Source organism: Paenibacillus algorifonticola, assembly GCF_000971975.1.
GTDB lineage: Bacteria > Bacillota > Bacilli > Paenibacillales > Paenibacillaceae > Pristimantibacillus > Pristimantibacillus algorifonticola.
Genome location: NZ_LAQO01000052.1, coordinates 1 through 47,363, shown reverse-complemented (window position 1 = coordinate 47,363; position 47,363 = coordinate 1). Strand labels below are relative to the sequence as shown.

At 41.9% G+C, this 47,363-nt stretch carries 41 protein-coding genes and 5 pseudogenes; 34 read left to right on the top strand and 12 right to left on the bottom strand.

The features are described from left to right. Positions 1-956: 956 nt before the first annotated feature. Complete coding sequence (locus WH37_RS31125; RefSeq protein WP_046234547.1) at positions 957-1,631, bottom strand: GntR family transcriptional regulator; 675 nt, start codon at positions 1,629-1,631, stop codon at positions 957-959. 237 nt (positions 1,632-1,868) lie between these two features. Here WH37_RS31125 and WH37_RS31120 point away from each other — a divergent pair, with 237 nt between their 5' ends. From WH37_RS31120 to ptsP, 5 genes are all read left to right on the top strand, one after another. After that, complete coding sequence (locus tag WH37_RS31120) at positions 1,869-2,306, top strand: OsmC family protein (RefSeq protein ID WP_046234546.1); 438 nt, start codon at positions 1,869-1,871, stop codon at positions 2,304-2,306. 668 nt (positions 2,307-2,974) lie between these two features. After that, entirely contained in the window at positions 2,975-3,829 is an 855-nt protein-coding gene (gene glcT, locus WH37_RS31115; protein WP_046234545.1) for a glucose PTS transporter transcription antiterminator GlcT, read from the top strand. Between the two features lie 360 nt (positions 3,830-4,189). Further along, positions 4,190-4,960: a PTS sugar transporter subunit IIAB gene (locus WH37_RS31110; RefSeq protein WP_052737363.1), complete on the top strand. Its 771-nt coding sequence runs from the start codon at positions 4,190-4,192 to the stop codon at positions 4,958-4,960. An 81-nt stretch (positions 4,961-5,041) separates the two neighbouring features. Beyond that, positions 5,042-5,317, top strand: coding sequence for an HPr family phosphocarrier protein (locus WH37_RS31105; RefSeq protein WP_046234554.1), 276 nt, complete (start codon positions 5,042-5,044; stop codon positions 5,315-5,317). Beyond that, positions 5,310-7,034: a phosphoenolpyruvate--protein phosphotransferase gene (ptsP, locus tag WH37_RS31100; protein ID WP_046234544.1), complete on the top strand. Its 1,725-nt coding sequence runs from the start codon at positions 5,310-5,312 to the stop codon at positions 7,032-7,034. Before WH37_RS31105 ends, ptsP begins: the two co-directional genes overlap by 8 nt. Before the next feature lie 403 nt (positions 7,035-7,437). Here the strand turns inward: ptsP and WH37_RS31090 are convergent, their stop codons facing one another. Beyond that, complete coding sequence (locus tag WH37_RS31090; protein ID WP_046234542.1) at positions 7,438-8,196, bottom strand: MBL fold metallo-hydrolase; 759 nt, start codon at positions 8,194-8,196, stop codon at positions 7,438-7,440. 389 nt (positions 8,197-8,585) lie between these two features. On the opposite strand from WH37_RS31090, the gene WH37_RS31085 reads away from it, so the two are divergent. After that, positions 8,586-9,608 (top strand): LLM class flavin-dependent oxidoreductase, encoded by a 1,023-nt coding sequence (locus WH37_RS31085; protein WP_046234541.1) that lies wholly within the window; start codon positions 8,586-8,588, stop codon positions 9,606-9,608. A 170-nt stretch (positions 9,609-9,778) separates the two neighbouring features. On the opposite strand, the gene WH37_RS31080 is transcribed toward WH37_RS31085, so the two are convergent. Next, entirely contained in the window at positions 9,779-10,177 is a 399-nt protein-coding gene (locus tag WH37_RS31080; protein ID WP_046234540.1) for a winged helix-turn-helix transcriptional regulator, read from the bottom strand. Between the two features lie 440 nt (positions 10,178-10,617). Then, on the bottom strand, positions 10,618-11,037 hold the full coding sequence (locus WH37_RS31075) for an Lrp/AsnC family transcriptional regulator (protein ID WP_046234539.1): 420 nt from the start codon (positions 11,035-11,037) through the stop codon (positions 10,618-10,620). Between the two features lie 206 nt (positions 11,038-11,243). Here WH37_RS31075 and WH37_RS31070 point away from each other — a divergent pair, with 206 nt between their 5' ends. Beyond that, positions 11,244-12,434, top strand: coding sequence for an MFS transporter (locus WH37_RS31070; protein WP_046234538.1), 1,191 nt, complete (start codon positions 11,244-11,246; stop codon positions 12,432-12,434). A gap of 541 nt (positions 12,435-12,975) precedes the next feature. Here the strand turns inward: WH37_RS31070 and WH37_RS31065 are convergent. Further along, the gene (locus tag WH37_RS31065; protein WP_052737362.1) at positions 12,976-13,368 is read right to left on the bottom strand and encodes a substrate-binding domain-containing protein; all 393 of its coding nucleotides are present in this window, start codon (positions 13,366-13,368) and stop codon (positions 12,976-12,978) included. Between the two features lie 66 nt (positions 13,369-13,434). Then, positions 13,435-14,109, bottom strand: coding sequence for a GntR family transcriptional regulator (locus tag WH37_RS31060; RefSeq protein WP_046234537.1), 675 nt, complete (start codon positions 14,107-14,109; stop codon positions 13,435-13,437). 226 nt (positions 14,110-14,335) lie between these two features. On the opposite strand from WH37_RS31060, the gene ytxJ reads away from it, so the two are divergent. From ytxJ to WH37_RS31005, 11 genes are all read left to right on the top strand, one after another. Beyond that, complete coding sequence (gene ytxJ, locus WH37_RS31055) at positions 14,336-14,674, top strand: bacillithiol system redox-active protein YtxJ (RefSeq protein WP_046234536.1); 339 nt, start codon at positions 14,336-14,338, stop codon at positions 14,672-14,674. 41 nt (positions 14,675-14,715) lie between these two features. Further along, positions 14,716-15,180, top strand: coding sequence for a DinB family protein (locus tag WH37_RS31050; protein WP_046234535.1), 465 nt, complete (start codon positions 14,716-14,718; stop codon positions 15,178-15,180). Between the two features lie 58 nt (positions 15,181-15,238). Next, the gene (locus WH37_RS31045; RefSeq protein WP_046234534.1) at positions 15,239-15,730 is read left to right on the top strand and encodes an OsmC family protein; all 492 of its coding nucleotides are present in this window, start codon (positions 15,239-15,241) and stop codon (positions 15,728-15,730) included. Positions 15,731-15,770: 40 nt separating this feature from the next. Then, a complete protein-coding gene (locus tag WH37_RS31040; protein WP_046234533.1) occupies positions 15,771-16,112 on the top strand; it encodes a thioredoxin family protein in 342 nt (113 codons plus the stop codon). Between the two features lie 142 nt (positions 16,113-16,254). Then, entirely contained in the window at positions 16,255-16,935 is a 681-nt protein-coding gene (locus tag WH37_RS31035; RefSeq protein ID WP_046234532.1) for a hypothetical protein, read from the top strand. Between the two features lie 51 nt (positions 16,936-16,986). Then, on the top strand, positions 16,987-17,691 hold the full coding sequence (locus WH37_RS31030; protein WP_046234552.1) for a cytochrome c biogenesis CcdA family protein: 705 nt from the start codon (positions 16,987-16,989) through the stop codon (positions 17,689-17,691). Between the two features lie 15 nt (positions 17,692-17,706). Next, positions 17,707-18,270, top strand: a complete 564-nt coding sequence (locus WH37_RS31025; RefSeq protein WP_052737360.1) for a TlpA family protein disulfide reductase — start codon at positions 17,707-17,709, stop codon at positions 18,268-18,270. A 101-nt stretch (positions 18,271-18,371) separates the two neighbouring features. Beyond that, positions 18,372-18,770 carry a rhodanese-like domain-containing protein gene (locus tag WH37_RS37605; protein WP_046234531.1) on the top strand — a complete coding sequence of 133 codons (399 nt, stop codon included), beginning with the start codon at positions 18,372-18,374 and terminating at the stop codon, positions 18,768-18,770. A gap of 233 nt (positions 18,771-19,003) precedes the next feature. Further along, positions 19,004-19,846 carry a BglG family transcription antiterminator LicT gene (gene licT / locus WH37_RS31015; protein WP_046234530.1) on the top strand — a complete coding sequence of 281 codons (843 nt, stop codon included), beginning with the start codon at positions 19,004-19,006 and terminating at the stop codon, positions 19,844-19,846. Positions 19,847-19,953: 107 nt separating this feature from the next. Beyond that, positions 19,954-21,885 (top strand): beta-glucoside-specific PTS transporter subunit IIABC, encoded by a 1,932-nt coding sequence (locus tag WH37_RS31010; protein WP_046234529.1) that lies wholly within the window; start codon positions 19,954-19,956, stop codon positions 21,883-21,885. Between the two features lie 42 nt (positions 21,886-21,927). Next, positions 21,928-23,358 (top strand): 6-phospho-beta-glucosidase, encoded by a 1,431-nt coding sequence (locus WH37_RS31005; protein WP_046234528.1) that lies wholly within the window; start codon positions 21,928-21,930, stop codon positions 23,356-23,358. Between the two features lie 282 nt (positions 23,359-23,640). On the opposite strand, the gene WH37_RS31000 is transcribed toward WH37_RS31005, so the two are convergent. Further along, positions 23,641-24,186 carry a cysteine hydrolase family protein gene (locus WH37_RS31000; RefSeq protein ID WP_046234527.1) on the bottom strand — a complete coding sequence of 182 codons (546 nt, stop codon included), beginning with the start codon at positions 24,184-24,186 and terminating at the stop codon, positions 23,641-23,643. A gap of 121 nt (positions 24,187-24,307) precedes the next feature. Here WH37_RS31000 and WH37_RS30995 point away from each other — a divergent pair, with 121 nt between their 5' ends. The 4 genes and pseudogenes from WH37_RS30995 to WH37_RS37600 form a co-directional block, all read left to right on the top strand. Then, positions 24,308-24,748 (top strand): Lrp/AsnC family transcriptional regulator, encoded by a 441-nt coding sequence (locus WH37_RS30995; protein WP_046234526.1) that lies wholly within the window; start codon positions 24,308-24,310, stop codon positions 24,746-24,748. A gap of 245 nt (positions 24,749-24,993) precedes the next feature. Next, entirely contained in the window at positions 24,994-25,308 is a 315-nt protein-coding gene (locus WH37_RS30990) for an ArsR/SmtB family transcription factor (protein WP_082111093.1), read from the top strand. After that, positions 25,305-27,791 carry an FAD-dependent oxidoreductase gene (locus WH37_RS30985; RefSeq protein ID WP_046234524.1) on the top strand — a complete coding sequence of 829 codons (2,487 nt, stop codon included), beginning with the start codon at positions 25,305-25,307 and terminating at the stop codon, positions 27,789-27,791. Before WH37_RS30990 ends, WH37_RS30985 begins: the two co-directional genes overlap by 4 nt. A 578-nt stretch (positions 27,792-28,369) precedes the next feature. Further along, positions 28,370-29,050 (top strand): annotated as a pseudogene (locus WH37_RS37600) (response regulator transcription factor); the annotation flags it as partial. A gap of 81 nt (positions 29,051-29,131) precedes the next feature. Here WH37_RS37600 and istB read toward each other — a convergent pair. Then, a pseudogene (gene istB, locus WH37_RS30975) lies at positions 29,132-29,856 on the bottom strand (IS21-like element helper ATPase IstB). A gap of 1 nt (position 29,857) precedes the next feature. Next, the gene (gene istA / locus WH37_RS30970) at positions 29,858-31,345 is read right to left on the bottom strand and encodes an IS21 family transposase (RefSeq protein WP_046234523.1); all 1,488 of its coding nucleotides are present in this window, start codon (positions 31,343-31,345) and stop codon (positions 29,858-29,860) included. A gap of 409 nt (positions 31,346-31,754) precedes the next feature. Between istA and WH37_RS37595 the strand changes: the two are divergent. The 4 genes and pseudogenes from WH37_RS37595 to WH37_RS30955 all read left to right on the top strand — a co-directional run. Then, positions 31,755-31,928: pseudogene (locus WH37_RS37595) on the top strand (histidine kinase); the annotation flags it as partial. A 216-nt stretch (positions 31,929-32,144) separates the two neighbouring features. After that, a complete protein-coding gene (locus WH37_RS36820; RefSeq protein WP_231594444.1) occupies positions 32,145-32,381 on the top strand; it encodes a sensor histidine kinase in 237 nt (78 codons plus the stop codon). Beyond that, positions 32,378-32,746 (top strand): response regulator, encoded by a 369-nt coding sequence (locus WH37_RS30960; protein WP_046234522.1) that lies wholly within the window; start codon positions 32,378-32,380, stop codon positions 32,744-32,746. Before WH37_RS36820 ends, WH37_RS30960 begins: the two co-directional genes overlap by 4 nt. Before the next feature lie 549 nt (positions 32,747-33,295). After that, positions 33,296-34,525 carry an MFS transporter gene (locus WH37_RS30955; RefSeq protein WP_331458097.1) on the top strand — a complete coding sequence of 410 codons (1,230 nt, stop codon included), beginning with the start codon at positions 33,296-33,298 and terminating at the stop codon, positions 34,523-34,525. Positions 34,526-35,080: 555 nt separating this feature from the next. On the opposite strand, the gene WH37_RS30950 is transcribed toward WH37_RS30955, so the two are convergent. Continuing rightward, positions 35,081-35,965: an SDR family oxidoreductase gene (locus tag WH37_RS30950; protein WP_046234520.1), complete on the bottom strand. Its 885-nt coding sequence runs from the start codon at positions 35,963-35,965 to the stop codon at positions 35,081-35,083. A 119-nt stretch (positions 35,966-36,084) separates the two neighbouring features. Between WH37_RS30950 and WH37_RS35130 the strand changes: the two genes are divergently transcribed. Continuing rightward, the gene (locus WH37_RS35130) at positions 36,085-36,417 is read left to right on the top strand and encodes a winged helix-turn-helix transcriptional regulator (protein WP_331458096.1); all 333 of its coding nucleotides are present in this window, start codon (positions 36,085-36,087) and stop codon (positions 36,415-36,417) included. Positions 36,418-36,482: 65 nt separating this feature from the next. Here the strand turns inward: WH37_RS35130 and WH37_RS30945 are convergent. Further along, positions 36,483-37,030: pseudogene (locus tag WH37_RS30945) on the bottom strand (transposase); the annotation flags it as partial. 1,412 nt (positions 37,031-38,442) lie between these two features. Here WH37_RS30945 and WH37_RS30940 point away from each other — a divergent pair. The 4 genes from WH37_RS30940 to WH37_RS30925 are packed head-to-tail and all read left to right on the top strand — an operon-like array spanning position 38,443 to position 42,236. Continuing rightward, complete coding sequence (locus WH37_RS30940) at positions 38,443-39,501, top strand: ABC transporter substrate-binding protein (protein ID WP_046234519.1); 1,059 nt, start codon at positions 38,443-38,445, stop codon at positions 39,499-39,501. Between the two features lie 5 nt (positions 39,502-39,506). Then, a complete protein-coding gene (locus WH37_RS30935) occupies positions 39,507-40,565 on the top strand; it encodes a FecCD family ABC transporter permease (RefSeq protein ID WP_197091407.1) in 1,059 nt (352 codons plus the stop codon). Continuing rightward, a complete protein-coding gene (locus tag WH37_RS30930) occupies positions 40,562-41,371 on the top strand; it encodes an ABC transporter ATP-binding protein (RefSeq protein WP_046234517.1) in 810 nt (269 codons plus the stop codon). Before WH37_RS30935 ends, WH37_RS30930 begins: the two co-directional genes overlap by 4 nt. Further along, a complete protein-coding gene (locus WH37_RS30925) occupies positions 41,364-42,236 on the top strand; it encodes a DJ-1/PfpI family protein (protein ID WP_052737354.1) in 873 nt (290 codons plus the stop codon). Before WH37_RS30930 ends, WH37_RS30925 begins: the two co-directional genes overlap by 8 nt. 408 nt (positions 42,237-42,644) lie before the next feature. Here the strand turns inward: WH37_RS30925 and WH37_RS35120 are convergent. After that, a pseudogene (locus tag WH37_RS35120) lies at positions 42,645-42,767 on the bottom strand (IS3 family transposase); the annotation flags it as partial. Positions 42,768-43,324: 557 nt separating this feature from the next. Between WH37_RS35120 and WH37_RS30920 the strand changes: the two are divergent. From WH37_RS30920 to WH37_RS30910, 3 genes are read left to right on the top strand one after another with little or no spacing between them, the layout of a single operon-like run. Further along, entirely contained in the window at positions 43,325-44,605 is a 1,281-nt protein-coding gene (locus tag WH37_RS30920) for a dsDNA nuclease domain-containing protein (RefSeq protein ID WP_046234516.1), read from the top strand. After that, entirely contained in the window at positions 44,586-45,116 is a 531-nt protein-coding gene (locus WH37_RS30915; protein WP_046234515.1) for a hypothetical protein, read from the top strand. The genes WH37_RS30920 and WH37_RS30915 overlap by 20 nt, the downstream gene beginning before the upstream one ends. A 9-nt stretch (positions 45,117-45,125) precedes the next feature. Next, the gene (locus tag WH37_RS30910) at positions 45,126-47,120 is read left to right on the top strand and encodes an ATP-binding protein (RefSeq protein WP_046234514.1); all 1,995 of its coding nucleotides are present in this window, start codon (positions 45,126-45,128) and stop codon (positions 47,118-47,120) included. Positions 47,121-47,363 lie beyond the last annotated feature (243 nt).

Sequence of the window (47,363 nt, the reverse complement as noted above, 5' to 3'; positions counted from 1 at the left end):
CCCCTGTCACTAGTAGTGTACTTCATACACTCTCTTAGTGTCCAAGTTCTCTAGGGGGCTAAATAGATATTCGCTTCCATCCTACATTCAGGAGACTTCCAAGCACAATAGTATTCTTATTGCTTGGGATCCTGCAGGTGCTGTCTGTTATGATCAGTTAAAGAAATGGTGCACAGATCCGTCCACCTAACGAAAGGGGTCATGTCTACGTGATCATTACAGATGGAGCGAAAGCTTATATTGCATAAATGATGAATCAAGCAGGGGTGTGTACCTAGAGGATATTCGCTGGAAGTACGGGTTGCTGCGGACCAAGCTTTCAACTATCCCTTGCAGAAAGCTTGGTGAATGATGTTATTAGCAAAATTAATCAGATTAAAGTTGCACACGATCCCCAGATTGCTGAGCAGGCTTATCACATTACGTTATATGTTGAACGTTATCAGGATGGGGTCACGCTAGTCTTAGGTGGAGGCTCGGCTTATTGTTAAGACAGCTCAAATGAGGTGGGAGCATAGTGAATTACCTCTCAATAGTAGAAGATTAGTTTGGTAATGAAATTGTTGACTATCACATGAGTCACAGAAACGACAATACGTTAGTTTTACAGACTTTCGAGAATACGTTAATAAATGGTGTGTTGTATCTGAAGCTGATCTGAGATTATCCGATACTAATCAATCTATTAGTTTGAATGCTGCACTTGAGGCGGCGTATGATGACAAGTAATATTGTCATTGATGAAGTTAAGAATTTATCTAAAAAATATAGGTTTAGTAAAAAAACGTAGATGAATACCTCGCAGGCAAAAGCGTGATGATATTCTTTCGTCATTTGTGGCGGTTGGACTTAAAGGTCTACCTTTGATAGTAGATGAAATCAGAAGTTAGAATCTCTACGAGCATGATTGCACTATGTTTAAGACACTATCCAAGTGGGCATTGGCCTATGAGTTATTATGGCCGCAGCATGTTGAATAGCAATGTCACGTCGTTGGAGGAACCGACGGAGATAATCTTTTTATTGGCTGGTTTGACAAATTCCTGTACTTTTTCTGCCAGTTCCGAAACAGTCACAATGACGTCTGCCTGACGAATAGCCTTTTGAAGAACTTCTTCTGGCGATGAAGTGTCGACTACATCAATTTCCGCTAAAGTCATTCGTTTGATTTCATCTAAATAAAAGACACATGAAATGGTTCTGCATTCGATAAAGAGATATCGCAATCTCTTTGCAAGCGGCTGGCTAAATAGCTGTATATAAGCAAATCCAGACAATAGGACTTTCTCTGCATTAAACCCCGAATCGTAGACCTCCTTGATGGTTTTTTCTATAAATGAAAAGTAGGGATTATTTTTCTTGAAATTTTCAATGCTGCCTTCATTGGCAACTTGAGTTCCTCTACCCTTTTGAATCAACAATAGACCTTCTTCTTTCAATTGCGAGTAGACCCATTGAATTGTGTTTCGGTTAATGGCAAGTTGTTCTGCCAACTGATTGGTCGATGGAAGGGAATCACCCGGTTTTAGAATATCTCTGCCAATCAACCATTTAATCTGCTCTTTAATTTGCACATTAATTGGCAGAGATGAGTGAGTATCAATTTTAAATAGCAAACGTGAGTGTTCCATGGCTGCATTCCAACTTTCTCGCTTACCTAGTTTTCTGGACAACCTAAGTGTAATCAAGCGGAAGCAAAAAATCAAGCGACGGAAAGATTCATTGTGAATACGCCTTATTATAAAAGCACATTGACAAAAGAACTAAAAAACGATAACTTATGTGAATGGTTAACTAATCAACTATGTAATTAGTCAACTTTTTAGTTTAATGTTTTACGAGTCATATCTTAATAGGAGTGTGCTAAAATGGCTGATTTAAAAACAAATGTAAAGATTGTTTGGTATCCAGACGCAAAAGGCTACGGGAAAATTGAATCAAATTACCTCAAAACCAATATTGCGATACCTAAAGCACTAGGAGGAAGCGGAGAGGGCTCCGATCCTAAAGAATTGCTTGTTTCTTCTGCAGCATCTTGTTATATCATGACTCTCGTGTATTCGCTTCAAACCCAAAAACTGGATGTCGCTGGGATCTTCATGGATTCGGAAGCAACCAACTCCAAAGAAGATGGATTTATAATCGTTCATTCCCTTCAAGTTGTTTTGCCTGCTGGTGCGACGGAAAAACACATCAAGGCTATGAATGGAGCAATGACGGCTGCAGATCAAGCATGTGAAGTAGGAAATCTGTTGAAAAAAGCAGGCGTTCAAATCAAAATTGAAGGCAAGATAGCTACAATTTAAGAAAACGACTTAGTCAACCAGCATGTGGAAGAATCGGTGCTTGATTGGTGATGTAAAAAAACAAGTTAGAGAGAATTCAAGCTCATTTTTTAAAATTAGTTAAGCTTACTTTACGTACCTGGACCGAGAGCCACTCAGAAAATTTTGTATAAGTCGGCCGTTCACCGTATAAAATAAGCGCAGAAACGTGGGACAGTATGAAGGTTAAACAAATTAGGAATGCAACGGAAATTGCTTGAAAAACTGGAGTTCAAATCTACGTCAATGGTGATGTCTCATTAATCATTTATCAATTTCGAAGAAATCCAAGTATGCCGAAGTCCTTCTTTGCCAAGCAGTTGTGCGTGCAGGAACAACATACCGAACTTAAAGCTAGTTGGTTTGAGTTAAGTCGTAAGAATAAATAGTGTTACAATGACAGCATATTGTAGGATGTGTTATAATACTCACACATTTCTGCCCTAGGACTGTTTTAAGGCAACAATACTAAAATTCACAACTGTCCATTATGAAGGTTAAAGTTATCGAGATAGTTAATTATTTATGAGGAAAATACTCTAGGCAAGAATGCTGAGGGTAATGATGATGACTATACCTGGATATATTTCAATTATCCCGCCTTTTTGCCAGAAGATTGAATTTAAAGTTTGAAAATAGAGGTGCATACATTGAGTGGACTACAAATAGACAAAGCCCTGAACAATAATGTTATTATTGCGCAGCATTCAGAGCATGGCGAGGTCGTTGTTATCGGCAAAGGTATAGGTTTTAACCGTAAAGCAGGCGACATCATCTCACTATTGGCCGTGGAAAAAATGTTCATATTGAAAAATCAGGAGGAGCAGGAGCAATACAAACTGCTACTTCCCCAAGTAGATGAAGAATTGATCGAGATTATTAACGAATTGCTTTTGCATATTACCGAGCATAAGAACGTATCTCTGAATGAGCATATTCATATTGCGCTGACTGACCATATTTCTTTTGCCTTAAAGCGCAAGAAGCAGGGGATCGTCATTCAAAATCCTTTCCTTTATGAAACAAGGGAACTTTACCCTGATGAATATCGCATAGGGGAGTATGCAGTTCGTATGATTGAGAAAAAATTGGGCGTAGATTTAGGGGTAGATGAGATTGGATTTATTGCCCTGCACATCTACAGTGCAGTGTCCAACCAAAACATTATGCAAGTAAAGAAGCAATCACAGCTAATTAACGAACTGGTTGGCATCGTTTCAAATCAATTAAATTTTCCTTTTGAGGTGGGGTCATTAGATTATTCCCGTTTGATTACACATCTTCGTTTTGCATTGGAGCGCATTATTAGAGGGGAAAAGTTGCAGGAATTAAAGAAAATGGATTTATTACTAAAAATCGAATATCCAGAGATGTATTTACTCGCATGGAAACTGACAAAAGTCATGGAAAATAGACTTCGACTTCCGGTATATCATGCAGAATTGGGTTATTTGACTATACATTTACAGCGTTTGAATCAAAAGAAAGAAGAGAAATGGGAGTAAACCTTTCAAGAGAAATCTCAAGTTAAGGAGATTTGAAAAAAGGCTTGCACTGTACAATATAGTAGTGCTACAATGAATTTCGCATCAAAGAATTAGATATACGACGTGTTACTGACAAGATCAGGCATGAGTTATATAGAGTGTGATTGTAACAGCTTTTAACGGGCATGATGTGCCTGAAGGCTTATACAACTCGCTTTATTAATTCATGCTTTTTTGCTGTTCCCATTTCATTTTACAAGGAAAAGCGGATGTATGTGCTCTTACATTGGACAAAGCTTTGGGATTTATAAGTGGATATTAAAAATTTTAGATGGTAAAGCCGAAAGGCAGAGCGACATTTATGGAGGTTCGTGTAGAATGGAGGAAGGTCTACCTTACAACATTATTGCAGCCTACGGCGGCAAAAAAAATATCAAACATCTAGATGCTTGCAACACCCGTTTGCGTGTAGAAGTATATGACAAATTCGAAGTGAAAAAGGAGTATTTGAAACAACTGGGTGCAGCAGGGGTGTTTGAAGTAGCTAATAATGTGCAGGCGATATTTGGAATAAGTTCAATTGCAATTAAGAACCAACTGGAAGATATTCTTACGGGACGACAGTCAGTGGAATTTTCTTTCGAGCCGATTCCACCAAAGGAGATGGCACATGGGGAACAGAGAGAACGAATTATTTCCGAAGATATCGTGATGCCGGTATATGGTGAGCTTCTCGATATTACGTTTGTACCTGATCCGCTTTTTTCAGAAAAAATGATGGGTGACGGTTTTGCTGTTTTGCCTTATGAAGGCCATATCTCTTCTCCAGTATATGGAAGAGTGTATAATGTATTTCCTAGCAAGCATGCCATTGGAATCAAGTCAGACGGGGGCAAGGAGGTGCTTATTCATATAGGAGTTAACACAGTAAAGCTGAAAGGTTTCGGTTTTAACTTGCTTGTTGAGCTAGGAGAACGGGTTTATGCTGGACAGCCAGTTGTAGAAGTCGATTGGGAGTATTTACGAGAAAATGTCCCATCTATTCTAACTCCAATCGTTTTTACTAATTTACCCCAAGGTTCAACGGTTACGCTTATTAACAGTGGTGTACTCAAAATGGGTGACAAGCCAATAATTGAGATACAATAGGGAATATTATAATGATGGCAAACAGGTGTAGTAAATGTATACAAAGCATTAATCAAAATAAATGAGAGCGAGATGATTACAATGCAACAAAATTTCAAAATTACAGACGAAGATGGTATTCACGCACGTCCGGCGACAGCATTGGTAAATACAGCGAGCAAGTTCATAGGGGCAGAATCATTTGCTGAAGCAAATGGAAAAAAAGTGACTCTTAAATCAATCCTTGGTGTCTTATCTTTAGGTTTGGCTCAAGGCGATATTATTAGTATCATAGTTGAAGGTGAAGGCGCAGCAGAAGCACTACAAGCACTAACTGATGTGATGGTAAATGAAGGGCTGGGCGAGGTCCATGATTAAGGTCTCAGGCATCGCTGCTTCAGCAGGCATTGCCATCGCCAAGGCGTTTATTTTGGAGCATCCCGATTACTCTGTAGAAAAACGTCAAATTAATGATGTCATAACAGAGATCGCTAAATTCGACACTGCTCTTGGGAAATCCAAGGCTGAGCTTGAGGCAATTAAAGAGCATACTTTGCAAGAGCTGGGTGAGAAAAAAGCAGAGATTTTTGCTTCGCATTTGCTTATTCTAAATGATCCGGAATTGATTAATCCAGTAAAAATAAAAATCGAATCGGAACTGGTAAATGCGGAATTTGCATTGAACGAGACGGCTTCCCAGTTTATCGAAATGTTTGAAAATATGAAAAGTGCCTATCTACAGGAACGTGCAGCGGATATGCGCGATGTGACCAAACGTGTGCTAAACCACCTGCTTGGTATTGAATCCACGAATCCTTCTGATATAAGTGAGGAAGTAATTGTGCTAGCGGAAGATTTAACACCTTCCGATACTGCTCAATTGAATCGCAATTACGTTAAAGGTTTTGCCACTAATATTGGCGGACGTACATCTCACTCTGCAATCATGGCTCGTTCCCTTGAAATTCCCGCCGTTGTGGGAACCAAGAATATTCTTATTCAGGCCAAACATGGAGATCTCATCATTGTAGACGGTTTGAATGGACATGTAGTGGTTAATCCATCGGATGAAGTTGTAGCTGAGTACCGTTCTAAACAGAAGCAATACGATGTACAGCGTGCTGAATGGAGAAAACTGCGTGACCAGCCTACCATAACGATGGATGGAGTTCACGTGGAGTTGGCTGCTAATATTGGAACACCTAATGATATTACCGGTGTATTGGAAAATGGCGGAGAAGGCGTAGGTCTTTACCGTACCGAATTTCTGTATATGGGAAGAGATAAGCTGCCTTCCGAAGATATTCAGTATAACGCTTACAAAACAGTGCTCGAAAAAATGGAAGGCAAGCCTGTAGTTGTCCGTACCCTTGATATCGGCGGAGATAAGGAACTGCCGTATCTTTCTTTGCCGAAGGAAATGAACCCGTTTCTAGGTTTCCGTGCCATTCGTTTGTGTCTGGATCGTAAAGATATTTTTCGTACTCAGCTCCGTGCTTTACTCCGTGCAAGTATTTATGGCAATTTACGCATCATGTTTCCGATGATTGCGACACTCGGAGAATTCCGTGAAGCGAAAGCCATTTTACTTGAGGAAAAGGATAAGCTGATTACTGAAGGTGTTACGGTATCCGATAGCATTCAACTCGGTATAATGGTGGAAATTCCTTCGACGGCGGTTATGGCGGATCAATTTGCCAAAGAAGTGGACTTCTTTAGTATTGGCACCAATGATTTGATTCAATACACGATGGCAGCTGATCGCATGAACGAGAATGTGTCCTATTTGTATCAACCGTACAACCCAGCCATTTTGCGTTTAATAAAAATGGTTATCGACGCAGCACATCGTGAAGGACGCTGGGTAGGAATGTGTGGAGAGATGGCTGGTGACGAAACAGCAATTCCATTGTTAATTGGTCTCGGACTGGATGAATTTAGCATGAGCGCGACATCTATTTTGCCAGCTCGCAGCCAAATTACGAAGCTGTCCCGCGCCAAAATGCAACAAGTTGCTGCTCAAGCATTAGAATTGCAAACTGCTGAAGAAGTGGTCGAATTGGTTCAGGGTGGTTTGATATATTTGTGGTTATAGTGTGTGTTTCGAATACTATGAAATAGAAGAACCACTATATTCAAAAATTCATGCACTGATCCTAAGTAAAGGGGTAGGAAGGAGTCTACTCAGTAAAACCTGAAATAGATCCTGCACATCCTTTCACTGTATGATCAAATGGTATAGGAAGATCACAAATAAAATCCGGCTTCGATAGCCGGATTTTATTTGTGATCGCATTAGTTTAAAAAGTATCTCTGAGCCAATGGCAGTTCATCAACAGGCTGACAGAGGAGGGTTTCTCCATTCAATATCATATCTTTCTTGCTTACATTTCGGCAACCGACAACGGGCTTAAGCTGCTTGGTGAGCCCAAGTGGAGTCAAGGTACCCTTGTGTGGCGCAGATCGCCGAACGAGCTTTTCCATAGCTACCGAACCTTTTAAATGGTGTACGAGTCTCCGTCTTCAGGTACAAACACGTTATCTGAAATACCTTTTTCATCTACAAAATTTTTCAATTCTTCTCTGGACAGTCCCCAGTGGTTTACAGCTTCCATATGCACAGAAATAATTTTAACGTTAGGGGCCACTTTGTAGACTTCATAAATATCATCTTTCTCCATAACCAGCGAGCCCATTTGAAGGATTTGATTGTCCCCGCCGTTAACAACAATGACATCCGGTTTGTACGTAGTTATTACTTCATGAATAGCTTCATACCATACTGTATCGCCAGCTACGTACAAGGTTTTCTCACTGGAATGCTTAAAAACAACTCCGCAAACTAATCCAGTCATTTTCAAGAGTTCTCCTCTTCCATGTTCGCCTGTAGTCTTAACCAACTGGATACCATTGAATGCCGTGTCTTCCTGAAGTACCTCGACATTAGTAAAACTATCTTTTTGAACAATATCAGCATCTTCTTGATTTTGAACGAACATTTTAATGTCTTTAGGTATGATTTTCTTAGCTACATCATCGTAGTGGTCTAAATGAAGGTGAGTAAGGATAACCGCGTCTAGATTACTCAACAGGCTTTCAATAGATACAGGAAGATCTACCAATGGATTGCGATCTTCTCTTATTGAATAAGAAAATGGAGGATATGTTCCTTTTTCTGCTAAGAATGGATCAACTAAAAATTTATATCCAGCATATTCAATCACGATTGTTGCATTTCGAATCTGTTGTATCTTCATTTTTTTGTTGTAGCTCCTTTTCTAAATGATTCTTTTATAGTGTACATACTCAATTCAGACTAATACATAAATTAATTCAAGTGTTTTCGATGTTTTAGTTTATTTAAGAAAGTAGTAAGTATTTTAGTAAAAGGACATTTAGAAGTATAGTTCGTAATGCAGTAAGTTTGACCGTAAGTCAGTGTATTTCGTTCACTATGCAAATTCTATTTTTATATAAAACTTTCAACTATAAAGTAAAAGCGCGAAATTACTTTATTTTCTCTATGTAACAATTGATTGAGAAAGTATACATTTATTTGGCATACAATCGAGAGAGATTATACATTCAATCTGAAATATTATCTTTTTCTAAGTTTGTATAAAACTAGATTTTTTGAGGTGTAATCATGAAAAAATTTGATATATCTGTTTTATCAGTTGCTCCATTAAGACAAGGAGAAACAATGAAAGAAGGGATTGATTCCGCAGTATCTTTAGCTAAAGCTGTAGATAAAATGGGTTATAAACGGATTTGGTTTGCAGAACACCATAATCACGATGCTTACGCAAGTGCAGCCGTCGTTTCAATTGTACAACACATATTATCAAACACTGAGGATATTCGTGTAGGTTCAGGTGGTATTATGTTACCCAACCATTCACCTCTAGTTGTAGCTGAGCAGTTCGGAACACTTGAAACGCTGCACCCAAATCGAGTAGATTTAGCATTAGGGCGTGCACCTGGCACGGATCAAAAGACTGCTGAGGTGATTCGACGGTCAAACCATCATGGCGTATTTTTCTTTGAACGAGAAGTAAAAGAAATCTTGCGATATGTAGGAAATGAGAGCGTTCAAGGGGAGGTTCGTGCTTATCCAGGTATGGGAACGAATGTGCCAATTTTTGTATTAGGCTCCTCGACAGGTTCAGCTAAAATCGCTGCAAATCTTGGTTTACCTTATGTATTTGGTGCACAATTCTCACCTCACGAAATGAGCGAGGCGCTGGCTATTTACCGAGAAAACTTCCAACCGTCTGATCATCTGCAGGAACCATATGTGATGGCTTGTATTTGTGTGATCGCAGCTGATTCAATGGAAGAGGCGACACTAATTTCTGCGAGTCATTTGCAAGTATGTATCGATATTTATACAAATAATTTAAGCCAGCTTGTTCCGCCGACTGAAAACTTCCTTCAATCTTTATCTCAAGCTGAGCTGGAAATTATCTATCATCGACTAGGGTATACACTCCTAGGTGATGCAGACACTCTTCGGCGTGATTTAATTGAATTTCAGCAGACTTATCAGGTAGATGAAATCATTGTAATATCAAATATTTACGAATCCAAAAAGGAAATTCATTCTTATGAAATTTTAAAACGCGTTGTGGATGAGTTATTTGATCAGAAGCTACATGAAGAAAGTTAATTCAGTCATCTGTGAAATAACAATAATTCCAGGAAGAAGCAGGATTCATTAAGACCTGCTTCTTCCTGGAATCATCATGTAACTTAATATCTAATCACTGAAAGCTGTTCAAGTGTTTAAACTGAAGGTTATTGTATAAATTAACTGATAACGCTTTAATCCCCAATATATTACTGTGTTAATTCCACCGAGCTCAGAAAACTTTCTTTATTCTCCGCTGGCTTTTCAGTTTGATTCACCGTTTTTCTTAAATAGTCAGTTCCCCAGTTCTGCAATTCGATCAAAATGGGTACTAGACTCTCACCCAACTCTGTCAACATATATTCGACTTTTGGTGGGACTTCGGGATACACTCTGCGGCTAATTAAATTGTCTTCTTCAAGCTCGCGCAACTGGCGGGTCAATGTTCGGTGAGTAATATTCGGTAGTGCTCTTTGAAGCTCATTAAAGCGTTTGACTTTATGTGAGATTAAATGATAGAGAACCAGTATTTTCCACTTCCCTCCAATAAGATTAACGCTTGCTTCGACCGGACATTGGCCTTCGAATGCTTCAATTTCATTTTTCATATTACCACTCCTTAGAGGATACTGTATGTCGCGACTGTCCTTACTTATGCGGCAAATTTTTAACTTCCATCGAAAGCGATGTGAACTACTGAAATCCAATTATAAACTTTCATAAATCAAGCAGAAAGTATGAAAATCGATATTAATGAAGAGATTTTTATCCGATGTAAGTGCTAGAATAATTACATAAAAAAATAGTAACGCTACAGATTCTTTCAAACTCACTGAAGCCTCTAACGAAATTTGTGAGGGCATTCTATTTATATAAAACACAAGGGGAGTATAGAAAAACAAATACATTTTTTCATATGAAGTAGTGTATCATTGGGCATTTTATAGAACAGAGAAGTTAATACATTTTCATCATTATTATAAAATGTAGTTAGGAGAGTAAACTTATAAGTTGATAAAATCTAAAATTTCTATTAGTAAGCACACTTTCAAATATCCAGTTTATTAATAACAGTTGAAAGTTTGTAATTGGCATGTTTATTTAAGTCGACTAGAAAATCATTTAGATAATCATTCGATGGAAACCTGCACTCCAAAATATAACATCCCTCTCCACTAATCCTATAGTTATTTATTATATAGTTCATTTGTGTCTTTATAAAAGAGAGATAAAATTGATGGTTTGTTTCTTTTGTGAATATTGTAATAAAAGCGTGTATATAGCAGCTTAATTTAGCTTGATTCACTTTAATGGTATATCCCTCAATAACTCCATTGTCTTCTAATTTTGCTACTCTGGACGCAGTAGCTTGTCCAGTCATATGAATTTTTGTGCCAAGTTCTTTCATAGTAACTCGACTGTTATTGGATAATTCATCTAATATTCGACGATCAGTATTATCTAACATTTTTATTCCTTTCTTTAATCAAGTAATTATCAGATATCTTTGCTTGATTTTATTTTATCCCCAACACAACAAGTATAGTCTGATTTTGAACAATAAACCACGCGCAAATATGTGAATTTATAAAAGCTTCTTTAGAATGATGAAAAATATTGATGATGCATATCAAGTCGGTTAAATACTCAACTAAATATACAAGGAGAATAATCATGAACCAGTTAAATCCTAAACTATGGACGAAAGAGTTTATTTTTCTTTCAGCCGTTAATTTCTTTATAACATTAATTTTCTTTTTATTAAACGCGACAATTACCCTTTATGCCATTAATGAATTTAATGCAACCTCCAGCCAAGCAGGTATTATTGCAGGTGTTTTCATTATCGGATCATTAATAGGTCGGTTATTAACAGGACGACTTGTAAAATCAAAAAAAATCTTGATTACTGGATTGCTTTTTTTTATTTTAACAACATTACTTTACTTCATTCATTACAATATTTCTTTTCTCATTTTAAGTCGATTTGTAAATGGGATCACAGTCGGGATGGCACAAACTGTTGTAGGTACAGTTGTAATACTCACGCTTCCTGCATCTCGAAAAGGTGAAGGAATTAGTTATTTTGCAATTAGTACCGCTTTGGCTACCGGTATAGGTCCATTTATTGGAATGTATATGAGTCAGAATGCAAATTTTAATATGATATTTTATTTCTGTCTCTTGCTCGGAATTATTAATTTTATAATTGCAATTTTCATGAATATTCCTGTAGCTAAGAACACTGAAACAAAAAAAGGAAAGGGACTAAAACTTTCTGACTTTATAGAACTGAAAGTGTTACCAATTGCAATTATCGCATTTTTGATGAGTTTTTGTTTCTCTGGTATAATTTCGTATTTAAACGTCTATGCTTTGGAATTAAAATTAGTAAAAGCAGCAAGCTTTTTCTTTATGGTGTATACAGTTTTTGTCCTAATATCGAGGCCATTTACAGGCCGGATAGTGGACAAAAAAGGAGCAAACATAATCATGTATCCAGCTTTTGTTATTTTCGGGGCAGGTTTGCTCCTTTTAAGCTCGGTTACTAGTGGCGTTACTTTGTTATTGGCAGCAGCATTGGTCGCTCTAGGTTTTGGTAATATTTCTTCTATATCTCAAGCTGTATCTATCAGTCTAGCCGAACCTCACCGAATTGGTTTAGCAACTGCCACTTTCTTTATATTCATAGATTTAGGGAACGGATTTGGGCCATCTGTTATTGGTGCGATAATTCCATATACAGGATATAATGGTTTGTATGCAGTACTTGGATTAATTGTTTTATCAACTTTTGTTTTTTATTATTACTTATATGGTAGAAAAGAAGGTGCAATTCGAAAACAAATGTCTACAACAGAATGATAACAGGTGGCTACATGCTTGCGACTAACGATCCACACATGAATCAAAAGACATTTGGTAATCTTGACTGGATGTGCATAATAATTAATAGGTCAGATATTGAGATAGTTATACAATAAGACGATCTAACTGCGGTCCTGCTCCTGTCAAGTAGACAGGACATAAACATGAACTTCAGCTGCGACCGTTTCTTCTTACTCTACTGGGGACGGTCGTTTAGTCTCTTTTGAATCAAGTTTGACTATTGAGAATGTAGTGGGTAAAGATCCGTCTCCTGTCTCAGCTATCGAGTGCTTTCGATTCCAAGGAGTAATACCGAAAGGTTTGTCCCAATTTAACTAACAGAAATCTAACTGCTCAACTAAAAGAAAAGAGATGACTTTTCTTATCTATTGAAAAAGGAATGAGAAGTACTTACAACTTAATATAGGTAAATACCGGAGATGAGTGATGCGTAAAGCAAAATAAACTGAACCATGTGGAGTGCCGAACAGTCTTGACCGAGTGGCTAATTGATTCTCTTTGAAATTCTCCAAATTGCCTACGTTGTATGCCTTTCAATCAAAGTATATTCCAGAGGAATCAACGTTTTGTCAGTTGAATGAAGCATGTTCTGTAGAATTAAAAATGCATTCTCTGCCTGCTGATCAACAGGATAGTGAATAGTTGTAAAATCCAGTAAATTCGCCACCTCGGTGTTATCAAATCCGATGATCGCAATGTCCCCTAGAACCGAAAATTTGGCCCTCCTTATTTCAGTAATAAATCCGGCTGCCGCCTCATCATTAGCGCAGAAAATAGTATCGGGTCTGTTTGTTTGTGCAATCCACCATCTTGCAAGTTCTTCTCCGTCTCGTACATAAATCTTATCCTGAAAATTCGGAAATTCCACCGTCAATTTATATTCGACAACGAAGTCAGCGTATGCTCTCATGCGCTCTTTTGTGTTAAGTCCGTTAGATATTGGATATACACTAAGCCTAATCGTATACGTGTGCGCTTATTGCAACAACATGTCGAATAACAGAGTCACATCTTGGGAAGAGCTTACCGATATCATTTTTAATTCTGAAGATCCAGCTTTCTTTTTTACAACTTCCGTCATTTCGTTTACGGTCACTACCACATCAGCTTTTTGTATAGCTTGAAAAAGTTCTTCGTCTGGTGATGAGATATCAATGGTTTGGATATCTGCGGAAGAACGACGCTGGATTTCGTCCAAATAAAAGCGGCATGCCATAGTTTTGCATTCAATGAAAAGATAACGTTTTCTTTTCTCGTGTTTGGCTCCAAATAATTGTGTATATGCAAATCCTGACAACATGACATTTTCTATATTGAAACCTTGTTCAAATGCGTCTTTTACGGTCTTCTCCACGAATGAAAAATAAGGATTTTGCTGCTTGAATTCCTTAATCCGATCTTCAGTGGCTATTCGAGTTCCTCTTCCTTTTTGCATGATCAGCAGCCCTTCTTCTTTGAGCTGTGAATAAATCCACTGAATAGTGTTTCTATTAATAGAGAGCTGCTCCGCCAATTCATTCGTTGAAGGCAAAGCATCATCCGCTTTCAGAAAGTCTTTACTGATCAACCATTTAATTTGCTCTTTGATTTGCACATTAATAGGCAGTGGGGATTGGGGATCTGTTTTAAAAGGCAAACGAGAATGTTCCATATAACCATCCAACTTTCTGGGTTAACTAGTATTCTAGATAAGCTTAATATTAAAACAATCGTTCACAAAAATCAATGAAGGGCGTAACACAATAAGAATAATGGTTTTATATGAGAACAGGTCATCTTGACAAATAAAAACCAATCAAATATCATTGGTCTAGTTAACTAATTAACTATGTAACAATTCATTAAAAATCTAATTATTGTACAAAGGAGTGATTTTGTTGAACTGGAAAGAGATGTCGACACTGGACCAATGGAAAGAAGTATTGGAACAGTCGACTCAAGGTGGAAAGGTAATACTCAAGCATAGCACTACATGCCCGGTGAGTGCGAATGCACGAACGGAATGCGAACAATACCTCAAAGAGAGCCACAATGCCGACATTAATTTTTATCTTGTTAAGGTCATTGAATCGAGACATGTGTCTAATCAAATTGCTCAGGATCTTGATGTTAAACATGAATCTCCTCAAATTATCTATGTTAAGAACAAAGAGAAATTTTGGACTGCGTCTCATTGGTCGATTACAAAAGAACACATAGCCGCTGTTTTAAACTAATAACTGCAACTTTATAAACCTAAAATGAAGGATGGTATACAATGGATTATTCACAATTTGCCAAACAGTTAGAGATCACTCGCGGAAATTTATACAACGTACTGGAATCGGTATCCGAAACCAGCGCTGACAATCAACCAGCCGGATTCAGTAACACAATACGTTGGAATGTCGGACACATTCTTACAGTAGCTGAAATGTTTATTTTCAACGATCGCCAAACTTCCGGCCTACCTAAGGATTATAACAACTTGTTCGCTCCCGGCACCAAACCGTCTGACTGGACAGGGGAATCCATTCTGTTGGCGACATTGCTTGCGCAGTTGCATGATCAGGCTGTACGCATCAAACAACACGTGGAGATTCGTTGTGGAGAAACCTTGCCCGAACCATTGAAATTAGGACCTTTTCTCCAATTGAATAGCATGGGGGAAGTGTGCCATTTAGCCCTGTTTCACGAAGCGATGCATACGGGATTCATCCATGCCTTAAAGCGCATCGTCTAAGGAAGAATGACTGGAAATGAATATTTCATAAATATTCTAATAAAAGGAGCGGATCAACATGGCCGATATGAAATCTAATTTGAACACTGTATGGTATAAAGACACTAAAGGTAGCGGCAGACTGAAGGCAGATTACCTTAAAACGAATATCGCGATTCCCGAGTCTTCGGGAGGGAGTGGGGAAGGAGCCAATCCTAAAGAATTGTTGGTTTCCTCTGCCACTACTTGTTACATCATGACACTCGTGTATATGTTGGAACAGAAAAAACTGTCAGTTACTGGAATAGTGATGAACACAGAGGCTGTAAATTCCAAAGAAGAAGGATTACGAATCGTCCATCTTCCTCAGGTTATATTATCCGCGAATTCCACTGAAGAGCATCTTCAGTCTGTCCGCAAAATCATGATTAGCGCGGAGCAGGCGTGTGAAGTAGGAAATCTACTCAAAAAAGCAGGCGTTCTGATTGAAGTCGAAGGCAAAGTAGAGATTGAATCTGATACAGATTTAGTAAGCCAATACATTGAGGAAAACCAACTAAACTGGGATTGACGTTCATTCATATTGCAGGATCGTCAGTGAGGATACAGACATGAAAGAAATGATGGAATTAACTTCGCTGGAGATGGTGGAACGGTTTGTTGATGAACATGAATTAAGTTTTTTATATGTATCTCAAACGGATTGTAGCGTTTGTCATGCATTGCTCCCTAAGATCAGAACACTATTGGAAGAATATCCCGTTATTCAATTGGGGCGTATCGACATTCAAGATGTAGAGAGCATAGCGGAGAAATATATGATTTTCACAGCTCCGATCATGTTGCTGATAATAGAACAGAAGGAATATGTCAGAGTAGATCGATTTGTTCGCTTTAACGAACTAAATCGTAAACTGGATCAGATATATGAATTGTACACCCAGTCCATGTAAACCCAATGAATCTGAACTCTTGGGAACAACACCGGGCAAAAGTCACACTGAATCAAGCTGGCACCAATCAGATTTGGAGCCAGCTTGATTCATTTCCCTTTGATTACTTGTGCCGGCTGTGCACTCGAATAGGAGATACGCCTTGGAGTCTATTACAATTGTTCCTTTCAATATTAGCCTGGAAATGTTGATCGGTAGTACTTCCGTACTTGCAGGTTATTTTGTCTTAAAATGGCGTCTATATGTAATGCGAAACGTTGAAGGAACTTCGATTAATCATCTCATGACAAATATTTTCATTGCAGGTCTCTTTATTTGGAAATTCAGCCCGCTGATTTTGGACTTTCAGCTAGTCATTCACGATCCGATGTCCCTGATCTACTTAAATGGAGGAACAAATGGCCTCTGGATTGTTGCCTTGTTTGGTTGCATCGTGTTGATGATTCATACGTGGAGAAAGAAACTTGCTTTCTTTATGTTCCCTGACCTCCTGCTGACGTTCTACCTAGCTTCATCTACCTTGTATGGCCTGTTATATTTTATTCTTCTCCAAGGAGGAGTTCGATCTTTAGCGTTAGGCTTACTGGGCTTGGTTATGGTCATCGTTCAATTCAAATTCAGCAACATACGAATGTTGTCTTTTCTAGGATTAATAGTAACCGTCTTATGGTACAGCGTTGGCAGGACAGTGATCGCCTTCGTGGACGGAAACAATGAAATTGCTGTTTACGGGATTGCCGCTGAACAGCTGTTTTTTCTTAGTGCAGCATGTATCTCTTTTTTGACTAAAATCATGCTAGAGAGGCGAACCGAGCACGATTGATTTTTATCCATGGGGGAATCTGATCCGTGAAGGAGTGACGAGTTGGAACAAGTGACGCTTTTAGTAGCATTTACAGCAGGTGCGCTTTCGGTTTTTTCCCCTTGTGTCTTCCCGCTTGTACCTGCTTATGTATCGCATATATCGAACACAATGGTTGAAGCAGGAAGGATTGCGGCGAATCGGAAACAGTTATTCCTCCGATCGATTGGTTTTATCCTTGGATTTGGAATTATTTTTATATTGATGGGAGCTTCCGCCAGCGTCATCGGGAATTTCATTTCTATGCGCAGAGAATTAATCGAGAAGTTCGGCGGGATTTTAATTATCGTATTCGGATTGCAGATGATGGGTTTGCTGAAACTCAAGTTCTTGATGAATTCCAAGCCATTGCAAAACGAAAAGAAATATGGTGGCTGGTTCGGTTCCTTCTTTCTCGGACTGGCCTTTGGTGCAGGTTGGACGCCCTGTGTAGGACTCACATTATCCTCTATATTAATCTTGGCTGGTTCTTCCGAATCCCTATATCAAGGGATCGGTCTCTTAGCGGTTTATTCATTAGGTTTGGGTATTCCTTTTTTGCTTATTTCGCTGTTAGTTACATTTTCGCTATCGATCGTTAAGCTCATTAATCGCGTCCTTCCTGTGCTGAGCGTATTCAACGGAGCCATCATGGTGGCTTTGGGCGTTATGCTGTATACCGGGAGTTTCCAACGATTAAGTGCAATGCTTGCCAAGTACTCGTTTTTCAGTTTCTAATGGAGGGCTAAGCTCGTGAAAAATATTCGTAATATGCTCGTTGGCGTTTTTCTGGTAGGCTTGGTTGTATGGGGCGTCTACGATCATTTGCGCGAACAAAATGAATTGAAGTTTCAAGAAAATGAGGACGTTATCAGCGGCATAAAAATAGGCATTCATGAGGGAGAAATTGCACCAAATTTTAAACTGTCATCCCTGGATAACGAAGAAATGTCGCTGACAGAATTAAAGGGGAAACGGGTTTTGCTGAATTTCTGGGCCACTTGGTGCCCGCCGTGTCGTGCCGAAATGCCACATATCGAGAAATTTCATGAAGAGTATAAAGATCAAAATGTTGTCGTCATAGGGATCAATTTGAGTTATACGGAAGATTCGATAGAGGATGTGTTAACATTCCTTCGAAAATATAATGTGACCTTCCCTATTTTGAAAGATGAGAAGGCACGGGTAGCTGATTTATTTGCGATTCGCTCGTACCCGACCACCTATATGATTGATACGAGTGGGGTTATCCGCCAAAAATTTCAAGGTGCAATTACGTACGACACGATGAAAACATCAATGGATTCCATGAATTAAAACGCTCTTGGTAAGAAGGATGTCTAGCCTTGTCACGTAGCTTGAGAGGAAGTTCAAGCAAGTTTCAGGACTTGCAATTTTGTTGAGAAAGGAATATTACGATGACATTGATTTATATCTTATTGGGGCTGGCATGTATATGGGAATTGACTCAACTATGGCCTCTGCGTTCACTTACTTATATTAACATCGAAGACTTGGACCTCACTCATGAACGTTGGGGAAAGGTGAAAATCCTGGATGTTAGGGACGCGAGCGAGTATTGGAATGGTCATATTCCGGGTACAATAAATATCTCCGTTGGCAGACTGCCTGTATTGTGGAGCAAACATATTGAGCCGCATGATGAAGTATTCATCTCTTCCCGCAGTTGGATGCAGCGAAAAAAAGCCGCCAGAATTCTGGCACGTCGGGGTTTTCGGCAGTTGTATGCCGTTAGAGGTTGTTATCTTTCAATTAATAAGGGAAAAGTGGCATCTCCGTATCCATGTATGCAATGAAGCGTTTCATTAATGGCTGCGCATCAGATTCAAAGCAAAAACAAGCAGTTGAAAAAATTAAAACGGTTATTGCTAAATCTTTCGGCCGCGGCTATAATGAGAATGCGAGTTAAGGATAGTGATTGTTTAATTACAAGCTAGACCTGCTTGCACATCGTGAATTTGCGCTATATTTAGCGTTTATTTCGAGATGTGCGGGTGGGTCTTTTTATTTGTATTAAGGGGGAAATGAGATGATTATTCTTAAGATCCTTAACAATAATGTGGCGGTTACACAAGATAAATTGGGTCAGGAAGTCATTGTGATGGGCAAAGGAATTGCTTACCAAAAGAGAATAGGCGATGCTCTTGACGAGCAAAGCATTGATAAAATTTACTCACTCTCTACCAAGGAGGCATTTATCAAATTTCAGGAACTTCTGACGGAAATCCCTTTAGATTACTTCGATGTTGCGGATAGAATTATAAATTTTGCAAAAATAACGTTAGGAAAAAAACTGAATGATAGTGTATATATTTCGCTAAGCGACCATATTTTCTCAACCGTAAACCGTTTTAAAGACGGGATTTCCCTCAAAAATGCTTTACTTTGGGATATTAAACGGTTTTATGCAGATGAATTTAAGGTTGGTTTGAAGGCGCTTCAATTCATTAAGGAGTCTTTTGATATTCAGTTTCCGGAAGACGAGGCTGGTTTTCTTGCTTTGCACATAGTTAATGCGGAGAACCGCCAAGAAAGTCAGGATATCTACAGAGTGACTAAAATCATTCAGGAAATTAGCGATATTGTCAGGTATTATTTTCAAATTGAATTCGATGAGCAGTCCGTAGCATTCTATCGATTTATTACGCATCTGAAATTTTTTGCTCAAAGATTAATTAGTGGAAATTTGCATGAGAATGAAAGCGATCAGGATCTCCTGGATGTGATAAAAGGAAAACATCAGAATGCCTATCGTTGCGTAGGAAAAATCGAAACCTACATCAAAAATAACTACAATTACAGTCTTACGAGTGAAGAAAAGCTGTATTTGACGGTCCATATTCAACGCGTGGTGTATAAGACAAGATCATAAGGTAACTATGAAAGGAGGTGAGGGTTTAAGAGCAAGCCAGGATGGTGACATTAAGTTGGCCAAACCCTTCACTACGCTGTTTCAGCTAGAATATGGAGGAGAACATAATGGGGAAATATCAACAGTTAGCGGAAGAGATTGTGAGTCAAGTAGGGGGATCAGATAACATTGGTGAACTCACTCATTGCGTTACAAGGTTAAGATTTCATCTGAAGGACGATTCCATACCCGATGATGAAGTTATGAAAAAGCTGGACGGGATAGTAACAGTCTTACGTTCAGGCGGGCAATATCAAGTCGTTATTGGAAATCATGTTTCTGAAGTTTATTCGGAGGTCAGCTCACTGGTTAAACTGAATCCAGACAATACGAGTTTTTCAACCGAAAAAGTTGTTAAAAAGAAAAAGCCGCTGGACGCTTTTGTTGATGTAATATCAAACTTGTTTCAACCTATTCTCGGCATTCTATTAGCTGCGGGGATGCTGAAAGGCTTCAATACGTTGTTCAGCACACTAAATCTTTATACAACGGATAGCGGGGCATATATGATCATTAATGCCATGGGGGATGCTTTGTTTATGTTCCTCCCTGTATTTTTGGGATATACATCTGCTAACAAGTTTAAAGTACAACCCTTTATCGGTATACTCATTGGATTAGCTATGTGTTACCCCGCTATTCAGTTGGATGCCTTGGCAGGATCCAGAGAGCCACTTTACACGCTATTCAGCGGATCTGCCTTCAGTTCTCCAGTTTATCTGGATGTGTTCGGCGTTCCATTGATCAGCATGAACTACACATCCACTGTTCTCCCAATCATCATCGTTGTTTACTTTGCTTCTAAAGTTCAACGTACGCTGGATAAGATTGTTCCGAGTGCGATTAAATTTTTCATGGTACCGATGGTCACGGTGCTGATTTCCTTATCCTTGGGCTTCTTATTGATCGGACCTGTTGCGAGTTATGCGTCTGAATTGATTGCTCAAGGCATACTAGTGGCACGAGACGCAAGTCCATTATTTGCAGGATTCCTTTTGGGGCTCTCCTGGCAAGTACTTGTCGTGTTCGGACTGCATTGGGGACTCATCCCTTTATATATTAACAACATTACGAGCATGGGTTACGACACCATCATGGCTTCCGTCTTTGCAACATCATTTGCCCAGTTGGCCATTGTGCTTGCAATTATCGTGAAAACCAAGGATAAAAAGCTTAAGGCTCTAGGCTTCCCTTCGGCCATTTCTGCATTGTTTGGCATCACTGAACCGGTCGTTTACGGTATTATCCTGCCGCGCAAGAAGCTGTTTATTATGAGCTGTATCGTTTCGGGCGTTGCCGGCGGATTTTATGGACTGTACAACCTTAGAGAGTTTACTTTCGGTGGATTTGGTGTATTTGAGTTTTTGACTATGTTCGACCCTAATGAACCAGGCACGTTTAATATTATGATTGCCATCATTGGTGTAGTGTTTGCCATGGTTGTCTCGTTTGCATTAACACTCGTCATGTTCAAGGATGATAAGAAGGAAGCTGATTCTGCTACATTGTCTGTAGATCCACCTAAATCAGTGTCTAAGACTGGAAAAAAACATACGATGCTCAGTCCGATGAACGGGGAGATCATTCCGATTAAAGACGTCCAGGATGAGGCTTTCTCGCAAGAACTGTTAGGTCGAGGGATTGGAATTCGTCCTTCTACAGGCGAACTGTTTGCCCCCTTTGCCGGAAAGATCGTTACGCTCTTCCCGACCAAACATGCCGTTGGAATAATTTCGGATGAAGGAATGGAAGTATTGATTCACATCGGTTTTAACACCGTTCGATTGAAAGGAAAGCATTTTGAAAGTTTCGTGCAAGAAGGGGACATTGTGCATCAAGGGCAGAAACTGGTCGAATTTAACATTGCCGAGATCGAGAAAGAAGGATATTCCTTAGAAACGCCAATGATTGTTACAAACACGGAGAATTATCTGGAAATCGTCGAGACCAAAGAAAATAAAGTGAACGCAGGCGATGTGCTGCTGACAGGCTTGTTGTAAGAGAATAACTATATAATTTATAAATAGAGGGAGACGATAAATTTGGGATTTAAAGATGGGTTCTTATGGGGAGGAGCAACCTCGGCTAACCAATCAGAGGGAGCTTACAATGCGGACGGCAGAGGGCTAGCAAACGTTGATTTGAGCCCGACTGGCGACGTGCGAGAAAGTGTTCTTATGGGGAAAACTAAAATGTTTGACTTTGACGAGAATAATTACTATCCCGCCAAAGAAGCAATCGATATGTATCACCATTTTAAGGGAGATATTTCCTTGTTTGCCGAAATGGGTTTCAAAGTATATCGCTTGTCGATTGCTTGGAGCCGTATTTTCCCCAAGGGGGATGAGACAGAGCCTAATGAGGCTGGGCTTCAATTCTACGAAGACTTGTTCAAAGAGTGTCAAAAGTATAATATTGAACCGCTCGTCACCATTACTCACTTTGATGTTCCAATGCATTTGGTCAAGGAGTATGGTTCATGGCGGAACAGAAAGATGGTTCTTTTCTATGAAAGACTGTGTACGGTGATATTTAACCGTTACAAAGGCTTGGTTAAATATTGGATTACTTTCAATGAAATTAACATGGTCCTAGAAGCTCCATTTTTAGCAGCCGGGCTGTTCATTGAAGAACACGAAGATGCGGAAGCTGTAAAGTTTACAGCCAGTCATCATGAACTGGTAGCCAGTGCGTTGGCTACCAAAATTGCCCATGAAGTTGATCCGGAAAATATGGTGGGTTGTATGCTTGCTGCCAATGCTCCGTATCCTAGAACATGCCACCCTCAGGATATATGGAAAGCGAAGCAGGTTGAAAACCAAAGCTACTTCTTCATTGACGTCCAGGTGAGAGGTGAGTATCCTGCGTATACACTCAAAGATCTTGAGCGCAAAAATGTAGTTCTCCCATTCGAAAAGGGGGACCAGGAATTACTAAAACAACACACCGTTGATTTTATCGGATTCTCGTACTATTCTTCCAGTGTGGTTAGCGCAGATCCTACACAAACGGATACGATTGGAGGCAATTTATTCCCAAGCTTGCCTAACCCCTACTTGAAAGCTAGTGATTGGGGCTGGCAAATTGATCCACTAGGGTTGCGGATTACGATGAACAATATTTATGATCGATATCAAAAGCCTTTATTTATCGTAGAAAATGGTCTTGGTGCTGCAGATATTGCGGATGAGAAAGGGTATGTTGAAGATGACTATCGAATTGCTTATCTAAGTGAGCATATTCAAGCGATGAGAGATGCTGTAGACTACGATGGCGTTGAATTGCTTGGGTATACTGTCTGGGGACCGATTGATATTGTGAGCGCAAGTACGGGCGAAATGAAAAAAAGATATGGCTTCATTTATGTTGACCGGGACGACCATGGTCAAGGAACATTAAAACGCTCCAAGAAAAAATCATTCGAATGGTACAAGAAGGTTATTGAGTCAAATGGTCAGAATCTGGATTTCTAATTCATTAATTTTGATTTTCAGCAGTCATGGGGCAGTTGTACCCGTGACAGCTTCGTTTTATTATCCTGACGAACTAGTTTAGAGACTTTAAACAACGGCTGAACGGTTAAGGTCCGAAATGAAGAAGGTCACTTTCCACTTTTCTTGACAAAGTGGAAAGTGACCTTAAGTTTTCAACTTATATTATTTTGCAATAAATACGAATTAGTACAACTGGTTGCGAAGCTTTTCACCTTCAACTTTAATTTGAATTATTCGTGTTTTGCAAATCGTGTTAATTTCTTATTGTAGGAAATCTTCAGTTGACTTTACAGCGCGATACATGCCATTAAGTGCGCCGACAAATGCATAATGGACCTGTTCAGCTGGTACGACCTTATTTTGATAGGATAGTTCTCTCGTTGCACATGCATCTTCAATAAGTGTTGTTTCATAGCCGAGATCCACTGCAGCTCTAACTGTTGCATCAATGCACATATGTGTCATCATACCTACAACCACTACTTTGGTTATTTCTTTCTCTTTAAGTTTGCTTTGTAATTCGGTCTTTAAAAAGCTGTTAGGGAAATGTTTTTTAATAATACTTTCATTTTCTAATGGTAGAACAGCCTCATGTATTTCTGCTCCTTCTGAATCTGGAAGAAAGAAACCTAACGCTGGGTCACTTGCGATATGCTGAACATGGAAAATATTATCCTTGTGGTTTTGTCTGAACCAATCAAGCACTTTTGCAGCATTAGAGGCTGCTTTTTCAGGATTGCTTAACTCCATCTTCCCATTTGGGAAATAGTCATTTTGAATATCTACAATAATTAGAGCTGTGCTCATTATTCTCCACCTCGTATAGAATATTTTGTTACACTATGATTATAAATCGAATTGTAATTTTATTCGATAAGTTAACGAAACACTTTTATCCCAAAAAAATTCGTGGTGAAAGGAATACATTATGGAACTTGATAATATTGATTTTCAGATCCTTCGGTTAATATCTGAAAATGCACGTATTCAATGGAAAGAATTAGGTAAACAGATTCATATGACTGGACAAGCAGTAGGAAATCGTATAAAAAAACTTGAGGAAAGTGGTGTTATTAAAGCTTATTCTGTAATAGTTGATGAAATGAAAATAGGACTTACTTTTACAGCCTTTGTCATTTTCTATATGAAAACTGCCAACCATCATTCGTTTATAAGATTAATGAATGTCCGAAGAGAGGTATTAGAGGTTCACCGAGTATCGGGAGAAGGCTGTTACCATTTAAAAATTAAAGCTAACTCTCAAGAGCAATTGAATCTTTTTCTGGACAAAATTCTTGAGTATGGGAATTACACTTTACATCTATCTATACAAGAAATAAAAAACCAGAATTCTATAACTGCTACATGACTAAACGAGTTTAATTTTCTATAAGTAACAACTAAAAAGGTATAATTCCTCGTAAAATATGTTTTATGCCTTTTTCTCAGATAGAACTATATTCTTTTAGGTAGAGGAACGACAGTTTACGCTATTATTGGTTTGGTGTGTATTTTAATGAAGAATTGCGTGATGAGTTTGAATATAAGAAAGTAGATTGACATATAAATCGTTATATCTTAATATTGCGTTATAATGATTTAGGAGGAATGCTTTTGAACACTCCCGCTTTTGATACCAATAATCTAAAACAGTTCGACGAACCCGCTAATCTGCTGAAAGCTTTATCTCACCCAATTCGTTTATGCATTGTGCGTGGACTGATGCAAAAAAAGAAATGTAATGTTTCATATATGCAGGAATGTCTGGATCTACCCCAATCAACTGTATCTCAGCACTTGCAGAAGCTTCGCAGTGCCGGTATTGTCGCTACAGAGCGGAATGGTCTTGAAGTGAATTATGTGCTTGCCGATCAACGGGTTGAACAGATTATAACTACTTTGTTTGGAAAGGAAGACTGTGAATCATGAGTAAAAAAATACTGATTGTTGGCGGTGTAGCAGGGGGTGCATCTGCGGCTGCACGTCTGCGCCGTCTGGATGAACATGCCGAAATTATTATCTTTGAGAAAGGACCCTATATATCGTTTGCCAATTGCGGCTTACCTTATTATATTGGTGGTTCGATTGATGATCGAGAGCGTCTGCTGGTACAAACCCCTAAAGGTATGGCAGATCGCTTTCGTATTGATGTGCGTACAAGAAGCGAGGTCATTGCTATTGATCCGCACAAGCGTACGGTTCAGGTTCAAAACCAAGAGCGCGGTCAATATGAAGAAAGCTATGACGAGTTAATTTTGTCACCAGGTGCAAAACCAATTGTTCCCGATTTACCTGGTAAGGACAATCCATTGATTTACACCGTACGTAGCATTCCTGATATTGATCGTATCAAAGAACAAATAAGTTCATCTAACAATGAATCATCAATTGTCATAGGCGGTGGATTTATTGGTGTTGAAATGGCAGAGAATTTAAAGGAAGCCGGATTGAATGTAACGTTAATTGAGGGAAATGGACAGCTACTTACCCCGTTTGATGCTGAACTGGCAGCAGCATTGGCCCAGGAAATGGAGCAGAATGGTGTAAACCTGCTGTTCTCCCAGCGTGTTCAGGGATTTCATTCCCTTGAGCAGGGCATTGGAGTAGAGCTTGCTGATGGTCATGTTCTGACAGCAGACCTGGTTATTCTTGCGATAGGGGTAACCCCGGATACATCTTTTCTGAAAAGTAGCGGCGTTTCCCTGGGCACACGTGGACATATCATTGTTAATGAAGCTCTGGAAAGCAGTGTACCACATATCTATGCTGTTGGTGATGCCATCGAAGTAACTGAAACCATTCATGGTACAAAGACAGCTATTCCACTTGCCGGACCTGCCAATAAACAAGGAAGAATTGTTGCTGATCGAATTGCCGGACTAAGTTCCACCTATAAAGGAACACAAGGGACATCCATTATTAAAGTATTTGGAATGACAGGAGCTACTACAGGAAGTAATGAGAAAACACTAAAGCGTCTCGGCGTGGAATATCGAACTGTAATCGTACATCCTGCCTCTCATGCATCGTATTATCCGGGTTCCAGCGCGATTACTCTTAAACTGCTGTTTACTCCGGAAGGTAAAGTTTTAGGTGCACAAGCAGTCGGGTATGACGGAGTGGATAAACGGATTGATGATATTGCTGTAGCCATTCATTTTGGAGGTCACATCCGAGATTTGACGGAGCTTGAACTGAGTTACGCACCACCTTATTCTTCTGCAAAAGATCCGGTTAATATGGCTGGCTATGCAGCAGAGAACATTATGACCGGTCGTGTTGAAACGTTCACCTATAATCAGTTGTCCGAACGTCAGCCGGAGCAGTCAATACTGTTGGATGTACGCAGTGAGCTGGAGCACCGCAATGGGAATATTCCGGGTTCAATCAATATTTCAGTGGATGAACTTCGTCAGCGGTTAAATGAATTAGATAACTCAAAAGACATCTGGGTATACTGCCAAGTTGGTCTGCGTGGATATACTGCTTCACAAATTTTGCGTCAGCATGGCTTCAGCGTGAAAAACTTGAGTGGAGGCTACAAAACATACCGTCAAGCCCAGTTTAAGCCCGCCCCATTTTCTTCTGCAAATCAAGATAATCATGGCGGTCAGAATAATAACAAGCCAATGATTGAAGTACAGGAAACGGAGCCGATCCATCCAACTTCTGAACAGCCACGACATACCAATCATGAATTGAACTTATCCGGTTTAAGTTGTCCCGGTCCACTGATACAAGTTAAGCAAAAGATGGATCAACTATCAAACGGAGAGACATTGAGGGTAAAAGCTTCCGATCCGGGATTCTATGAAGACGTGAAAGCATGGGCAACCATGTCTGGTTCCAGGCTCTTACACTTGGAACGGTCCAAAGGCGGTACTATTGAGGCTGTGATAGCCAAGAATTCAGCACAAACCGTTTTGGATTCACCTAATCATGATCCCGCTAGCACGATGGTTGTCTTCAGCGGCGATCTAGATAAAGCGATTGCCTCTCTTATCATTGCGAATGGAGCAGCTGCCAGCGGACGCAAAGTAACCATGTTTTTTACATTTTGGGGATTGAACGTTATTCGTAAGCAACAGATACAGCCTGTATCCAAAACAATGATCGGCCGGATGTTTGATATGATGCTGCCGCGTGGCAGCAAGAAGCTTGGCATGTCCAAAATGAATATGCTTGGTGTTGGTCCAAAGATTATTCGTGGCCTGATGAAAAATAATAATGTTCCTTCTTTGGAAGAATTGATAGAGTCCGCCATTGCGCAAGGGGCTGAGTTGGTAGCCTGCCAAATGTCCATGGATTTAATGGGCATTCAGCGTGAAGAATTAATAGACCAAGTTACAATTGGTGGTGTCGGTTACTATCTTGGACAAGCATCCCAAGCGAATCATAACCTATTTATTTAAAGTCAATTCCTACTTTAAAAACGTTATTAACAGACAAAGAAAATCAAGTGACACTTGACTAGAAAAGTTAGATGGTACGAGTAAAGATATGCTCTAATCAATCGTATTATCTGTATTACTTTAAAAAGGCCGAAAAACGGTTTCTGTTATCCACAGAAAGCCGCTTTTCGGCCTTTTTTTGATCAATAAAAACAATCAATACACGAGAACAACTATCCATATGCGGTTCATGAAGGAAGTCATAGGCAATACGTACTGGAAGATGAACAAGAATTTAAGAATCACAATTGAAAAACGATTACCTTACACAATAATCAAGTTTGGCTATAGAAAGTACTCATTGATAGATGCGTACAGTTTTGTACCAGATCCTAAATTACTCTTTCATTTAGATATTTAGCACTGTTGTAAACCGGTTATGAGGGTACGTACATGATTTGTTTACATTTGAACGATATTACATGTTTCGGATAGCCCTACAGAGCCATTTAGTTAATGGGAAGCTGCAGTTATGATTTTCTGTAAACCTGTGACATCAAGTTCTGCTGTTCATGCAATGGAGGGGAAGCACGTGACCAATATTCACAAAAAAAATTTTACTGGTAGACCACGAAACTAGAATTCAAGTGCTGATGAGAAGATATTTGGAGAAAGAGGGTTTCATTGTGGACGAAGCCTTCAGTGGAGGGCAAGCCATTCAGAAATGTTATTTAAACAATGGAAACTACGACCTGATGTTGCTTGATTTATCGTTGCCCAATATGAGTGGAATTGAGATCTGCAAATATATGAAGCACAACTATCATGAAATTCCGAGCATCATTTTGTCTGAGTATTCCGAAGAAAAAGATCGAAGCGAAGGTTTCAAGGCAGGCGCCGACGATTATGTTTCCAAACCGTTCAGCCCTAGGGAAGTTGTGCTGCGTATCCAAAGCATTGTGGCTCGCACACAAGGATTCAGCTTGCATGACTTTAAAAGCACATCTAGCAACGAGGTCCTTATCGACGAGATTCTGATCCAACCATCCGCCCGGCCTATTCTGGTTCAACATAACGAAGTGCATCTGACGCCGAAGGTGTACGATTTACTCTTTTTTCTCGTCACGCACCAGGAAAAAGCGTTTTCCCGAGAAGAATTGCTCATGGAAGTATGGAAGTCGTCTCATAAGGAAATTTATGATCAACGTACTGTCGATACTCACATTAAACGTTTGCGCGAAAAGCTATTTGCCCAATACTCAAAAGGAAACGAGTTCATTCAGACTTTATGGTGTTTTTTGCAAGTGAAAAATGCAGAGTTTTGCTGCGAAAAGTGCCAAGTGCACTTGCCAGCTAAAACCTTACTGCGGAATACGTTCCATCGCTTGCTTGAGACGAAAGCTCTCACCGGTGAAGGAGAGAATATGGGCATGGTGCACCAGACGATCGACAAGGGCCGACGTAAGCTTGGTGTCCCCAAAAATCGAGGTCCATTGGCCGAATTCCAGATTGGAGGTTACGATCACGCTTTGCTGTTCATAGCAATCGGCAATCACGTTAAACAACAGCTCCGAACCCGTCTGGCTAAACGGTACATAACCGACCTCGTCCAGAATGAGCAGATCTACCTTCTTCAGCTTCTCTCGAAAGCGGCTGAGCGTGCCAACCGCGAATTTTTCTTGCAGGACCGCCACCAGATCCGAGGCACGGTAAAATTGTACGGCATGACCTCGCCTGCAGGCTTCCACTCCGAGTGCTGTAGCCATGTGGGTTTTGCCTGTCCCCACCGCACCCATGAGTAGCAAATTCTCCCTGCGCGTCAGCCAAGTCATCTCCCGTAGCACATCCAGCGTATGCCCACTAGGAAACGTAATATGGTCATCCACATACCCATCGAATGTCTTCAAGTGAGGAAACCCCGCCTGCTGCACGAGCTTCCCAGTTTGGCCCTGCGCCGTCCTTCCTTCTCGGCCACAAGCAACCGTTCTACGAGTTCGTTCATCTGTTCGTCCTGCTGCTGTGCGACGTATTCCACCACATGGGCCAGTCTGAGCTGTCGACACAATTCCGTCAGATCGGTTCCCATTTCAGATCACCCCCATCAAACGATCATAGCGCTGAAGCGTTTCAGTTCCTTGGGTCCCGGGGGGAGAAAGCGTCTCCACCCAAGTCGCCGGGATGTCCCGGCTTGCTTGCTCTAAGCCCAGCGCCGCCGTCAGTTGAGTGACGGTTGCTTCACCGCCCGCCTCCTCAAGCACGCGCTGGATCTGTTCCATCTGGTACACGCCGCACCAGTGGGCCAGCGCTTGTAGTCGCTCCTTGCGCATGGTCAGATCGGCCACGCCCACGTACTCCCGAATCGCCTTGGGCAGCATGCGAATGAACTGCGAATGAGTGACGCTGCGAGGCTTGCGCAGCAGATTCATGAACACCTGCGTCCAAGGGATTTCAGCCGTTCTTCCCGTATACGGACGCGGCACTTCCCGCACGAGTTGTTGCTCCTGAGTTCGAATCACGAACCGATCCCAGAACGTCTGGATGAGCACCTCACTTCCGGGAGAAACCAGTCCCACCAGCGGAATCGCGGTTCCCTCGACCCGGATTTCTCCGTATTTGTTGACCACCGCCGCGCTGAGCCGGAAGGGCTCATAACCGGTTTCTGGCAACTGGAGCAGGTGGCGGCGGTCCGCTTCCCACAGGTCGCTTATTTGCTCTCCTTTGGCATAATGAGGGCGATCCCGGTCTTGTCTCGCCTGCTCAGCCAAGGAGTCGGCCAGTTGTTCGTGGCTTTCATAAACGGGAAGGGGCACCGCCCAGTTGCGCTTGGAATAGCCGCATTTGCTCTCGACATGGCCTTTTTCATGGCCACTATAGGGATTGCAAAACACCGCCTCCATGCGGTAATGCGCACAAAAGCGCTGGAAGCCTTCCGTCAGTTGTCGCTCGCCGTGCTTCTCGATGTGAACCACTGCGGCCGACAGATTGTCGAACCAGATCCGCCGAGGTACGCCGCCCATTTGCTCAAAGCACTGCTTCATCCCTTCCAGAAAACATTCCTGGTTCTCTGCTGGTGTGGGATAGACAAAAGCGGCATTGCTGTAAGGAAAAGAAACCACCAGCAGCTTGTAGGTGAGCAGGTGCTGGTTTTGACTGACCTGAATCGTGGTGAAGTCAACCTGCGCTTCTCCGGGAGGATGCGCTAACCGTTCATAGGTTTTGGCACGTTCCAGTTGCATGTCGCTCTTACGCTTCTTGACGTAGGCCAGAACGGTGCGTTGTCCGCCAGGAAACGCATACTCCTCTTTCAGACGCTGAAAGATTCGGACGCCCGTGTGTCGCTGCTTGCGGGGAAGCAACTGGTCTTCCTCTAGCCAGGTGTCGACTACCTCCATAAACGGCCCCATCACCGGGCTACTGCTTTTCCGTTTACCCAACTCGGCATTCCAATTGTCCCGATCGGCATAGCGTTTGGCCGTTCGCCAATGGACGCCCACCTGTCTTGCAATCTCATTTACCGAGTAGCCTTCTGCTTCACGTAAAAATTTGATATACTCTTGTTGGGGCATTTTCAGCATCCTTCCAGTCTCCTTCGTCGAGTTCTCGCAAACCTAACGATAGGAGAAATATTGGGGTGCTGGCAAGTGCCTTTTTTTGCACGTTACTTGAGCATTTTCACGCTGCAATCTTCGGCATTTTTAATATGCAATAAACACTTTATGGGGGTACCGCTATAGGTTCCGCAGTCCCGAGTGACCACTATCTTAAATTGGATTATAGATTGTGAGGAGTAACCTATGTACTATAAACAAATCAAATGGATGATTCTTTTCATTCCAACTTTCACTGCAGCCATATGGGAATATGTCAGACATCAATTCCTTTTGCCTTACATCTCAATGGATTTAGGCAATTGGCTAACGCCGGTTCTAGTGTATGTCGTCGGTATCACATTGTTAACTCAATTATTTCGCATATTGAAAAAAAATACAGAAAGAATTTGAAATTGAACGCTCCGGAAAAGCTGCGCTTGAAGCACGCGAACAGCTAGCATGTGAGCTTCACGACGGGATTGCTCAATCCCTTTTCCTACTGTCAGTCAAGGCCGAAAAGCTCGAAAAGGGAAGCAACGAGAAACAGCAGGAACAAAACATTCTGTCCATTCGCAAAACGATTCATGAAGTGATTCGTTATGTAAGGCAAGCGAGCACAAATCTTCGTCTCGATCGGGATGTAAATCGATTCTCTGAGCCAATGTCATCACCACTTAAGGACGTCCGTGCGCGAATCAATGTTCACTGGGAATTAAAAGACCACCAGTTGGATGACAAGGAAGAGGTTGAACTGCTAGCCTGCATTCGAGAGGAGCTCATCAACATGAATAAGTACGCTTCTGCCACAGCAGGATCAATTACGGCGATGGGAATGAGCCATAGCTGGAAGGTTACTGTAAAGGATAACGGACAAGGATTCGAGGGCGATCCGTTTGCTAAAAAAGGAAAATTCGGTCTGCGCATTATGAAAGAACTCTGCAATGAGATGGGATGGATCATGAACATGTATCGAGAGGATAGAGATACGGTCGTTAAGATTCACAAGGGGGCTTTAACATGACATTAACCACAACAAGAGTATTGGTTGTTGATGATCACGCATACGCAAGGGAAGCCATCCGTGAAATTTTGGATATGGACGATCATTTTAACGTCATCGGTATCGTTTCTAACGGTCAAGAGGCAATCGGCTTCATGGAAAAGTGGCTTTCAGACCTTATTTTTCATTCACTGGATACTATATCCCAAGCTTTCATACAGGAGGGATTTCAGGTGAGTGTTCGTCGCATGCTACCAACAGGTTTTGTTGATTTGTCGCATGGGAAGAAGTGGTACAACCAGGTAGAAGATCAACTGCAGTTTGCGTATGAACAATCTTATTTATTCCGTTTTGTAGCTCCAAAGGCTGGAAGAGACAGAACGTAAAAACAGCTTTAGTGAATAGAGCATGTTATCGTAGCAGATGTAAGACTTTTTAAAGAATCATTATGCGCCACATCCGTCGAGAAACAAGAACATAGCTCCATTTAAAGTCGCTAAATATGCGACTTTTTTGTTGAAGAAAGAACCAACTTGATCCTGATTACGGTACTTATTAATGGTTTTTCAAGAAATACGATGTTGATATTATATACTTTCATCAATCAATTAAAATGCCCGAAACACTTCACTAAATCTATGTAAAAAAGGACTAAAAACTTATAGACTATATCTTATGATAAAAATAATAACTAAGTGAAAGTAACTCATGTTAGGAAGTCAACATCCGTTTGATGGAATTAAAATTTTGATTGAAAAGTTCCTTATAATTCCACTGCATTCTAATTTAGTAACTCTCATATCTAGTGTTTGTCTAGTCATTTGAAGTTAGCTCACAGTTGTGAGTCACTTTATTAAATCGTCAATCAATCTCCTCGACTTTACAGTAACCATCTCCCCTGGTTTTAGTATAAAAGAAGGAAATTTGATCGACAAATGAATTTTAGTAGTAAGAGGAGTATTCAGATGAAAAAGCCAATAAAAGATCAAAAAATGGTAATGGTGATTTTACTAAGCAATATTTTCACAGCCTTTCTCGGGATTGGTTTAATTGTTCCAGTTATGCCTTCTTTTAAAGATATGTTAGATTTATCTGGAAGTACAATGGGCTATCTAGTTGCAGTTTATGCCTTATCCCAGTTAGTTATTTCGCCTTTTGCTGGTAGATGGGTTGATAGTTTTGGAAGAAAAAGAATGATAGTTATCGGTTTACTGGTATTCAGTTTATCAGAGTTGATTTTTGGACTAGGAACACATGTTTCAATACTTTATTTATCCAGGATACTGGGCGGAATAAGTGCTGCCTTTATTATGCCTGCTGTAACAGCATACGTGGCTGATATTACTACTACAGAGGATAGGCCAAAGGCGATGGGATACGTCTCAGCTGCTATCAGCACCGGATTTATTATTGGGCCAGGTGTTGGGGGGGTTATTGCCGATTATGGAATTAGGATGCCGTTTTTCTTCGCCGCTGTTATGGCACTCTTAGCCGCTATCTCCTCTTCACTTATATTAAAAGAGCCTTTATCTCATGAAGAGATGGAACAACTATCATCAAACACAAAGGGATCTAGCTTCATTAAAGATTTCAAAAAATCAATTCAACCAATCTACTTAATAGCGTTTATTATGGTCTTTGTCCTTGCTTTTGGATTATCTGCCTACGAAACGGTATTCAGCTTGTTTTCTAATGAGAAATTTGGCTTTACTCCCAAGGATATCGCAAGCATTATCACAATAAGTTCAATTGTAGCTGTAATCATTCAAATTTTATTGTTTGGGAAATTAGTAAATAAATTAGGCGAAAAAATGGTGATTCAGCTTTGCCTAATCACCGCTTCGGTTTTAGCTTTCATATCTACGGTTGTAACTAGCTTCACGGCAGTTTTAATTGTAACTTGTTTTATTTTTTTAGCGTTTGATTTGTTACGACCTGCCCTAACTACCTTTTTATCTAAAACTGCGGGTAAACAGCAAGGTTTTGTAGCAGGCATGAACTCTACTTACACTAGCTTAGGGAATTTTTTTGGTCCAGCATTGGGTGGTATTCTGTTTGATATTAATATTCATTACCCTTACCTTTTTGCAGGAATAGTTCTGGTAATTGGTTTAGGACTTACAGTATTATGGAAAGGAAAATCAAACAAAGCCTCACTCCTATAATGACTGTTTTTAAGATTTATACCTAAACCTAATTCAGCTAGCGCAGGAATCCCCGGCTTAGTACAAGCTTTACGTGGAAACGTTAGTTGAAACAGCATGGAGCAGACGGCATAATGCATCTGCTCCATTTATCGTTAAACCAATGGGGTAGATTAGTAAAAAAAAGTGTTATGAGGTAAGAGCATGATCCAAATAGCGATTAGTTGGTGGTCTAAGTACTAGAACTTTGTATATGTCCTTAGGGCTAAATTTGTTGCAGGAAGCGACAAGTGGAAGGAGAGCCAGGGGGAGGGATCAAATCTGAAACTACACTTTCGTATAAGCTATTTTGAACAAGCAATAAAAAACTTGCAAACGACTATTCTCCTTGAGTTACGATAAGTTACAGACAATCAGATTAGTCAGCAATTCGAAACAACATAAAGTAGGGTGACTGATAATATGACAGGGAATGTACTATAGCACATTCCCTGAGAGATAAAAGGCATTATTTCAACGAATTCTAAAGTGATGATGCTAGATTTTATTTTATTCGAACCCACACTGGATCTATTCTTAAGAACCAAACATTGTAATTACATGCGGTTGTTGCAACCAATCTTTCAGCGAGGTCAGTTGGAGATCAGGGACAATTACGCGATCTTTCACGTCATAATAGTTCAAGGAATCGATATTGGCTCCGATCCAACGATAGAAGCCCGCAACACCAGCTGCTTGCTTTGCCCCCATCACTGGTGTGAGAGCTGCTTCAAAATCATCATAGTTCAGGGAATGAAAGGTTACATTTTGTCCCAATGCTTGTTTAAAACGCTCACCCAGTTCTGCACCAGTGAGTGCTTCCGGCCCTGGAGCCAGCAGCATTTGTCCTGCCAGCTCAGGATGGGTTAGCGCATAATAATGATATTGCGCTGCGTCTTCGGAATTGATCCATGGAATCGGTTTATCTGCTGGCACAGGGTAGAAAAGCATCCCATTATTGATGAGACCTGGAATCAAGAAGTTCTCCATATATAGAGTGGGTTTTACCAAAATGGTTGGAATACCGCTTTGTTGTACGTACTCGATCATTTCGCGTTTAACATCCAATGTTTTGGTGTCAGTTGGCTGTTCGGGTAAAAAGCCATTCGAATTCACAACGATCAATTTTACGTCTGCTTGTCGGGCGGCTTCAACGGCATTAGTAATGTGTTGCTTGATTAATGCTGTGTCATACTCGATTGGCATATTCAAGAAGACTTTATCAACACCTCTGTTAACTTCCTTCAGGGTTTCTAACACAGACAAATCGCCTACAAATGCATCTATGCCTTGTTCCTTCAAAGCTGTCACGTTTTTCTCATTACGTGTAATAGTGCGAACCGTTACCCCATTGGAAGTTAACAATCTTGCTACTGCCCCACCTTGTACCCCTGATGCTCCATAGACTAATATTGTTTCCATATACAACAACCCCTCGTAGTTAAGTTTATTAGTTCAATATTGAACTAAATGTTATACTTATAATAACTAACTTACAAACTTTATGTAAGTACGCACATTCGGGATACCAGGTATCTCCTGTGATACTTTTGGAGATAGAACCACTGGAAAATTGTAGCCCTTGTCCGGTCGAATTTGCAGTCAATGCGATCGGCGGGAAGTGGAAAATTCTGATTTTGTACCATTTATTGAATAAAGATATCGTACGATTTAATGAACTGCAAAAATTGCTCTCTACCGTGACGCACCGTACACTGACGCGTCAATTGCGTGAGCTTGAGGAAGGTGGCCTAGTGCACCGAGTTGCTTATGCTGAAATGCCACCTCGTGTTGAATACTCACTAACGGATAAAGGAAATAGTCTCACCCCGATTTTATTGCAATTGCAAAACTGGGGTCTACAGCATATGTAGGCTCCCTAGACACAAGCAAACAACAATTAAAGCGGCTGTAATAACGGCGTATTGTCGTGTTAGCCAGGACAAGCGGCACACATCTTCGGATCCGAAGCATAATGTCGGTACCCGTGACGATCCGTCGTGCGGTACACCAGTTCCTGCTGCTCGGGACAGCGGTACACGTTTCGCCCGGCCTCATACGTGAATTTCCACTTCGGGTACAACCCTTGCGTGGGATGAAATCTGCGATGCGCGATGACACCATAGATTTTGCGTTCTTCCAGCCCTTTGCAAATGGGCGTGGTCATGTAGCATGAATCTAAAGCAACGGCTTCTACCTCAAAACCAAAACGTTTACGCTGACGGTCTAATCGAGAGAGATACGGGACGGAATCATGGACATTGCCTGCGGTTACGAAAACATCGGTAATGAGGTTGTACTTCACATCAACGGTGCGATGATCCAAATAAAAGAAGCCTTCTGGCTTGCCTTCCCGAAACATATATCCGCTGTCCGGATCCGTTGTGCTCACCTTCAATTCCTTGTCCTCGTTCACCTCCTCCCGTGGTTTTAGTGCTTTTTTCCTTGGGTTTGACGATCCGTTTCAACGGCAGCATTTAGCTCATCTCCTTTAGCTTCGTTTGGATCCCCAAAACAAAGAGAAACCCAAGCGTCTTGGAACAAGACGTAGGGTTTCTCGACAATCTGACTATGCCAAGGCATAGTTTTTTCTATGGCTCAAATGTAGCCATAAAAAAATCCTATATAAATAGATATGGAAGGTCGCCCTGTCCATAATCCACTAAAAAGGATCATCACGTGGACAAGAATACGCTATTTTCTTCATCTGGTAAATGGCTAGCGCCAATTTGTTCAAAAACGTTCATAGATGGCGTAAAAGAACGAAATCAAGATAAGCATGCAAAGAAATTGACGACACTCGCTTGCTCTTAAAGCTTTTTCTTCATGCAGAACTGCAAGAACGCGACGGGCTACGTGACATAGCAAATAACGCATTAGATCCGGCGTTTCAAAAGGAGCTCGGGCTTTCTTCCATCTCGTAAGCGCAATTGTGCAGGAAACATAATAAAGTCGATCCAGCTCTGTTCGAACAGGTGTATAACCAGCTCGTTAAGCCAAGTTAAATTCACGCATTGCTTATTGGGATAACAAAGAGGTTTATCTGGACAAAGTGAAAATGACACCGGCTAAAGTGAAATACCGAATACCGCTAGAAGAATTGGCGGATGAGAAAGGGATCACGTATGTCTTCGATCGAGGCTATGTGGATTATAACGCGTACGATCAATTCTGTGAGGATAAGATATTCTTCGTTACATGATTGAAAACCAACGCAGTGTTCGAGCTATCCCTGAACCCCGAATTGACCGTTTTGTGACGTCGTTGTGTTGGAGGCAAATGTCACCATTCCTTCACATTAATAACTCCAAATGGTCATGGATTTATCTTGTTCATCTCTTATTATTGAACAGAATGGACTTGCAGAAAAAAATGATGGAGAAAGCGAGATGTGGACAAATATGCCAAACCAGGATGCAAATCTACTGGATCAAAAAAAGCGCGATCAGAAGAAGAGCTTGCTCTCATTCGTCGGCAATCCCATGAGCGGATGACGGAATTGGAACATCATGTGCTCGTCTGCCAGGGACGCTGCTGCGCCAAACGCGGTTCTCAGGCAGTCTGCGGAGCGTTGAAGGGTGAAAAAGATCGCGGAGCCAGGGACAATCGCGTTCGCGTCAATTCATCGGCGGAATGCGTCGGGAGATAATAGGACAGCTCTCCTATCATCGTGTATCCGGATAGCTTTTGGTAACGAAACGTCACGCCACAGAACGCGGTTGCGATCGTAGAGCGGCATTTGCTGAGAGCTGCGCCAGATGACAGGCAGATATCGTATTCGTTTGCGGACGGCAAATTTCGAAGATCGCCGTACTATCCTTTGTAGGAAAAACGATTCGTTCCAACGTCAAATAACTTGCTATTTTTCGATACAAACAGAATATTGGAGGTTTCCTTTCATGATCAAAACCAAGTCCAATCTGCTACTAGCTTTCATCGCCGTCATCGCTTTATCCGGATGCGGCTCGTCCGGTGGCTCCGCTCCGGAGACAAGCGTTCCTGCAAACAGCGCTTCAAATAGCGCCAGCTCCCCCAGTTCAATCGCATCCCCTACGTCGGCGGGGGCTGCGTATCCGGTGTCGGTTGAGAACTGTGGACGCACGCTGACGTTCGATTCGGCACCGGAGGGTGTGGTGAGCCTATGGCAGGCGCCGACCGAGATGATGCTCGCCCTCGGACTCGATGATCGAATCACCGCCGTCGCGGGTAACTACGCCGCTTTCCCCGACAGCATCGCCGAAGCTGCCGAGGCACTCCCCGTGATCGGCACCTCGATGAGCTGGCCATCGAAGGAAGTTCTGTTGAGCGAAGCCCCGGACCTCGTGGTCGGCCAGTCTCTGGAGGGCTTCGCCTTCGATACCTCGCAGGGCTACGCCTCGGTGGAGCAGATCGAAGAGGGTGGCGCTCAGGTCTACGGGTCGAACCTGTGTAGCTCGGCGGATGCTCTCAATATGACACTCGAGACGCCGTACCGCACCTTGCGGGACTTCGGAACGATCTTCGGTGTCTCGGACCGGGCGGAGGAGTTCATCGCCCAAATGGCTGCGAAGAAGCAGACGGTCGTCGACGCCGTGAAGGGTCTGCCCACGCAACGGGTCGCGTTCTACAACGGGGGCGATGGACCGCTGATCGTGCTCGCTGGCGGCATCTACGATGACGCAATCGCAACGGCCGGCGGAAAGAACGTGTTCCCGGCGGACTCGGTCTACGTGAGCAAAGAGGACTTCGCGGCATCCGATGCCGACGTGATCCTCGTCGGCACCTTCGAGGGTCAGGACTTCGCTAACCTTAGCGACTACATCACGACGAACTTCCCCGACCTGCCTGCCGTGAAGGACGGCAGGCTCGTCGAGATTCCCGTCGCCGACACCGACGCGTCCATCTCCGTGATGAGAGGCCTGACGGAGATCGCGAACGGCATCCATCCTGACCTGGATCTCGCGGTACCTGCGTCGTGACCTCCGTGTCGATCGTGGTGCCGCCTACGAGTCGCACCGGTCACCGGCGGACCATTATCGTCGTCCTGATGATCGCGTGCGTCGCCGCCGTGGTACTCTCCGTATCCGTCGGATCGGTCCCGATCGCTCCGGGCCAGGTCCTGGATGTGATCGCCGACCACATCCTCCCTTGGAGTGTCTCCATCGCGGCGACAGATGTGGAGGCGCGCATCACCTGGGAGTTCCGGTTGCCGCGTGCTCTGCTCGGGCTTATCGTCGGGTCCTCCCTCGGCGTCGCCGGCGCGGTGCTCCAGGCGGTGGTGCGCAATCCGCTCGCCGATCCTTTCGTGTTCGGAATCTCCTCCGGCGCGTCCGTCGCGGCTGTCGCGACTCTCACGCTGGGCCTGGGCGTCCTGACCGCCGTCTCCGTCCCGGTAGCGGCCTTCGGTGGCGCTCTCGCAACGACACTGATCGTGTTCGGGCTCGCGCAACGGCGAGGCCGCGTCACGCCGGGACGGTTGATTCTCGCAGGCGTGGCGATGTCATACCTGCTCAGCTCCGTCACCAGTTATCTCGTCTTGCGTGCGAGCGCGCCTGGCCAAGGCGTGAGCCAGGTACTCTCCTGGCTCTCCGGCAGCCTCGCCGCCGCGGAATGGGTCGACCTGGGCATACCTGCTGTCGTCCTTGTTGTCGCTACTGTGGTACTCATCCTGTTGGCCCGGATCCTCAACGCGCTCCTCATCGGCGATGAAACCGCTGCGAGTCTCGGCGTAGATGTCGGGCGTTTCCGTCTGGTGATGTTCGTGATCACGTCGCTCCTCGTCGGAGTCGTCGTCGCAGTGAGCGGCGCGATCGGTTTCGTCGGGCTCGTGGTTCCGCACGCCGTCCGGATGTTCGTCGGCTCAGATCACAAGTGGGTCTTGCCCACATCGGCTCTAGCCGGTGGGCTGCTGCTCGTCGTGGTCGACATCGCCGCGCGTCTGATCATAGCCCCGTCCGAACTGCCGGTGGGGCTGCTCACCGCCGCCATTGGTGCACCGTTCTTCCTCTGGATGCTAAGGCAATCCAGTAAAGGAGAGGCATGAGTATCCTGGGCGGTAAGGATGCCGCAGCTCTCCACGTCGATGACGTCACTGTCGAGATCGCCGGACGCACGATCGTCGAGGGAATCTCGCTGTCCGCTGACGGAGACGTCGTTGGACTCATCGGCCCCAACGGCAGCGGAAAATCGACCGTGCTGCGCGCCGTCTACCGGATGCTTCGCCCCACCTCCGGGCGCGTGACGGCGGCAGATCGCGACGTTTGGGAGTCCCGTCCGCGGGAGGCGGCCCGTGTGACGGCGGCCGTCGTCCAGGACGGACCGAGCGATCTCGAGCTAACCGTGGCGGAGTGCGTCGCCACGGGGCGGATCGCACACGGCCGCCTCTTCGGGTCAGACAGACCGGAGGACGTCCTCGCGATCGAACGAGCGATGAAGCGGGCCGGCGTCAGCGATTTCGCCGATCGTGACATGAGTACGCTGTCGGGCGGAGAGCGGCAGCGGGTCCAACTGGCGCGCGCCCTCGCGCAGGAGCCGCGAATCCTCGTGCTCGACGAACCGACGAACCATCTGGACATCCGCCACCAGCTTGAGCTGATGGCGCTCGTCCACGCGCTGGGGGTTACGACCCTTGTGACTCTCCACGACCTTAATCTGGCCGCGGCGTACTGCGACCGCCTCGTCGTCCTTTCAGCAGGTGAGGTGGTCGCCTCGGGAACGCCCGGCGACACCCTGACCCCTGAGCTGCTACGTGAGGTCTTCGGGATCCGCGCTCAGGGCATCACCAATCCACTCACCGGGCGCATGCAGCTCGCCTACGCCCACGAAACGGAGATGAATTTTTTTGAATAAAAAGCTAATTATTAAACCTACAGATCGCCTACGCCCACGAAACGGAGAGACCATTACCGCAACAGAGAATACCGAACCTGCTCAGCATGCCGCGACCCACGATCATCTGGCGGGGCGTCCCGACGATCCGGCGGCGCGAGCGGCGTGGGACCGCTCCATCGCGGCGCATGATGCGCTTGCGGCACTGCCGGGGGTGACGTTCACCGCGGACGAGGATGTCGTCATCGTCCTGCACCCGGGTTTCGACACTCTCGACGTGATCGGCCCGCACTACTTCCTCGCCTCCATGCTGGGGGCGAAGGTGCACCTGGCGACGACCGGAGCCCCGGGCGAGCCGGTGACCAGCGCTGGAGGGCTGCCGCTGATCCCGACGACCACGCTGGAGGACGCCCCGGCATCCCCGACCGTGCTGCTCGTGCCAGGCGGGGACACACCCGTCCTCCTCGCCGATGAGGCCGCCATGGTAGCGATCCGCCGCATCGCTGCCGGGGCTGACATCGTCACGAGCGTGTGCACCGGCGCCATCGCCCTCGGGGCGGCCGGACTGCTCGACGGGCGGCGCGCGACCACTCACTGGTCGATGCACCATCTGCTGGCAGGGTATGGAGCCGAGGCCGTGGATGAGCGTGTCGTCATCGACGGGAACCTCTTGACGGCCGCCGGAGTCACAGCGGGCATGGACCTCGCCCTTCGGCTGGTGGCACGGCTCCGCGGCGACGAGTACGCCCGGTTCCTCGAACTCGGAGCGGAGTATGCGCCGCAACCACCGCTCGGATCTGGGACGCCTGATGAGGCCGGACCGGAACTCACCGCCCTCGCGCGAGACTTTTACGCCACACTCGAACATGCACTACGCGCTGAGTGACGCGCCCCGGCCATTGCAATAATGTAACGGAGAATGTGCCTACTTGTCCTGTGTAAGAAATGGTGCAAGTAAAGAGCTGATTGCCCATTATGGACAGGATTAGTGAATGATTAGCAGGAAACATTCAACTAAAATTATCTAAAATCCAACATGAAACAATCAGCGTTGCCGGATTAATGGCAACGCTGATTGTTTTTTATATTTTTTATTGAGCTATTACCGTCGATAGTTTATCGCTTGATTTATGGTGTCAATTTCTCATGACTTTGGCCTGTTAAATTGACTTTATAATGTCCGGTGGTAGTGTTCTTCTCATCGGTTGTACCCAAATCATAAAACCCAGAAATTGACCTTGCTCTGAAAAAGTAGACACGCAGAAAGCCTCGGTGACACCAATTAGTCTAATACTTACCTCATGTCTCCGACTAGAAACGGCGGGACATAACCGTTGGAGGAATGCGTTCTCCGACGGTTGTAAAAGAGTTCGATGTACTCAAATACAGCCTTTTTGGTCTCCGCTCGCGTCTTGAATGTGTAATCATTGAGCCATCCCATTTACCCGAAGGTTTACAACGGGCTCGTTGAGTTATATACGATGTCTGGGCTCTATTTGCACAGTAAAACGCTTCTGTTTCTTGACGTTTGAGCTCGCGGGATAGGCTGGAGTGATACGCCCGAGCATACGTGCAATGGCTCTAGCGGACCATCCCAATTGAAAGAGTACTTCTAGCTGATTTCTCTCTTGTGGTTAGATGTTGGTAGCTCATGGCTGATTCTCCGTTTAGGTGGAGTGTGGTAACTTCATACTACTTACGAATTGGTCATGGGTCATTTTTAGGTGTCGCACTTCATACTACAAATCGTCAATTAAAAACTGGTTTCAGCACAGTATCACCGCTAAATTCATTGATAATGGATTCTTCTGTAATAACCATAAAACCCCATGATTTTCTTTCGGTTATTTTAGGTTTGAAAAAACGGAAAACAAATATTGTTATGACATAATACTCCAACATTCGACAAAATAGGTCTGTTATACTGAAGTTGAAGAGTTGCTACTGGTTATTTTAAACGCAGGAGGAAAGTGAATGATCGAGAGAAATTACGATAGTAGTGCAAAAGACCCTCTACTTACGACCTTATCTAATGATCCAGGGGATGAAACTCAGAAAAGATTTAGATATCAACACACTTTTACTGTATTGATCGCTATTGAAATGTTCGCAGGTAATATTCCATATAAAGAACTATATTGTGAACATCATGAAGATATTTTAGCTGTAAGGGAAGATGGTAATTATGATGGATTACAAGTAAAAACAAGACAAGTTTCAGATGGCCCATTTGAATTAAGGGACCCTGCAATAAAAAAGAGCCTACTGAGATTTATAAAATTAGAAGCTGATTTTGAGAACTCCTTCTCCAACTTTACGATTATTTCAAATTGTTCATTTCGTGATGATGACTCTGCAAAAAGCTTAACTAATCTAGTAAATCAAGTAACGAATACGCCACTACTATCAGATATTAAGCCACGTGACCTCCGGAAATATATAGATGAACTTGTAGAAGAATCAGAACTCTCAATTGAGACTGTTCTAACTACAATCAAAAAGATAAAAACAATGGTAGGTCCTGGGTTAGATGATATCGATGCAAAAATTATTAATGATCATTTAGGGAAAGTGCATCAATGTAATGGAGCCAGTATTGAAAAATTAAGAGTTATTCATAGAAGATTATGCGAGAAAGTTTACTTTGCTTCTTCAAGATTTCTGGAAAATGGAATATATGATTATGCAGAACTTGCAACTGGAAGAATAAACTCTGTAGCGGAAGAAATAAATGCCAAACGAATTACTAAGTTAGCTGTTGATAGGATCGTGCAAGAAAACTTTAATAAGAATCTTTTTTTGAGTTCTAGATCAGATGCAGCAGATATTACGATAGCAAAATCTAATCAACTTTTAAAACGTAAGATGTCTTCAGGATTTATTGATTTTGAAGAAATCGAGATTATGGATGATTTACGAACTGACGCAGAAGATTATTTTTTAACTAACAGCATTAAAGCTGAAAATCAACAAGAGTATTTAAGAGAATTTCAACAAATTAAAAAAATTGTCCTTAATCAATCCATTGAAGCAAAATCAAGATGTAAAAAAGAAGATTCACCTTACGGTGCTGAAATGCTTCATTCAGTTGAGGATCGTTTGAGGGAAGTCGCTATAAATAGAACCAAAGATGTGTTTGAGTGCCCATATGAGATATTAAAAGGGTTAGTTGGTGTACTTACAAACGAATGTAAAGTAGCTTTCAGTAAAGAGCCAACAGGAGGTTGGTTGAACAATGTCGATGTCATTAATTGAGCAAATCATTATTCTTGATGAACGAGACGAACTAGATAATATTCGAGCCTTGCTTTTAATTTATACACTTATCGGAAATAAGAACGATAAGATAACGATTGAATTAGTAAAATTAGCTAAGATGGATTTTTTATTGAAATATCCGTCTGCGTTAGATAGTGTATTAACTAATTTGAATAAGAAGAAGGATATACACATCACAGAAGCCGAAATGAATAATATTGAGACAAATATATTATCATTTAGATTTAGCCCATGGAGTTCCAACTTTAGAAAATTAATGGTTCTTCTTAATGCGAAATCTTTGATTGATTGGAAACTACGAGAGAAATCTTTAGATATATATCAGACTTCAAAAGGGCTATCGCTCTATAATGATATTTTGTCCTTTGGTGAATTTAAAAATATGCATATACAAAGTAAGGCGATAAAGACTAATATTTTAGCACTATCAACAATAAAGCTAGATAGTCTACTGTCGACAGCTCTTACAGAATTAACATTGAGATGAGGAATAAAAATGAATATCACTATAACGAATTTAACTATAAGATGTCGAAAAGAAAATTTCACCATTAACTTTGCTGAGACAATTACATATTTTTATGGAAAAATGGGTGCAGGGAAGTCGACCATACTAAGGTTGATAGATTATTGCTTAGGCAATGAGCTAGTTGAAACTCCTGCACTTCAACAGGAATTTATTGGTGCCGACTTGAATTTGATAATTAATGGGAAGTATGTACTCTTATCACGTGATAAAGGTTCGAATCAGCTTAATGTAACATGGGTTCCTATTGACACGGAAGAATCACTAAATGCAATTGTTCCTATAAATGCAAAAAAAACATTAGGTTCAAGGTCTATTATTCCAAATACTGAAATTCAAACGCTATCTGATTTATTATTCTATCTGTCCGATATGAATCCACCGAAAGTAAGGAAAAGTAAGATAAAAGAAGACACTGATTTGATTCGATTAAGCTTCAGAGACCTGATGTGGTATTGTTATTTAGATCAGGATGCAATTGATAGCTCGTTTTTTAATCTTGGAAGAGATGAGCATGATTTTAAAAAGTTAAAAAGCCGTGATGTTATGCGATTAATTCTAGGATTCCACCAAGAGAATGTTGCACAGCTTGAAACTGATTTGTTTGAAACTAGACGCAAAAAGTCTACTCTGTATGAAACCGCAGTAAGAATTGATAGTTTTCTTAGAGACAGTAATATTGCAGATACACCACAAATAGAGTTTGAACTTCAAAGTTTAGGACAGGAAATAGAAAATAGGAGATCAGAACTGAATAATTTAAGGCATAGTTTAGTAAGAGAAAATTCACATGTTATAGAACAATATAAACAAAAAGCGAGAGAACAATCGAAGGATTTAGAGCAATTATCTACTGCTTATCTTGATATAACTAATCAGCTCACTAGAAGAGTAAAATTGCAAAACGAATATAATTTAGCATCTTTAAAGGTAAGCAGGTCGACAATTGCGCAAAACTTATTAAGGGGAATAGATTTCCACAGTTGTCCTCAGTGTGGTCAAGAGATTGAGGATAGAATTATTGAAGAAAGCATCTGTAAGCTGTGTTTACAAGAGCATCCCAATGATATTCATAACAATGATGTAGAAATCATTCAATTGGATTTAAGAAATCGTCAAATTGAACTTAAAGAATCTATTAATAAACTTGAAAGGCAAAAAGAAGCGATTGAACGAGAGAAAGTATATATTTCAGAAGAGAAGATATTTAATGATCAGAGAATCAATGATTTGGAGAGAGAATATGATTCAGCATATTTAGCTGCTGCAAGAGATATTGAAAGACAAATCGGTAATCTTGAGGGAAGGAGACTAGAACTAAGTAATTTATTGCCTTTACCCATGAAAATTGTTGAGTTATATAAAGAAGTTGAAAACTTAGGAGCAGATGAACAAAGGTTAAAGAATGAGCTAGAAATAGCAAGACGTAATGCTGAGCTAGATGCAAGTAATTTGGATGAACTGAAATCTTTATTCCTAGATAATTTAACTTTAGTTGGATTTCCAGGAATTGATTTAAATGACTATTTGGAAATAAATACAACTGATTTTATTCCTAGAATAACACGTTTTGGTGAAGATGAAATATTTACAACTGAATTCGCTAATTTAGGTAGCGGCGGAAAAAAGACGATTTTTAAGAGCTGTTATATTCTTGCTATTCATCGTTTAGCTGCTAGAAAAAATATTAATCTACCTTCATTTTTGATGATAGATACTCCTATGAAGAACATTAGTGAGAGGGAAAATAAAGATATCTTTGAAGGTTTTTATAATTTAATTTATATGCTTTTTACAAGTGAACTTAAGGAAAAACAATTAATTATGGTTGATAAGGAATTCTATAGTCCTGATGGAACGCCATATGAAGGCTATTTCCTAAATAATGATAAGCTTAAGGTATTTCATATGACCCCCGATGATCCTGAAAATCCTCCATTGATCAAATATTATCGTGGTCATTAACTGAGTTGTACAAGATGAAAATTTAAAGCGCGTTTTAGACTTTCTAGAATAATTACAATGGTTTTGTTACTACAGAAATTTTAATCGCTTAACAAAGAGGTAGAAGATATTATAGAGGCTCTTTTTCAATAGTTCGTTCAATAAAGTTAAAAGACAACAATAATTTAGTGCAACTCACTAGCGTTGCATAAACCTTTAGCAAACATTAAAAGTGAATATTCTGAAAATAATTTTTCGAGATAA

What these genes read in the sequence shown, in the direction of transcription:
- WH37_RS31105 (WP_046234554.1), top strand. Translation starts at nt 5,042, where the DNA reads ATGCAACAAAATTTCAAAATTACAGACGAAGATGGTATTCACGCACGT.
- WH37_RS31040 (WP_046234533.1), top strand. Translation starts at nt 15,771, where the DNA reads ATGAAAGAAATGATGGAATTAACTTCGCTGGAGATGGTGGAACGGTTT.
- WH37_RS30960 (WP_046234522.1), top strand. Translation starts at nt 32,378, where the DNA reads ATGACATTAACCACAACAAGAGTATTGGTTGTTGATGATCACGCATAC.
- ptsP (WP_046234544.1), top strand. Translation starts at nt 5,310, where the DNA reads ATGATTAAGGTCTCAGGCATCGCTGCTTCAGCAGGCATTGCCATCGCC.
- WH37_RS31070 (WP_046234538.1), top strand. Translation starts at nt 11,244, where the DNA reads ATGAACCAGTTAAATCCTAAACTATGGACGAAAGAGTTTATTTTTCTT.
- WH37_RS31060 (WP_046234537.1), bottom strand. Translation starts at nt 14,109, where the DNA reads ATGGAACATTCTCGTTTGCCTTTTAAAACAGATCCCCAATCCCCACTG.
- WH37_RS31125 (WP_046234547.1), bottom strand. Translation starts at nt 1,631, where the DNA reads ATGGAACACTCACGTTTGCTATTTAAAATTGATACTCACTCATCTCTG.
- WH37_RS31000 (WP_046234527.1), bottom strand. Translation starts at nt 24,186, where the DNA reads ATGAGCACAGCTCTAATTATTGTAGATATTCAAAATGACTATTTCCCA.
- WH37_RS31085 (WP_046234541.1), top strand. Translation starts at nt 8,586, where the DNA reads ATGAAAAAATTTGATATATCTGTTTTATCAGTTGCTCCATTAAGACAA.
- WH37_RS30950 (WP_046234520.1), bottom strand. Translation starts at nt 35,965, where the DNA reads ATGGAAACAATATTAGTCTATGGAGCATCAGGGGTACAAGGTGGGGCA.
- WH37_RS30940 (WP_046234519.1), top strand. Translation starts at nt 38,443, where the DNA reads ATGATCAAAACCAAGTCCAATCTGCTACTAGCTTTCATCGCCGTCATC.
- WH37_RS30930 (WP_046234517.1), top strand. Translation starts at nt 40,562, where the DNA reads ATGAGTATCCTGGGCGGTAAGGATGCCGCAGCTCTCCACGTCGATGAC.
- WH37_RS31110 (WP_052737363.1), top strand. Translation starts at nt 4,190, where the DNA reads ATGGAGGAAGGTCTACCTTACAACATTATTGCAGCCTACGGCGGCAAA.
- WH37_RS31120 (WP_046234546.1), top strand. Translation starts at nt 1,869, where the DNA reads ATGGCTGATTTAAAAACAAATGTAAAGATTGTTTGGTATCCAGACGCA.
- WH37_RS31050 (WP_046234535.1), top strand. Translation starts at nt 14,716, where the DNA reads ATGGATTATTCACAATTTGCCAAACAGTTAGAGATCACTCGCGGAAAT.
- licT (WP_046234530.1), top strand. Translation starts at nt 19,004, where the DNA reads ATGATTATTCTTAAGATCCTTAACAATAATGTGGCGGTTACACAAGAT.
- WH37_RS30995 (WP_046234526.1), top strand. Translation starts at nt 24,308, where the DNA reads ATGGAACTTGATAATATTGATTTTCAGATCCTTCGGTTAATATCTGAA.
- WH37_RS31045 (WP_046234534.1), top strand. Translation starts at nt 15,239, where the DNA reads ATGGCCGATATGAAATCTAATTTGAACACTGTATGGTATAAAGACACT.
- WH37_RS30955 (WP_331458097.1), top strand. Translation starts at nt 33,296, where the DNA reads ATGAATTTTAGTAGTAAGAGGAGTATTCAGATGAAAAAGCCAATAAAA.
- WH37_RS30915 (WP_046234515.1), top strand. Translation starts at nt 44,586, where the DNA reads ATGTCGATGTCATTAATTGAGCAAATCATTATTCTTGATGAACGAGAC.
- WH37_RS30985 (WP_046234524.1), top strand. Translation starts at nt 25,305, where the DNA reads ATGAGTAAAAAAATACTGATTGTTGGCGGTGTAGCAGGGGGTGCATCT.
- WH37_RS31010 (WP_046234529.1), top strand. Translation starts at nt 19,954, where the DNA reads ATGGGGAAATATCAACAGTTAGCGGAAGAGATTGTGAGTCAAGTAGGG.
- WH37_RS31080 (WP_046234540.1), bottom strand. Translation starts at nt 10,177, where the DNA reads ATGAAAAATGAAATTGAAGCATTCGAAGGCCAATGTCCGGTCGAAGCA.
- WH37_RS30910 (WP_046234514.1), top strand. Translation starts at nt 45,126, where the DNA reads ATGAATATCACTATAACGAATTTAACTATAAGATGTCGAAAAGAAAAT.
- WH37_RS30920 (WP_046234516.1), top strand. Translation starts at nt 43,325, where the DNA reads ATGATCGAGAGAAATTACGATAGTAGTGCAAAAGACCCTCTACTTACG.
- WH37_RS31075 (WP_046234539.1), bottom strand. Translation starts at nt 11,037, where the DNA reads ATGTTAGATAATACTGATCGTCGAATATTAGATGAATTATCCAATAAC.
- WH37_RS31090 (WP_046234542.1), bottom strand. Translation starts at nt 8,196, where the DNA reads ATGAAGATACAACAGATTCGAAATGCAACAATCGTGATTGAATATGCT.
- istA (WP_046234523.1), bottom strand. Translation starts at nt 31,345, where the DNA reads ATGCTGAAAATGCCCCAACAAGAGTATATCAAATTTTTACGTGAAGCA.
- WH37_RS37605 (WP_046234531.1), top strand. Translation starts at nt 18,372, where the DNA reads ATGACATTGATTTATATCTTATTGGGGCTGGCATGTATATGGGAATTG.
- WH37_RS36820 (WP_231594444.1), top strand. Translation starts at nt 32,145, where the DNA reads ATGAATAAGTACGCTTCTGCCACAGCAGGATCAATTACGGCGATGGGA.
- WH37_RS31065 (WP_052737362.1), bottom strand. Translation starts at nt 13,368, where the DNA reads ATGAGAGCATACGCTGACTTCGTTGTCGAATATAAATTGACGGTGGAA.